General features: G+C 38.0%; 50 protein-coding genes (1 of these 50 running past the window's edge). 28 read left to right on the forward strand and 22 right to left on the reverse strand.

Annotated features, from left to right (window positions below):
• Positions 1-99: 99 nt before the first annotated feature.
• The 4 genes from dnaA to gyrB are packed head-to-tail and all read left to right on the forward strand — an operon-like array spanning position 100 to position 5,970.
• On the forward strand, positions 100-1,428 hold the full coding sequence (gene dnaA / locus M9C82_00005; GenBank protein ID URQ73552.1) for a chromosomal replication initiator protein DnaA: 1,329 nt from the start codon (positions 100-102) through the stop codon (positions 1,426-1,428).
• Positions 1,428-2,528 carry a DNA polymerase III subunit beta gene (dnaN, locus tag M9C82_00010; GenBank protein URQ73553.1) on the forward strand — a complete coding sequence of 367 codons (1,101 nt, stop codon included), beginning with the start codon at positions 1,428-1,430 and terminating at the stop codon, positions 2,526-2,528. Before dnaA ends, dnaN begins: the two co-directional genes overlap by 1 nt.
• Positions 2,529-2,532: 4 nt before the next feature.
• Complete coding sequence (recF, locus tag M9C82_00015; GenBank protein ID URQ73554.1) at positions 2,533-3,555, forward strand: DNA replication and repair protein RecF; 1,023 nt, start codon at positions 2,533-2,535, stop codon at positions 3,553-3,555.
• Between the two features lie 6 nt (positions 3,556-3,561).
• Positions 3,562-5,970 (forward strand): DNA topoisomerase (ATP-hydrolyzing) subunit B, encoded by a 2,409-nt coding sequence (gene gyrB, locus M9C82_00020; protein URQ73555.1) that lies wholly within the window; start codon positions 3,562-3,564, stop codon positions 5,968-5,970.
• Here the strand turns inward: gyrB and M9C82_00025 are convergent.
• The 6 genes from M9C82_00025 to def are packed head-to-tail and all read right to left on the reverse strand — an operon-like array spanning position 5,967 to position 12,198.
• The gene (locus tag M9C82_00025) at positions 5,967-6,509 is read right to left on the reverse strand and encodes an HAD-IIIA family hydrolase (GenBank protein URQ73556.1); all 543 of its coding nucleotides are present in this window, start codon (positions 6,507-6,509) and stop codon (positions 5,967-5,969) included. The genes gyrB and M9C82_00025 overlap by 4 nt on opposite strands.
• Entirely contained in the window at positions 6,509-7,852 is a 1,344-nt protein-coding gene (locus M9C82_00030) for a glycine--tRNA ligase (GenBank protein ID URQ73557.1), read from the reverse strand. Before M9C82_00030 ends, M9C82_00025 begins: the two co-directional genes overlap by 1 nt.
• A gap of 43 nt (positions 7,853-7,895) precedes the next feature.
• A complete protein-coding gene (locus M9C82_00035; GenBank protein URQ73558.1) occupies positions 7,896-9,344 on the reverse strand; it encodes a potassium transporter in 1,449 nt (482 codons plus the stop codon).
• A gap of 10 nt (positions 9,345-9,354) precedes the next feature.
• Positions 9,355-10,716: a Trk system potassium transporter TrkA gene (gene trkA / locus M9C82_00040; protein URQ73559.1), complete on the reverse strand. Its 1,362-nt coding sequence runs from the start codon at positions 10,714-10,716 to the stop codon at positions 9,355-9,357.
• A gap of 46 nt (positions 10,717-10,762) precedes the next feature.
• Positions 10,763-11,695, reverse strand: coding sequence for a methionyl-tRNA formyltransferase (gene fmt, locus M9C82_00045; protein ID URQ73560.1), 933 nt, complete (start codon positions 11,693-11,695; stop codon positions 10,763-10,765).
• 2 nt (positions 11,696-11,697) lie between these two features.
• A complete protein-coding gene (gene def, locus M9C82_00050; GenBank protein ID URQ73561.1) occupies positions 11,698-12,198 on the reverse strand; it encodes a peptide deformylase in 501 nt (166 codons plus the stop codon).
• Between the two features lie 56 nt (positions 12,199-12,254).
• Here def and purE point away from each other — a divergent pair, with 56 nt between their 5' ends.
• Genes purE through M9C82_00085 form a run of 7 tightly spaced genes read left to right on the forward strand, consistent with a single transcriptional unit; the run spans position 12,255 to position 18,370 of the window.
• Complete coding sequence (purE, locus tag M9C82_00055) at positions 12,255-12,743, forward strand: 5-(carboxyamino)imidazole ribonucleotide mutase (protein ID URQ73562.1); 489 nt, start codon at positions 12,255-12,257, stop codon at positions 12,741-12,743.
• A gap of 30 nt (positions 12,744-12,773) precedes the next feature.
• Positions 12,774-13,310, forward strand: coding sequence for a Sua5/YciO/YrdC/YwlC family protein (locus M9C82_00060; protein ID URQ73563.1), 537 nt, complete (start codon positions 12,774-12,776; stop codon positions 13,308-13,310).
• On the forward strand, positions 13,307-14,140 hold the full coding sequence (gene aroE / locus M9C82_00065; GenBank protein URQ73564.1) for a shikimate dehydrogenase: 834 nt from the start codon (positions 13,307-13,309) through the stop codon (positions 14,138-14,140). The genes M9C82_00060 and aroE overlap by 4 nt, the downstream gene beginning before the upstream one ends.
• A 52-nt stretch (positions 14,141-14,192) precedes the next feature.
• Complete coding sequence (gene coxB, locus M9C82_00070) at positions 14,193-15,323, forward strand: cytochrome c oxidase subunit II (protein URQ73565.1); 1,131 nt, start codon at positions 14,193-14,195, stop codon at positions 15,321-15,323.
• A 10-nt stretch (positions 15,324-15,333) separates the two neighbouring features.
• Complete coding sequence (gene ctaD, locus M9C82_00075) at positions 15,334-16,941, forward strand: cytochrome c oxidase subunit I (protein URQ73566.1); 1,608 nt, start codon at positions 15,334-15,336, stop codon at positions 16,939-16,941.
• A gap of 2 nt (positions 16,942-16,943) precedes the next feature.
• On the forward strand, positions 16,944-17,468 hold the full coding sequence (locus tag M9C82_00080) for a cytochrome c oxidase assembly protein (protein URQ73567.1): 525 nt from the start codon (positions 16,944-16,946) through the stop codon (positions 17,466-17,468).
• Positions 17,468-18,370, forward strand: coding sequence for a cytochrome c oxidase subunit 3 (locus M9C82_00085; protein ID URQ73568.1), 903 nt, complete (start codon positions 17,468-17,470; stop codon positions 18,368-18,370). Before M9C82_00080 ends, M9C82_00085 begins: the two co-directional genes overlap by 1 nt.
• On the opposite strand, the gene M9C82_00090 is transcribed toward M9C82_00085, so the two are convergent.
• Positions 18,367-18,576, reverse strand: coding sequence for a DUF2909 domain-containing protein (locus M9C82_00090; GenBank protein ID URQ73569.1), 210 nt, complete (start codon positions 18,574-18,576; stop codon positions 18,367-18,369). The two genes, M9C82_00085 and M9C82_00090, sit on opposite strands and share 4 nt — an antisense overlap.
• Positions 18,577-18,597: 21 nt before the next feature.
• On the opposite strand from M9C82_00090, the gene M9C82_00095 reads away from it, so the two are divergent.
• The 7 genes from M9C82_00095 (at position 18,598) to M9C82_00125 (ending at position 23,353) form a co-directional block, all read left to right on the forward strand.
• Positions 18,598-19,293: an SURF1 family protein gene (locus M9C82_00095; protein ID URQ73570.1), complete on the forward strand. Its 696-nt coding sequence runs from the start codon at positions 18,598-18,600 to the stop codon at positions 19,291-19,293.
• Entirely contained in the window at positions 19,290-19,877 is a 588-nt protein-coding gene (locus M9C82_00100) for a hypothetical protein (protein URQ73571.1), read from the forward strand. Before M9C82_00095 ends, M9C82_00100 begins: the two co-directional genes overlap by 4 nt.
• A complete protein-coding gene (locus M9C82_00105) occupies positions 19,870-20,868 on the forward strand; it encodes a COX15/CtaA family protein (GenBank protein ID URQ73572.1) in 999 nt (332 codons plus the stop codon). Before M9C82_00100 ends, M9C82_00105 begins: the two co-directional genes overlap by 8 nt.
• Entirely contained in the window at positions 20,855-21,742 is an 888-nt protein-coding gene (cyoE, locus tag M9C82_00110) for a heme o synthase (GenBank protein ID URQ73573.1), read from the forward strand. Before M9C82_00105 ends, cyoE begins: the two co-directional genes overlap by 14 nt.
• Positions 21,743-21,744: 2 nt before the next feature.
• Entirely contained in the window at positions 21,745-22,395 is a 651-nt protein-coding gene (locus M9C82_00115) for an SCO family protein (protein URQ73574.1), read from the forward strand.
• A gap of 103 nt (positions 22,396-22,498) precedes the next feature.
• Entirely contained in the window at positions 22,499-22,909 is a 411-nt protein-coding gene (locus tag M9C82_00120) for a hypothetical protein (GenBank protein ID URQ73575.1), read from the forward strand.
• 9 nt (positions 22,910-22,918) lie between these two features.
• Entirely contained in the window at positions 22,919-23,353 is a 435-nt protein-coding gene (locus tag M9C82_00125) for a hypothetical protein (protein ID URQ73576.1), read from the forward strand.
• Positions 23,354-23,437: 84 nt separating this feature from the next.
• On the opposite strand, the gene M9C82_00130 is transcribed toward M9C82_00125, so the two are convergent.
• From M9C82_00130 to M9C82_00140, 3 genes are read right to left on the reverse strand one after another with little or no spacing between them, the layout of a single operon-like run.
• Entirely contained in the window at positions 23,438-24,409 is a 972-nt protein-coding gene (locus M9C82_00130; protein URQ73577.1) for an NADPH:quinone oxidoreductase family protein, read from the reverse strand.
• A 12-nt stretch (positions 24,410-24,421) separates the two neighbouring features.
• Entirely contained in the window at positions 24,422-25,975 is a 1,554-nt protein-coding gene (gshA, locus tag M9C82_00135) for a glutamate--cysteine ligase (protein URQ73578.1), read from the reverse strand.
• 11 nt (positions 25,976-25,986) lie between these two features.
• Entirely contained in the window at positions 25,987-27,510 is a 1,524-nt protein-coding gene (locus tag M9C82_00140; protein URQ73579.1) for a phosphoenolpyruvate carboxykinase, read from the reverse strand.
• 110 nt (positions 27,511-27,620) lie between these two features.
• Here M9C82_00140 and M9C82_00145 point away from each other — a divergent pair, with 110 nt between their 5' ends.
• On the forward strand, positions 27,621-28,562 hold the full coding sequence (locus M9C82_00145; protein URQ73580.1) for a dienelactone hydrolase family protein: 942 nt from the start codon (positions 27,621-27,623) through the stop codon (positions 28,560-28,562).
• Here M9C82_00145 and M9C82_00150 read toward each other — a convergent pair.
• A complete protein-coding gene (locus M9C82_00150) occupies positions 28,559-28,945 on the reverse strand; it encodes a DUF4345 family protein (GenBank protein ID URQ73581.1) in 387 nt (128 codons plus the stop codon). The genes M9C82_00145 and M9C82_00150 overlap by 4 nt on opposite strands.
• Positions 28,946-29,008: 63 nt before the next feature.
• On the opposite strand from M9C82_00150, the gene M9C82_00155 reads away from it, so the two are divergent.
• Together M9C82_00155 and M9C82_00160 are read left to right on the forward strand one after the other, a co-directional pair.
• Positions 29,009-29,866 (forward strand): glutathione S-transferase family protein, encoded by an 858-nt coding sequence (locus tag M9C82_00155; protein ID URQ73582.1) that lies wholly within the window; start codon positions 29,009-29,011, stop codon positions 29,864-29,866.
• 98 nt (positions 29,867-29,964) lie between these two features.
• Complete coding sequence (locus M9C82_00160; GenBank protein ID URQ73583.1) at positions 29,965-30,774, forward strand: hypothetical protein; 810 nt, start codon at positions 29,965-29,967, stop codon at positions 30,772-30,774.
• Positions 30,775-30,806: 32 nt separating this feature from the next.
• Here the strand turns inward: M9C82_00160 and M9C82_00165 are convergent, their stop codons facing one another.
• The 6 genes from M9C82_00165 to M9C82_00190 all read right to left on the reverse strand — a co-directional run bounded on the left by M9C82_00165 (position 30,807) and on the right by M9C82_00190 (position 38,200).
• On the reverse strand, positions 30,807-31,751 hold the full coding sequence (locus M9C82_00165) for a HupE/UreJ family protein (GenBank protein ID URQ73584.1): 945 nt from the start codon (positions 31,749-31,751) through the stop codon (positions 30,807-30,809).
• Positions 31,744-32,502 carry a peptidylprolyl isomerase gene (locus M9C82_00170; protein URQ73585.1) on the reverse strand — a complete coding sequence of 253 codons (759 nt, stop codon included), beginning with the start codon at positions 32,500-32,502 and terminating at the stop codon, positions 31,744-31,746. Before M9C82_00170 ends, M9C82_00165 begins: the two co-directional genes overlap by 8 nt.
• A 67-nt stretch (positions 32,503-32,569) precedes the next feature.
• Positions 32,570-34,615, reverse strand: coding sequence for a DUF3604 domain-containing protein (locus M9C82_00175; GenBank protein ID URQ73586.1), 2,046 nt, complete (start codon positions 34,613-34,615; stop codon positions 32,570-32,572).
• 51 nt (positions 34,616-34,666) lie between these two features.
• Positions 34,667-35,674 carry an NAD(P)-dependent alcohol dehydrogenase gene (locus tag M9C82_00180; GenBank protein URQ73587.1) on the reverse strand — a complete coding sequence of 336 codons (1,008 nt, stop codon included), beginning with the start codon at positions 35,672-35,674 and terminating at the stop codon, positions 34,667-34,669.
• 642 nt (positions 35,675-36,316) lie between these two features.
• Complete coding sequence (locus tag M9C82_00185; protein URQ73588.1) at positions 36,317-37,735, reverse strand: YdiU family protein; 1,419 nt, start codon at positions 37,733-37,735, stop codon at positions 36,317-36,319.
• 3 nt (positions 37,736-37,738) lie between these two features.
• Positions 37,739-38,200, reverse strand: a complete 462-nt coding sequence (locus M9C82_00190; protein ID URQ73589.1) for a thermonuclease family protein — start codon at positions 38,198-38,200, stop codon at positions 37,739-37,741.
• Positions 38,201-38,287: 87 nt separating this feature from the next.
• On the opposite strand from M9C82_00190, the gene M9C82_00195 reads away from it, so the two are divergent.
• From M9C82_00195 to M9C82_00205, 3 genes are read left to right on the forward strand one after another with little or no spacing between them, the layout of a single operon-like run.
• Positions 38,288-38,974 (forward strand): hypothetical protein, encoded by a 687-nt coding sequence (locus tag M9C82_00195; protein ID URQ73590.1) that lies wholly within the window; start codon positions 38,288-38,290, stop codon positions 38,972-38,974.
• Between the two features lie 14 nt (positions 38,975-38,988).
• Positions 38,989-39,684: a hypothetical protein gene (locus M9C82_00200; GenBank protein ID URQ73591.1), complete on the forward strand. Its 696-nt coding sequence runs from the start codon at positions 38,989-38,991 to the stop codon at positions 39,682-39,684.
• 17 nt (positions 39,685-39,701) lie between these two features.
• On the forward strand, positions 39,702-40,406 hold the full coding sequence (locus M9C82_00205; GenBank protein ID URQ73592.1) for a hypothetical protein: 705 nt from the start codon (positions 39,702-39,704) through the stop codon (positions 40,404-40,406).
• Positions 40,407-40,447: 41 nt separating this feature from the next.
• On the opposite strand, the gene M9C82_00210 is transcribed toward M9C82_00205, so the two are convergent.
• Both M9C82_00210 and M9C82_00215 read right to left on the reverse strand, forming a co-directional pair.
• The gene (locus M9C82_00210) at positions 40,448-41,335 is read right to left on the reverse strand and encodes a DNA recombination protein RmuC (GenBank protein ID URQ73593.1); all 888 of its coding nucleotides are present in this window, start codon (positions 41,333-41,335) and stop codon (positions 40,448-40,450) included.
• Complete coding sequence (locus tag M9C82_00215) at positions 41,335-41,847, reverse strand: disulfide bond formation protein B (protein URQ73594.1); 513 nt, start codon at positions 41,845-41,847, stop codon at positions 41,335-41,337. Before M9C82_00215 ends, M9C82_00210 begins: the two co-directional genes overlap by 1 nt.
• 51 nt (positions 41,848-41,898) lie before the next feature.
• On the opposite strand from M9C82_00215, the gene polA reads away from it, so the two are divergent.
• Positions 41,899-44,640, forward strand: coding sequence for a DNA polymerase I (gene polA / locus M9C82_00220; protein ID URQ73595.1), 2,742 nt, complete (start codon positions 41,899-41,901; stop codon positions 44,638-44,640).
• 145 nt (positions 44,641-44,785) lie between these two features.
• Here polA and M9C82_00225 read toward each other — a convergent pair whose 3' ends face one another.
• The 3 genes from M9C82_00225 to yihA form a co-directional block, all read right to left on the reverse strand.
• Positions 44,786-46,297, reverse strand: a complete 1,512-nt coding sequence (locus tag M9C82_00225; GenBank protein URQ73596.1) for a hypothetical protein — start codon at positions 46,295-46,297, stop codon at positions 44,786-44,788.
• A gap of 36 nt (positions 46,298-46,333) precedes the next feature.
• Positions 46,334-55,534 (reverse strand): Ig-like domain-containing protein, encoded by a 9,201-nt coding sequence (locus M9C82_00230; protein URQ73597.1) that lies wholly within the window; start codon positions 55,532-55,534, stop codon positions 46,334-46,336.
• 111 nt (positions 55,535-55,645) lie between these two features.
• Positions 55,646-56,251, reverse strand: coding sequence for a ribosome biogenesis GTP-binding protein YihA/YsxC (yihA, locus tag M9C82_00235; GenBank protein URQ73598.1), 606 nt, complete (start codon positions 56,249-56,251; stop codon positions 55,646-55,648).
• Between the two features lie 84 nt (positions 56,252-56,335).
• On the opposite strand from yihA, the gene M9C82_00240 reads away from it, so the two are divergent.
• The 3 genes in view from M9C82_00240 to M9C82_00250 are tightly spaced (at most 2 nt apart) and all read left to right on the forward strand, a layout consistent with a single transcriptional unit that may run on beyond the window.
• Positions 56,336-56,974 (forward strand): cytochrome c4, encoded by a 639-nt coding sequence (locus M9C82_00240; GenBank protein ID URQ73599.1) that lies wholly within the window; start codon positions 56,336-56,338, stop codon positions 56,972-56,974.
• A complete protein-coding gene (locus tag M9C82_00245) occupies positions 56,955-57,578 on the forward strand; it encodes a thiol:disulfide interchange protein DsbA/DsbL (GenBank protein ID URQ73600.1) in 624 nt (207 codons plus the stop codon). The genes M9C82_00240 and M9C82_00245 overlap by 20 nt, the downstream gene beginning before the upstream one ends.
• Positions 57,579-57,580: 2 nt before the next feature.
• Positions 57,581-57,671, forward strand: the beginning of a protein-coding gene (locus tag M9C82_00250; protein URQ73601.1) for a CoA ester lyase. The gene runs 734 nt beyond the window's last position; 91 of the gene's 825 nt are visible here — the first part of the coding sequence; the start codon lies at positions 57,581-57,583; its stop codon lies beyond the right edge, outside the window.

Consider the following 57,671-nt stretch of genomic DNA (forward strand, 5'->3'; position numbering starts at 1 on the left):
TATTTATTATTAACAAGTTATCCACAACATATATAATGGATATCCTGTGGATAAGATTTATTAATAATAATAAGATTCTTTAAGTATTTAGGAGATATATTGCAAATTTGGAAAGATTGTAAAAGTAGCTTTAAGAAAGAGTTAAACGAAGAAGAATTTTCTGCCTGGATAAACCCTTTAGATTTTACTCAATATTCTGACGATAACGGAGTTAAATCATTTTATGTATTGGCCCCCAATGATTTCATAAAAGAACATATAAGAATAAATTTTGATCAAAAATTTAGAGATTTTCTGTCTAAAGCAACAGGAGATAATAATTTTTCTCTAATTTATGACCTTTCAACCAAGCATAAGTTACTGAAATATAAGAAAAAAAATAAAAATATTTCTCTTTTTGCAAATAAAGAAAATTCATTAGTTGAAAATTTTACTTTTGATACTTTCGTAGAGGGAAAATCAAACCATATTGCTCTAGCCGCTGCAAAACAGGTGTCAGACTTACCTCAAGGCGCATATAATCCTCTTTTTATATATGGTGGGGTTGGATTGGGTAAAACACACCTTATGCATGCAGTTGGGAATAAAATAAAAAGTGATGATCCATCAAAAAAAGTAGTTTACGTCCACTCAGAAAGATTTGTCGGTGATATGGTTAAATCGCTCCAATTAGGTGCGATTAATGAATTTAAAAACTTTTACAGATCAGTAGATGCACTTTTAATCGACGATATACAATTTTTCGCAGGTAAAGAACAGTCTCAAGAGGAACTTTTTCATACCTTCAACTCTTTACTTGAAGGAGGCCAGCAAATGATTCTTACTTGTGATAGATATCCAAAAGAGATTAATGGGCTTGAAGAACGTTTAAAATCAAGATTGGGATGGGGATTGCCTGTTGTAATTGAACCCCCTGAACTAGAAACAAGAGTTGCAATTTTGTTAAGTAAAGCCGAAGAAAGAGGTTACGATTTACCCCAAGAAAGTGCTTTTTTTATGGCGCAAAAGATAAGGTCAAATGTTAGAGAATTGGAAGGTTCTTTGGCTAGAGTTGGAGCTCAAGCACAGTTCACAAATAAAGAAATAGATGTAAGTTTGATTAAAGAGTCTTTGGCTGATCTTTTGTCAATTCAGGCTCGACAAGTCAGCATAGATAATATTCAAAAAACTGTTTCAGATTACTACAATATAAAACTCTCGGATCTACTGTCCAATAAAAGAAATAGGTCTCTAGCCAGACCCAGACAACTTTCTATGAGATTGGCGAAAGACTTAACAACTCATAGTTTGCCGGAAATTGGAGAATCTTTTGGTGGAAGAGATCATACAACTGTTCTACATGCTTGCAGAAGAATAAACGAGTTAAGATCAGTAGATTCAAATATAGAAGAAGATTACAAAAAATTAGTGAGGGCTTTAACAGCATAATGAATTTTAAAATTCTTAAATCAAGTTTAGCCGAACCTCTGTCCTTGCTAGCTTCTGTAGCTGAAAGTAGACAGTCTATTCCTATTCTGTCCAATATTTATATAAAAGCTGAAAACGAGGAAATAACATTAATTGCAACTGATTTAGAAATAGAGCTTTCCTTTAATGTTAAATGCAAAGATATAAAGGAGAATGGAGAAACAACAGTTTCTGCTAGAAAGATCTTTGATTTAACTAGATCTTTATCTGAAGACACAGCATTAGAATTTTCTCTCAAAGATAATCAATTAATTGTAACGGCTCTAAAATTTAATGGAGAATTTGCAATATTGCCCATACAAGACTTCCCAGTGGTTGAAATAGAAAAATTTGACTTAGAAACTAAAATAAAAGGAAATATATTGGCTGATTTAATAGATCAAACATCATTTGCAATGGCCTCACAAGATGTTAGGTATTACTTAAATGGCATCTTAATTGAAATAGAAGGTGCAAAAGTAAATTTAGTAGCTACTGATGGCCATAGATTAGCCTGGGCCTCAGAAACTTTAGATGCAGAATTAAACGAAAGTAAGTTAATTTTGCCAAGAAAGTCAGCAATTGAATTACAGAAACTATTAAATTTATTCCCGGGTGAAGTTAATTTATGTTTTTCAACAAATCAAATTTTAGTATCTTCTGACAATTTCAGGTTTGTCAGTAAATTGATAGAAGGAAATTATCCTGATTATCAAAAAGTGTTTCCAAAAGGAGAAGAACAAACTCTAAAGGTGGAAAAGTCTCTTATGCAAACGGCTTTAAGCAGGGCTTCCGTTCTTTCCAACGAAAAATATAGAGGAGTTAAATTTATACTTTCTAAAGATAATTTAAGGATCTGTGCAAACAATCCCAGCAAAGAATCAGCTGAAGAAGAAATTGCTGTAGATTATTCAGGTGATGAATTAGAGATAGGATTTAATATAAGTTACATTCAGGAATCATTGTCAGTAATTCGTAACCCTGAGGTAGAGTTTGTGTTTTTTGGCTCAGAAAATTCTTGTATCATAAAAAACAATAAAAATGATAATTTGGTTCATGTAATCATGCCTATGCGACTATGATTCTATGTGCCTTAAAAAATTACACCTTCTAAATTTCAGATCTTTTAAAGATTTTCTTTTACCCCTCGAAAACTCAGCTTTGATCTATGGAGATAATGGTGCAGGAAAAACATCCATCCTAGAAGGAATACATTTTGCTTTGAAATCAAAATCCTTTAGAACAACTTCAATTAACTCGATGATAAATAAAGATGCAGATTTCTTTAGAATTAGCTCTGATATAAAAGATTGCAAGAGGGCATTAGAGAAAAAAACCGGCAAAGCTTTAACAAAAGAGAATTATGATTCATTCGATAAATATGATTTTCTGCCATTATTAATTAATAATTTTTCCTTGAGATTCCTCGAGCAAAATAAAGACGTAAGAAGAGACTTTATTGATTATTATTTGTTTCACGTGAAACATGAATATTTGGAGAAATTAAAAAGATTTAGAAAAATTTTACATTCTAGAAACAAGGCTTTGAAAATTAAGGATAAAGATCAGATAGGTGTCTGGACCAAGCTTCTTGTTGATGGAAGTTATGAAATCAATAAGGATAGAAAAGAAATTATTTCTATTGTTATAGAAAATTTGAAATCTAATATTCTGGAGAAAATTAATGATGAAAAGTGGAAAAAAATATTAGAATCTTTAGAAATATCTTTTTTTTCAGGTTGGATTGGCGAAGACTTGGAAATGTCTTTGAGAGAAGAATATGAAGAAGATCTAAAAAAAGGGTATACAAAATCTGGTGCTCATAAATTTGACTTAGATGTTGAAGTTTATAATGAAAAAAGTGGTAACATCATGTCAAGAGGAGAACAGAAACTACTGATTTTATTGACTTTTTTTTCTTTTGGTGAATATCTTCTAAACAATGTCTCTAAAAAAATTATTTATTTGATAGATGATCTCCCTTCTGAATTAGATCAAAATAACTTAGATTTAGCATTTAATTTTTTAAGAAATTTTGAAGGCCAAAAGTTAATAACCTCAATAAAAAAATTAGAAAATACGCATGTAGATCAGTTAATTGATTTATAATGTTATATGGCAAAAAAACCCACTAAAGCCAAGCAAAAATCAGCATCTCAAAAAACTTATGATTCCTCAAATATAAAGGTCTTAAAAGGTCTAGAAGCGGTTAAAAAAAGGCCTGGAATGTACATTGGAGATACTGACGATGGCACAGGATTGCATCATATGGTTTTTGAAGTAGTTGATAATTCTATAGATGAAGCACTTGCTGGTTACTGTGACAAAATTGAAGTAACTATTCATGGCGATAATGAAGTATCGATAAAAGATAATGGACGAGGAATTCCAGTAGATCATCATAAAGAAGAAGGAATTTCAGCCGCTGAAGTTATCATGACTAAGCTTCACGCAGGAGGAAAGTTTGACGATAATTCTTACAAAGTCTCAGGTGGATTGCATGGTGTAGGAGTGTCAGTTGTAAATGCGCTGTCGGAAATATTAGAGCTTACGATATGGAGGGAAGGAAAAATATGGAGACAATCTTATAGTCACGGAGATCCAAAAACAAAAATAAAATCTTCAGGAGCTACTAAAGAACAAGGAACTGAAATAAGAGTTAAACCTGCTAAGGCAATTTTTGGAGAAGATATTGCTTTTGATTATGAAATTTTAAAGAAAAAGCTCAGAGAGCTTTCGTATCTGAATTCGGGTATTGAGATTATTTTAACGGATGAGAGAAACTCTAAATCAGAAATTTTTAAATCTACCGGTGGTTTGATTGAGTTTGTCGAATTTAAAAACAAAAATAAATCTCCGCTAAATAAGACTTTCAGATTCATCAAAGAACAATCCGATGGAATTTCTATTGAAGTCGCATTGCAGTGGAATGATTCTTATCAAGAAAACATTCAATGTTTCACAAATAACATTCCTCAAAAAGATGGGGGCAGTCATTTGATCGGATTTAGGACTGCATTGACACGAACTATAAATAATTTTATTGATAAAGAAAGCTTGGCTAAAAACGAAACAGTTCAAACATCTGGCGAGGACGTAAGAGAAGGGTTAACGGCAATAATTTCTGCAAAATTACCCGATCCAAAATTTTCTTCCCAAACTAAAGACAAACTTGTTTCTTCTGAAATTCAACCGGTTGTAGAAAAAGAAACTTACAAACATTTAACCGATTATCTACTTGAAAATCCCACGGATGCAAAATCAATAGCTACAAAAATTATTGATGCAGCTAGAGCAAGAGAAGCTGCGAGAAAAGCAAGAGAAATGACTCGAAGAAAAGGGGTTTTGGATGGTTTGGGTTTACCCGGGAAGCTTTCCGATTGCCAAGAAAAGGATCCATCGGTGAGTGAATTATATTTGGTTGAGGGAGAATCGGCAGGAGGGTCAGCAAAGCAGGGCAGGAACCGTCAGAATCAAGCGATATTACCTTTGAAAGGAAAAATATTAAATGTAGAAAAAGCCAGAATTGATAAAGTTTTGGGCTCTGATGAAATAGTTACTCTGATTACCGCTTTGGGGTGCGGAATCAAGGAAGAATTTAATTTAGAGAAACTTAGGTATCACTCAATAATTGTAATGACAGATGCAGATGTAGATGGTTCTCACATAAGAACACTTTTACTTACTTTCTTTTACAGACAAATGCCAGAGTTAATAGAAGCTGGACATATATTTATTGCTCAGCCACCTTTGTATAAAGTTTCAAAAGGCAAGAAAGACGTTTATCTTAAAGATGATCCAGCTTTAAATGATTATTTATTAGAGAAAATTTCAGAAAGTTATGAATTAAATCTGACAAAAACAGTGAAAATGAAATCACAAGATTTTACGGATCTTTTAAAAGCGTTTAAGAATTTTGATGAACTTACAACAATACCGGATTTGAACATCTCCTATGATTTTTTGATGACTTTACTGAAAGTGAAACCTTTTCCCAAAAGCGGATCACAAAAGGAAGTTAAATCCTGGATTGCTGCTTTTAATAAAATATCTGATTCGAGCAGCCTTAATCTAGATGAAAAAGTAAAAAACTTGGTTTCTTCTAGAAACGAATTCGGCAACTCAGTGGTAGATTTAATTCCATTTGGTTTTTTTAAATCAAAAAAATACAAGTTAATTTTGGATTTTCAAGAGAGATCAAAAAAAATAAAACCAGGAATAAGTTCAATTCAAAAAAATGAAGACGTGAAAATAATCGATGATTTATTTTTTACTTTTAAATCTTTGATGGAAGAAGTTAGAAGGAGCTCAAACATTCAACGTTACAAAGGCTTAGGAGAAATGAATCCAGATCAGTTATGGGAAACTACAATGAATCCGGTCGGAAGGAGATTGGTTCAGGTGAAAATTGATGATGCTGATGAGGCCAGCGATCTCTTTGAGCAATTAATGGGGGATAATGTAGAAACCAGAAGAGAATTTATTGAAGCCAATGTCAATCTCGTAGGTAATATAGATTTTTAGGTTTCGTTAATAATTATTTCGACCGCAGCCGCTAAATTTTTCACAATTAACAAGTTCTCTCTATGACCTCTTTCAGCAATCGAGCGCAGACCATATCCAGTCTCCACCAAAATTGGTTTGCAGCCGTGTCTCATTGCACATTCAACATCGGATAATTTATCGCCAACAAAATAAGAATCTTTAAGACTTATTTTATGTTTGCGTTCGGCATTTTCTAAAAGCCCAGTTTCGGGTTTTCTGCAATTACACATCTCTTCGTCACGATGTGGACAAACTTCAACTGACTTCACTGTCACCCCTACCTCAGTTACTTGAGAGACCCAAAAATCATTTATTTCCTCAATTCCTTCAGCAGAAATTAGACCTAAATTGATACACTTTTGATTGGTAGCAACAATTATCTCAAAGTCATTCTCAGCAAGCTTTACTAATGCGTCAAAACTCCCCTTTTCAAATTTAAAGTCTTTTGTATCTAAAACATAGTCGAATAGGTCGACATTGATAACACCATCTCTGTCCAAAACTACGTATTTAGACATTAAAGAATGGAATCGCAGTACTTTTTCGATAAGTCATCTATTGAGATGGTTTCTTGCTCCATTGTGTCCCTATCTCTAACTGTTACCGTATTCTTTTCAAGGCTATCAAAATCTACGGTAATGCATATTGGGGTTCCAATTTCATCGTGTTTTCTATAGCTTTTTCCGATATTTCCAGTATTTTCTAACAAAACTCTTCCCAATCTATGGTTTTGAAGCTCATCTTTTAATTTTTTAGCCAAAATTACCAATTCTTCATTATTCTTCTTTAAAGGAATAACAGCCGCTTTAATTGGCGCTAGATGTGGTTTTAAGGCCAAAACCACCCTTTTTGAGCCATTTTTAAGCTCTTCCTCAATAAAAGCTTCATTTAAAATAGCTAAAAAGCCCCTATCAACTCCAGCTGAGGGTTCAATAACATAGGGCACACTCCAAGAGTTATCTTCGTCTTGAACAGCTAATTTAGCATTAGAATGCTTATTTTCCTTTGTTTTAGCATCTATTCCTAGTTCATTTTGATTTTTACTGTGTGAGCCTAAGTCAAAGTCAGTTCTGTTGGCTATGCCTTCCAATTCCTCAACCCCGTGAGGAAATTTATACATTAAATCAACCGTGGCTTTGGAATAGTGTGCCAATTCATCTTTATCTACTTCAAGGAGCTCTATGTGTTTTCTATTAACGCCTTGCTTTTCCCACCAATCTAATCTTTCATCTACCCAGTATTTATGCCATTTTTCGTCTTCACCTGCTTTTACGAAAAATTCAAGTTCCATTTGCTCAAATTCTCTAACTCTAAAGATAAAATTTCTAGGTGTGATTTCATTTCGAAAGGCCTTTCCAATTTGAGCAATTCCGAAGGGCGGCTTTCTTGATGTTGCATCAGTTATATTTTTGAAGTTAGTAAAAATCTGCTGAGCCGTTTCTGGTCTTAAATAAGCGAAGTTTTTTCCGTCGTCAACGGGACCAACGTTAGTTTTAAACATTAAATTAAATTGACGGGGCTCAGTTAAATCTTCTTCTTTGCAATAATCTGGAACTTGATCTGCTCTGAATCTTTCACCGCAAGATTTACAATCAACCAAAGGATCAGTAAATGTGTCTTCATGTCCGGAGTAATTAAGTACTTCCTGATGAGTCAAAATTGAAGCATCTAATCCTTCGACATCGTCTCTGTCATAAACAATAGACGCCCACCAAGCTTTCTTAATATTATTTTTTAATTCTACTCCTAATGGGCCATAATCGTAGACTCCTTGAAGGCCACCATAGATCTCGCTCGATTGGAAAATAAAGCCTCTTCTTTTGCAAAGAGCCACAAGCTCATCCATATTTTTCGCAGTCATTAATTTCAGTTCAAAGTTATTTTTTAACTATAGTAAGTGCTTACTAATATCTCCAAAAGAAGGAAGTGAATAAAACCAATAACGTATATATTTCTAACCTTCCTAGTATCATTGTAAACGATAAAATTATTTTACTCGCATCGTTCAAACTAGCATAGTTATTAGTTGCTTCACCCAAGGCAGGACCAAGATTATTCAAGCAAGAAAATATAGTAGAGAAAGCTGTTTCTAAAGACAATCCCGTTGAAAGAATTAAAAGAATCCCAAAAAAGAGAGCAAATAAATACACTGAAACAAACCCCCAAACCGAGTCCGAAATTTCTGAGTCTACAACGTTCTCTCCTATCTTGAGCGGAATAATAGAATTAGGATGAATCAATTTTTTTAATTCATTTTTTGCCTGTCGATAGAGGATGTAAACTCTAATGGCTTTCAAACCTCCACCAGTAGACCCTGCGCATGCTCCCATTCCTGCAAGAGCTATCAATAAGTATGGAATGAATAAAGGCAAGCTTGAGTGGTCTGTCGCCAAGTAACCTGTAGTAGTTATGAAAGAGATTGTCTGGAAAAGAGAAATCATAACTGTATCTAAGTTTTCAGAACTATCAAATGCTTGAAGGGTTATGAATATTAATAAAAAAGCAAAAAAAGCAATGAAAGTAAAAAATTTTAGCTCTTTATCTTGAAAATAAGCTAATAAATTTAGCCTACTATAAGCCAAAAAGTGTAGAGAAAAACTTAATGCCGATAAAAACATAAATATAGAAGCAAAGAAGTAGATGTAGTTATTAGAGAAGTAACCAAAACTTGCGTCGTAATTAGAAAATCCACCAATTGCAATAGTAGAAAAGGAATGTGTTACCGCATCAAAAACACTCATCCCAGAGAATCTATAGCTAATAAAACATAAAATTGTCAAAATTAGGTAAATAAACCATAAAGATTTAGCTGTTTCAGCCATTTTTGGCCTTAATTTGTTGTTATTTACTGGATTTGAGGCCTCGCCTTTATAAAGTTGCATTCCACCTATCCCTAGAATAGGAAATAACGCTAATGCTAAAACAACTATCCCTAAACCTCCTACCCATTGTAATAATGCTCTATAAAATAAAACGGATTTAAGTTGATCATCTAAATTTACAAAAATAGTTGCCCCAGTTGTTGTTAAACCTGAGACGGACTCAAAGTAAGCATTCACTATTGATAAACCACTTTCTTGTAAAATAAAGGGTATGCCCGCGAAAATTGAGAAAACAAACCATAAAAGCACTATTAGCAAAAAGCCATCACGAATTTTTAGATCTTCGTAATCTTTAGAATAATTTACTCCAAAAAGAAACAACCCTGTAAAAAAAGTTATCAATGCTGATTGGAAAAAACTATATAAATTGTTCTCAGCATAAATGAGGGATATTAAAGTAGGAATGATCTGGATGAAGGAAAAAAGTATTAAACCTGTTCCTAAAATCTTTGAAATTAGTCTTAATTTCATTTAATTCGCTTTATTTAGTTAATCTTCTTTCAACTTCTTCGAATTTGCTAGAATCTGACAGAAATACTATTAAATGGTCGTTTTCTTGGACTTTAAGATCGTGATGAGCAATTTTAATATTTTTACTGTCAAAAACAGCAGCGATTGTTGTGCCCTCAGGAGTTTTGATATCTCCAATCTCTTTTCCGACAATATTTTCTGGATTATCAGAAGTTTTAGCAACTATTTCGATGGCTTCAGCCTGTCCTCTCTTAAGTGAATGAGCTGTTACTAACTCTTTCTTTGATAAATTTTTTAAAACCACTCCAATTGCTATGTCTGTAGGAGCAATTGTTATGTCAACTTCTTCGTTTTCTTTGATTAAGTCTAAGTAATTTTGTTTATTTACGAGTGATACTATTTTTTTAGCGCCTAATTTTTTTGCTAATAAAGATGACATAACATTTGCTTCGTCGTTATTTGTCAAAGCACAAAAAAGATCCATGTTTTCTATGTTTTCTTCTTCAAGCAATTCCGAATCAGAAGAGTCGCCATGTAATATTAAAGAGTTTCCTAACTTCTCGTTTAAGTAAATACATCTGTCTTTATCGGCTTCAATGATTTTAACTCTGTATTTTGATTCCAAAGAATTTGCAAGTCTTCGTCCAATTCTTCCGCCTCCTGCGATCATAATATTTTTGTATCCTTTGTCACTTTGGTAAATAGTGGAAATAATTTTTTTTATATTTGACTTTGCAGAAATGAAATAAACTTCATCTCCTTTGTCAATTGTATCTTCGCCTCTAGGTATCAATAGATTTTCATCTCTGTTTATCGCAGCGACGCGAACATCAACATTAGGGATCAATTCTTTTAGTTCTGAGATTTTGTGACCAGTAATCAATCCTCCTTTTGCTTTCACACTAACCATGGAAGCTTGCCCATTACCAAAATCTAATACTTTGTTAGCTCCGGGGACTTCAATTAATCTTTTAATAAAATCGGTAATCAAATTCTCAGGACTGATTACAACATCTATCGTGTAATCGCCTGCCTCAAAAATCTCACTTCCTTTCCCACCTAAGTATTGAGTTGCTCTAATTCTTGCCATCGTTTTCGTCTTCTTACTGATGTGTTTAATCATCTGACAAGCAACCATATTCACTTCGTCATACTGTGTCATTGCAATTGCAAGATCAGCAGTTTCTATTTCTGCCTGCTCTAAAGTTTTTGGATAACACGCATTTCCACAAATAGTTTTCAGATCATGATGATCTGATATTTTTTGAAGTTTCTCTTGTTTTAAATCTATGAGTGTAACGTCATGATCGGAAGCAAGAATTGCTGAGAGTTCCGAGCCAACTTGACCGGCTCCTAAAATTACTATGTTCAATATTTCTACCTTGTAAAATTATACTCCCAGTAATTTTAATAAGTAACTAGGTAAAAACTTTTTCGTTCAAAAAAATTTTCTTTGAACCGTTGTAAAAAGTTTCAAAGGCCTGTCTCTTTTTCCCGGGTCTTGAAAGTTCAATTATCTTAACGCAAAGATCTTTAGCGCCTATAAGAAGTTCTTCATTAGAAATATGAATAATTTCACCTGGAGCTAAAGAGGATCTCTGATCTAACTTAGCCAAATAAAAATTTATTCTTTCATTTTTAAGGAAACTAAATGCAGCTGGTGAAGGACTAAGGCCATTTATAAGATTTACAATTTTTATCGCAGATTCATCCCAATTTATTTTTGCTTCCTCTTTCATTATCTTGGGCGCATAAGTTGCATTACTTGAATTTTGTGGAGTTAGTTTAAAATTATTTTTATCAATTAAATCAATAATTTGTAAAATTTTAGAAGAACTAACTTCAGACATTTTTGTAGTTAACGTCTCAGAAGTTTCATTTTCTTTTATCTCTATTTTTTCTTGCGAATAAACAGGACCATTGTCCAATCCTTTTTCCATTTTCATAAAAGAAATACCTGTTTCCGTATCCCCGTTCATAATTGCTCTTTGAATTGGCGCGGCCCCTCTTAGCTTTGGAAGCAAGGAAGTGTGAACGTTCAATGCTCCCTTCTCAAAAATTTCTAAAATTTCTTCCGGGATAATATGTCCGTATGCGAACACTACTAAAAGATCTGCATTTATGTTTTTAAGATACGTCACTAACTCCTTTTCTTTTAAATTTTTGGGCTGCTTCAACATTATTTCATTTTCTTCAGCATAAATTTTAACTGGGCTTTTCGAGATTACTTTTCCTCGGCCAGAGGGTTTGTCTTCGTTGGTAAGCACTAAACTAATTTCATGATTTGAACCATGAATTGTTTTCAAAGTTTCCAATCCAATTTTTGGTGTACCAGCGAAAATAATTTTCATTTTTATTTTTTTTGTTTTAAAAGTTTTGATCGAATGCGTTGTCTTTTCACAGATGAAATGTAGTCGACCATTAACTTTCCATCCAGGTGATCTGTTTCATGCTGGACAACAACACCAAGGAGCCCTTCAGGAATTATTTTTTTTTCTTTGCCGTCGAGATCTTGAAATCTTATTTCTACTTTTAACGGACGCACAACCTCTTCATAGAATCCTGGAATTGATAAACAGCCTTCGTCGTAACCACCCTTTTCGTCTTGATTTAAAATCTTTACTTTTGGGTTCACAAAAATATGAGGCTCGTTCTGCTCATCCGAAACATCTGCGACGATAATTCTTTGGTGCACGCCAATTTGTGTTGCTGCCAAACCAATGCCCTTAAATTCATACATTGTTTCTAACAGATCATCGGCTAAAGTAGATAAAGCAGAATCAAACTTTATAACTTCCTTGGCAATCTTTCTTAGCTCTGGATTTGGGAAAGTTAAAATACTTCTTATCGTCATTTCAGTTTTAATTTAGAATAAATATTATAAGTAATATTTTTTAGGTAGGGTTTATTTTGAAAGTATCAATAGTAATCGGTTCAAAAACCGACATGGAGTTAGCAGAGGCAGCAGGAGAAGTCTTAAAACAATTGGATGTGGATTACAGCATTAATGTTTTAAGCGCACACCGAATGCCTGAATATTTGCAAGAACATATCAAAGCAACTATTGCAGATGGAACAAAAGTTTTTATCGGCATTGCCGGGATGGCCGCACACTTGGCAGGAAACATTGCTGCGCATACTTCTTTACCAGTGATTGGCGTTCCTGGCGATGGCGGACCTTTAAATGGTTTTGATGCATTGCTTTCAACGGTTCAAATGCCCAAAGGCGTTCCTGTTGCGACAGTAGCAATTGGAAAGGCAGGTGCTATAAATGCCGGACATTTAGCCGCCCAAATTCTTTCTGTAGCCGATGAAGGGCTTCAAAATTCAATAAGTGAAGCAAGAATAGCTAATAAAGAGCAACTTAAGAAGGAGAACGACGAACTTCAAGGAAGTTAAGCTTAAATTAGCTAAATTTTAGAGAAGTTAATGAGATCTTTAAAGAGCGTTTTTTCCAACGATGAAGTGTTTGCCCATCCTACCGAAGGCATTTGGGGTTTAGGCTGCAATCCATTTTCATCAAAAGCTGTTGAAAATCTTTTCAAATTAAAGAAAAGGCCATTAAATAAAGCAGTTATTGTCCTAGCAGGAAATAAAAATCACTTACAACCCTTTATAGAAAATTTAACTCAATCAGAAAAAAAAGATTTGTACGAAAAATGGCCAGGTCCACATACTTGGTTAATCCCTGCTCTAGATTCAATACCAAAATGGTTAAAGGGAGATACCGGTTTGGTTGCTTTAAGGTTATCTTCACATCCTGATGTTATAAAAATTACTAATGAATTAAATAGTCCAATTTGCTCAACTTCTGCTAATTTAAGTGGTGAGGAGACAGCTAAAAATAAAGCTGAAATAAAAAAGATTTTTGGTCCAGATCTTTACATTGCCGATGGTAAGCTAGGCAAACTAAATAAGCCAACTTCAGTCCAAGAGTTAATTACTGGTAAATGGATTAGAAAATGAAGTTAGGTGTAATAGGATCTCCGATAGAGCACAGTAAGTCACCAGAAATCCATACAAACTTTGCCAATCAATTTGATTTAGATTTAGTTTTTGATAAATTTTTGGTGGATAAAGATGAGTGTTTAGAATGGGTCAAAAGTTTTTTTGAAAGTGGAGGGCTAGGTCTTAGCGTCACACTTCCTTTAAAAGAAATGGTTTTAGAAATAGCTGACGATATTTCTTTGAGAGCTAAACAAGCAGCAGCTGCAAATATGCTTTTCTTAAAAGACGGTAAAATTTTTGCAGATTGCACAGATGGACTTGGATTGGTAACCGACTTAAAAACCAAAGAAATAGATATTGCGGAGAAAAAAATTTTGATTCTAGGCGCTGGAGGCGCGGCAAAAGGTATCGTTCCCTCATTATTAAACGAAAATCCTAAGCAGGTAATTGTAGCGAATAGAACGCCAGAAAAAGCCATTCAGTTAGTGGCTCAAATTCAAGAATTGGGCGGATCTCAGATGAAAAGTTCTATTCTTATGCCTTCGAGTTTAACTCTGGATAATTTAGAAAATACTTCTTTTGACCTAGTCATAAATGCAACTTCTGCTTCAACTTCACCAGACCAGAATTTAGAAGTAGATTCATCCATTTTTAAGGGTGCAGCTGCAGCCCTTGATTTATACTACTCTCAGATCGATACCCCCTTCATGCAAATGGCAAAAGAGCAATCTGTAGCAAAGGTTTACGATGGATGGGGCATGCTAGTGGAACAAGCAGCTGAGTCTTTTTCACAGTGGACAGGCTTTAAACCAGACACTAAAGGCTTACTTGAGTCACGTGGAGCCTAAGGCTCGAATAAGCTAAAATACAGGCAAAAATTCAATCTATACGTTTCGAGTGATGATTATTTTTAGAACATTTCTGTTTGCTTTGCCACTTTTATCTTTACCAGCCTTAGCTGGTTGGGATGACGTGAATATGTCTCCTGGAGCTACGGCTTTGGGACAAGAAATCTTTGGTCTCCACATGACCATTTTCTGGATTTGTTTCGCTATCGGTGTTGCCGTGTTGGGAGCGATGGCTTTTATTTTATTCAAGTATAGAAAAAAAGAGGGCGTTGAAGCTGCAAAATTTGACGACAGTACTTTTTTAGAATTCACTTGGACCATTTTGTTTGCCTTGATTTTAATTGGTATGTCCATTCCGGCGACTATTACAATGATCAGAGCTTACGATGACACTGAAGGGGATATCAATATTTTGATCACAGGTCACCAGTGGAAATGGCAATACGAATACATTGAAGACGAGGTAAGCTTTTTTAGTAACTTATCCACCTCATTAGATGAAAGAAACAATCTTGCGCCCAAAGGAGAAAACTATCTTTTAGAAGTGGATGAACATTTAGTGATTCCAACTGGAGCAAGAATAAGATTTTTGATAACCGCAAATGATGTGATCCACTCTTGGTGGGTGCCAGACTTTGCGATCAAACAAGATGCAATTCCAGGATTTGTAAACACTGGATGGACCCAGGTTAATGAGCCTGGAATTTTCAGAGGACAATGTACCGAGCTTTGTGGTCAATACCACGGATACATGCCAATCGTTGTGGAGGCAGTCTCACCCGATCAGTACAAAAAATTCATTATGCAGAAGAAAGAAGCCAAGCTTCAACAAGCCGCGTTGACTGAAAAACTTTGGACCGCTGAAGAGCTAATGGCAATGGGAGAGGGAATTTATCAAAAGAATTGCGTTGCTTGTCATCAAGTTAATGGGGAAGGGTTAGCGCCCGTGTTTCCTGCTTTGGCTGGAAGTGACATTGTCATGAATGACAAAGCAAGACAAATAGAAATTTTAATGGAAGGAGTTCAAGGCGCTGCTATGCAGTCATACGCTGAGCAGTTAACCGAAGTAGAAATTGCTGCGGTCATTACTTACACCAGAAAATCCTGGAACAACGATCCTACAGGTAATGCTGAAATCGTAGCTCCTAAAGAAATACTAGATTACAAAACTAATAAATTATAGAGGAAATAAAATGAGTGCAGTCATAGAGTCACATCACGACGACCATCACCACGGACCAGCAAAAGGGTTCTCTCGATGGTTATACACTACAAACCATAAGGATATCGGTTCGCTGTATCTTTGGTTTAGTTTCATTATGCTTTTCGTTGGTGGAGCCATGGCAATGGTCATCAGAGCTGAGCTTTTTGAGCCTGGCAGTCAGATCGTGTCGCCAGAATTCTACAACCAGATGGTTACGAATCACGGACTTATTATGGTCTTCGGAGTGATTATGCCGGCTTTTGTTGGTTTGGCAAATTGGATGATTCCTATGCAAATTGGTGCTCCAGACATGGCACTTCCTAGACTTAATAATTTAAGCTTTTGGATTTTACCAGCTGCTTTTGGGGTCTTACTCTCAACTTTTTTAATGGAAGGCGGTGCACCTAATTTTGGTTGGACTTTTTATGCGCCTTTATCAACTGAATATGCGCCACCAACTGTAACTTTCTTTATTTTTTCGGTTCATATCATGGGAGCTTCTTCCATTATGGGATCGATAAACATCATTACTACTATTCTTAACATGAGAGCTCCTGGCATGACGTTGATGAAAATGCCACTTTTTGTTTGGTCTTGGTTAATTACTGCCTACTTGTTGATTGCAGTTATGCCAGTTTTAGCTGGAGCGGTGACAATGATGTTAATGGACATACATTTTGGTACAAGTTTTTTTAGTGCTGCCGGCGGAGGAGACCCAGTCTTATTCCAGCACGTCTTTTGGTTTTTTGGACACCCTGAGGTTTACATAATGATTTTGCCTGCCTTCGGTATTGTCTCTCACATCATTGAAACCTTTTCAAGAAAACCAATTTTTGGTTATTCGTCAATGGTTTATGCAATTGCTTCAATCGCACTTTTATCATTCGTTGTATGGGCACACCACATGTTCACCGTGGGAATGCCTATAGCTGGAGAACTTTTCTTTATGTATTCGACCATGTTGATTGCAATTCCAACAGGAGTGAAAGTTTTCAATTGGCTCTCAACCATGTTTAGAGGATCTTTAACCTTTGAAACACCAATGTTGTTTGCGATTGCTTTCGTAGCTTTGTTCACAATCGGAGGCTTATCAGGATTAATGCTTGCCATCGCTCCAGCCGATTTCCAATATCACGATACTTATTTTGTCGTCGCACACTTTCATTACGTTCTTGTACCTGGAGCTCTTTTCTCCATAGTAGCAGCGGTTTATTATTGGCTGCCAAAATGGACTGGCTATATGTACGACGAAGTATTAGGAAAGACTCACTTTTGGCTGTCGTTTATTTCTGTGAATTTAACTTTCTTTCCAATGCATTTCGTTGGACTCGCAGGAATGCCAAGAAGAATTCCAGATTACGCCATGCAATTTGCTGATTACAACATGATTGTGAGCGTTGGAGCTTTTCTTTTCGGACTCTCGCAATTACTGTTCTTATTCAACGTTTTGAAATGTGTTTATTACGGCAAGTCAGCGACTGCTGAAGTTTGGGAAGGCGCTAAAGGCAAAGGCTTAGAGTGGACCGTTGATTCCCCCGCGCCGTACCACACGTTTGAAACGTCGCCTGATCTAACTAAGCCACAAACCAATTTATAACTATGAGCCAAACCAAGAATGTATTTCGCTTGCTGCTAATTACATTTGGAATGTTTGGCTTTGGTTTTGCGCTAGTTCCGCTTTACGACATTTTCTGTGACATTACTGGGTTAAATGGAAAAGTCACAGGTCCAACCTATACATCCTATAATGAAGAGTTGGACACAAGAAGCATGAAGGTTACTTTCGTAACTCTTAATAACAAAAATATGCCTTGGAGTTTTAAATCAGATTCCCCACAGATGACAATAGAAACGGGTAAAGATTACTTAATGAATTTTACTTTCACAAATACAACTGCTGAACCAATGGTCGCTCAAGCAATTCCAAGTGTGTCGCCTGGAAGGGGGGCTAAATATTTTCATAAGACAGAGTGTTTTTGTTTCGAGCAACAGTATTTGGCTGCGGGCGAATCGATTACAATTCCAGTGAAGTTTATAATTGATCCAGAAATTCCAAGAGATATTTCCACGTTGGCTTTGGGGTATACTCTATTCGACGTTACCGAACAATTCGCTTACAAATAATGAGTTCTGAATCTTCTTATTACGTTCCGGCCAGTAGCAAGCTGCCAATATTTATGGCTTTATCGCTTTTACTTTTTGTTTATGGCGCTGGCTACACCATTAATGATCTCGGCAAAGAAGATTCTTATTCGCATTGGATTTTAATTTCAAGTTTTCTGCTGATGTGGGGAACTATGTTTTTTTGGTTTTCTGAAGTAATAAAAGAAAACGATGCTGGGATGTATAGCGACCAACTCAACACATCTTTTGTGCATGGTATGTCTTGGTTTATCTTTTCTGAGGTTATGTTTTTCTTTGCTTTTTTCTTAGCCCTCGGTTATGTAAGAATTTTTGCCGTGCCATGGTTGGGCGGTGAAGGTGAGAAAGGAATCACCAATATATTATGGCCTGGCTTTGAAGCCTCTTGGCCATTAATGGAGACACCTGATAATGAACGATTCCCCGGAGCTCATCACAACATGTCGATTCCTCCAATAACACAGATTCATACCTGGCTTCCTTTCTGGAACACGCTTTGCTTGGTCACCTCAAGTGGCACGATTGCTCTAGCCGAAGCTGCCTTAAAAAAAGGTAACCGTAAATCTTTCAAAGCTTGGATGGTCGCAACCATATCTTTGGGTTACATTTTTGTGGTCCTTCAAAGCGTTGAATATTACGAAGCTTATGCTCACATGGGTCTAACTTTAGGGGCTGGAATTTATGGAACTACTTTCTTCCTAATGACAGGATTTCACGGATTTCATGTTTGTTTGGGAGCGATTATTTTGACAATAATGACTATTAGAGGATTCCAAGGAGCTTTTAGCGAACACGATCATTTTGGATTGGCTGCAGGATCTTGGTACTGGCACTTCGTAGATGTGGTTTGGATTCTGTTGGTTTTAGTTGTTTATATTTTTTAACCCCAAGGAGCACCAACTTCTAAATTCCCGGTAGATATTCCGACGGCAATCGTGGCCAATAAAAGAAGTGCAATGGTTACTCTAACTCTTAAAGTGTAAAAAGCTCTTGATGTTGAACCTTTATCTTTTACTAAAAAAAACGCACTTGAAAAGAGACTTATCAACATAGCGGCAGCAAGGACAGCGATTATTATTTTGAATATCATGTTAGGTAGTATAGTTTAAAAATGAAGAAAGTAAGATGGGCTGCTTTAATAACTTTCTTTGCTTTGTTTGTGCTTACATTATCGCTTGGGGCATGGCAAATAAATAGGGGATATGAAAAAAAGGAATTAGAAAATACTTATTCCATGCAGCAATCCTACCCGATAGAGGAAATAACTTATAATCTCGATTCTGAAAATTATTTGTATAGAAATGTTTCTATAAAAGGGATCTTTTTGAAAGAGCTTTTTTACTTAGATAACAAAATACATGATGGAAAACCCGGAGTAAGTGTTTTAAGCCCTTTTCGATTGGAAAACGGTAAAACAATAATGATCTCTAGAGGCTGGGTAGAAATGAACGATAGACAAAATTTTGAAAAAATAAATACACCGCCTGAATCTTTGAGTTTGGTTGGAACATTAAGACCAGTTTCGAAAGGCCTGACGCTCAGTAACGAAACCTCTCAAAAACTTGGAGAAAATTTTTATCTACTTCAAACCCTTGCTCTGCCTGAAATAGAAAAATTAATTAATCAAGATCTTAATTCTAATGTTCTGGAACTTTCGGAATTATCTCCGGCAAGCTTCACTTCTATTTGGCAGCCCATCAATCTCTCTTCTTATAGACACTTTGGGTATGCATTTCAATGGTTTGGGCTAGCAATAGTAATTTTAGTTGGAGTTTCACTTTACGTTTTGAGAGGCAGAAACAAATGAGTCAAAATCGAGGTTTCTACATTGCTTTAACCATCTTCTTAATACCTATCTTAGTAATTACTCTAAGTACCGCCTGGTATTACTTAGGCTTTGGACCTAAGACAAAAGTAAATTATGGCGATCTTTTAGAGCCAACCTTATATCTAGGTGAATTGGACCTTGAGTTGGACTACCAATACCTTGACATCGACAGTATGGAAAGAAAATGGATGCTTATTACTTTCATCAAAGATAAATGCGACGAAGCTTGTTTGGAAACGATTTACATTGCTAGACAAGTGAATGTGTTGTTAGCTCGTGAGCAAGGTAGATTCAAAAGATATGTTGCTTCACCAGAAAATGAACTTAATCTGCTTAAATCTAGCTTGTCCTCGAACTATGAGAATTTGAATTTTATAACCATTAACAATTTAAATTTATTGGAAGAAAAGTTTGGAGAATCAAAAATTAATTTGTTCGAAGCGCCTAATCTTTTTGTCGCCGATCCACTTGGAAATGTCATTCTTCATTATTCTGGAGATATCGATGGAAAAAAACTTTTAGCGGATTTAAAAAAATTATTGAAGGCATCAAAAATTGGTTAATTTAAAAAGAATAAAAGTAATCGCTTTTCTTGGAGTATTTTTAGCTTTTGGGGTGGTAAGTCTTGGTGCTTGGACCAGGTTAGTGGACGCTGGTCTGGGTTGCCCCGATTGGCCTGGCTGTTATGGTTTTGTTATTTTTCCAATGTCAGAAGCCGAGATTGCTCAAGCCAACGAGCTTTATCCAGAACGCCAATTTGAACTTGAAAAGGCAGTTCCCGAAGTTGTGCATCGATACTTTGCAGGATTTTTAGGATTACTGATTATTGGCTTGTTTGGTTTATCTCTTTATTTGAAACCTTTTAATTCTTTGGTAACTAAGTTGACCGGATCTCTAGTTCTGCTCGTCCTGGCACAATCAACTTTTGGATACTTGACCGTTAGTCTTAAGCTTTGGCCGCAAGTTGTGACTATGCACCTCTTGGGTGGCTTCGCCACTACAACCTTATTGTTTTTAACCTATATGAAATTAAAAGATCTAGATTCAGGGTCGAGTAATTCTTTAATGATCAGTAAAAGGTCTTCAAATCTTTTAAATTTTGCTTTTCCTGTTTTGATAGCCCAAATAATCCTAGGAGTCTGGTTGAGTTCGAATTACGCAGCTTTTGCTTGTCCTGATTTCCCTTTATGTCAGGGGCAAATCTTGCCCGATACCAACTTCCAAATGGGCTTTAATTTTATGCAAAGCATTGGTCCAGATTACTTGGGTGGAAAATTGGATCACCAATCTCGAACTGCTATACATTTGGTGCATCGATTGGGCGCGTTACTCATAACCTTTTATTTCATTGCTTTGATTGCGTCTTTTTACAGCGATAAACTGAAGAAATATTCTGGAATTTTGAGTTTTTTCTTATTCCTACAACTTCTACTTGGAGTGTCTAATATAATTTATCGACTTCCTTTATACGTTGCGATAGCTCATAATTTAGGAGCTTTGTTTTTATTATTAGCAATTTCATACTTTAGACTCAAAACTAGTGTCAACCGATAGCCTTAATTATCCAAAATCAAACATCAATGCTTATTTAGAATTGACTAAACCAAGCATTATTTACCTTTTGGTGCTCACTGCTGCTACTTCAATGTTTTTGGCTGGTTCTTTTTCTACTAATTTGAGCCAAGCACTCACTGGGATTTTAGGAATTGGCATGATAGCTGCCTCTAGTGCGGCAATTAACCAAATTTTAGACGTATCGATAGATAGCAAAATGAAAAGAACCGGCAACAGGCCTTTAGTTCGAAATTTGATATCGGTTAAAAATGCTGCAGTCTTTGCTTTTATGTTGTTTGCTGCGGGCTCTTTCACTTTGTTGTTCTTCAACAATGTTCTTGCCTGGTCATTGACAACTTTAACTTGGATTTTTTACGCTTTTTTTTACACAAAGATTTTAAAATTTACTGGCACCCAAAATATTGTCATCGGTGGTTTGGCAGGAGCGATGCCGCCCTTGCTTGGCTGGGTAGCGGTCATGGGGTCTATTGATATTCTTCCACTTCTTTTAGTAATGATAATTTTTGTTTGGACACCACCACATTTTTGGGCTTTGGCCATTGATAGAAAGTCAGATTATGAGGAAGCTGGAATACCAATGATGCCGGTCGTCAGAGGAATCGAATACACTAAAATTCAAATCGTACTTTACTCGTTTTTGCTGCTAGCGGTCTCTTGGCTTCCGTTCGCGACGGGATATTTAGGAACCTTTTATTTAATTGTTTCATCGTCTTTAGGCGCAGTTTTCATCTACTTCGCATTTGCTTTAAATTTTGACAAAGAAAATAAAAAAGCCATTCCATTTTTCTTTTATTCAATTTTGTATTTAACGGTATTGTTTATTTCGATGCCTTTGGATAGGATTCTTTTTTAATAATGAGTCAGTCGAATAATATTAAATACACAGTCATTTCCTGTTTAGCCATTATCTCAATGGTAATTGGCTTGTTTGTTTATGACACAGTCACTGAAAAAGAATTGACCGCAGATCAGTATAAGTTATTAAAATTTTATAAGTTAAATACGGAAAGACAGTTGAGCGATTTTGCGTTGGCTACTGGACCTAACGAATTCACCAATAAAAATCTAGAAGGGAAGTGGAGCTTAATTTTTATGGGTTTTGCTTCTTGCCCCGACATGTGCCCCATGACAATGAAACAAATGGCTAAAGCTTCGGAGTTTCTAGAATTAGAAATGCCTGACGCAAAAGAAAAAATTTCTTTCACAATTGTTTCAGTTGATCCTGATCGAGACACTCCAGAAGCTATATTGGAATATGCTCAAGCTTTTGATCCAAACTTTATTGGTGTTTCAGGCGCGATTGATCAAATATACACACTGGCTACTAATTTAACTCTACCATTCGTACCGGTGCTTAATTCGGAATCAATCGACTACGACATGGATCACAGCATGAATCTTGCATTAATCAGTCCTGAAGGTAAGTATTTTGGGTTTTTCAAAAGCCCACACAATCCAGAAAATATAGCCAAAGCTTTAAAAAGTCTCATAACGTTCGCCAAATAGTCACCTAATTTTTGTTGAAATTCTGCTCTTAGAAGATATATTAACTCTAATAGTTGAGATTAATTCTCAACATAATTTTTATTCATATATTAGGAGAGATGTTATGAATTTAGAAAATATCGTTATGGCTTTCCAAGCTGGCAGAATGGTAGATGGATTGGCATTTATTGGGTCAATCCTCGCTATTTGGTTAGCTTTGAGAATAGCTAATATGACTGGAGAAAATCCAGATTCAAATATAGTTGCTAAAATTGTTTCAACAGGTTTTGGGGCTTGTGTAGTATTAGGAAGTTGGCAAGCATATACATTTGCGCAAAATACTTTTATTAACGCTGCTGCAAGAATAGAGATGTTCGGTGTGGATAACACTCCTGCTCCAGAAAGAACTCAAGGTTTTCTTGATTTCGTCGGAACAACTGAAGTCGCTGCAACGCCTACACCTTTGGGAATAGCTTTTTTAGCTATTGTATCGTTAATGATTGTCACCTTAATCTGGGTGCCAAGAAATAACTAGGAGCGAAAGATGGAAACTTCACAAATAGCTTTATTAAACGAGACCTACATTGCAGTCTTGCAAATGAATGGACTCTTTTTTATTGGAAATATTATTTTGCTTTGGATGATGTTTAGGGGAGTTACAAACGCAAACCTTTATGGAGCGAATACTTTTGGAAAAGTTTTGCACTCTATAATTTCTTTGTGCGTTGTAGCTTTTAATGCAAATACTTATGGAATGATCACTTCAACTGTTAATAACTGGGCTTATGCTGCTTCTGAAACTGGAGAAGAGCTTACCGGTGGAATGCAACAGTTTGTTGATGGAATGGGAGCAACTGGTTACATAGGTGCTTCTTTAATTCCTTCCGATCCGTTGGGAATTATATTTTACGTTGCAATTCTTGTAGGTTTATTAGGCGGTATGTGGATGGCGCCAGGACCTAAGGAAGAAACAGCTTAAAAAAAGTAAACTAAAAAAAAGGAGGCTTAAGCCTCCTTTTTTTTATTAAACTCTCTCACTCTTCTTTTTCAATTCTCACTAGTTTCAAATTTCTATAACTACTTTTCCTGTAGCGGTTCTATTTTCAAGCGACTCGATGGCTTCGACAGCCTCGTCTAAAGAATAACTTTTGGTGATTTCAGGTTTTATCTTGCCTTCTGCATGTAAGGCAAAAAGCTCTTCAAAATTCTTAGTATTTTCTTCAGGCTCTCTGCCGGTAAAGCTTCCCCAAAAAACACCAACGATAGAACACCCTTTAAGAAGTGCAAGATTTGTCGGAACTTTCGGAATTCCGGCTGGAAAACCAATCACTAAAACTCTTCCTCCCCAATTTACACATCGCATGCATTGTAAAAAGATATCTCCTCCTACAGCATCGTAAATAACGTCTGCTCCCAGTCCCTCAGTAAGAGCTTTTACTTTTTCTTTTAATTCACCATCGCCGTAGTTCACAACTTCATCAGCTCCTAATCTTTTTGCAATGTCTAATTTTTCTTGATTGCTTGCAGCAGCTATAACTCTTGCGCCCATTGCCTTGCCAATTTCTATTGCCGTTGTTCCAACTCCTCCTCCAGCGCCAGTTACTAAGAGTGTCTCACCTTCTTTTAATTGACCTCTTTGTTTTAATGCATAGTAAGTTGTTCCATAATTAAGTGGGAAAGCTGCTCCATCTTTAAAATCCATGGTTTCAGGCAATTTCATTAAAGTTCCAGCGAAAGCAGAAACTTTTTCCGCTATTCCACCATTTCCTATCATTGCAATGACTCTGTCACCAACTTTCCAATCGGCTACTCCATCACCAACGTCTGAAATCATTCCAGCAACTTCTCCTCCTGGAGAAAAAGGAAAAGGGGGTTGAAATTGATATTTACCTTGAATAATCAAAACATCAGGAAAGCTCACTCCGGCTGCTTTTACATCAATGATAACCATTCCAGGCTCTGCTCTTGGATCTTCTATTTCTTCAACTTTATGAGAGTTAACGGGTCCAAACTCTCTACACACAAATGCTTTCATAACTCTCCTTGATTAATTTAATGCATTTAAATAGTTTTTTAAAAAATCTGCAAATGGAATTTCTTCTTCTTGCTCTATTTGATTAAATTTTTCTATAGAGCTTTTTGCTTCTTCATCTAGATAAGCAAGCTCATTATGAAGTTTTGAAAAATAGTTTTTATGCTGTTCAAAAAGCTCCATATTAAATTCAGTCCACGTGCTGTTATTTTCTTTGATAGATTTTAAAATCTTTCCTGAGGGAGTGAGGCTAGAATCTTTCAATTTAGCCTTTTGAAGGTCGAGAGTATTTTGCAACTTTAATTTCAACTCACTGGGATCTTCAGAAAGAGCGTCTATAAATTTTTCCATTTTAATAAAAACATTCTCTGCTGCTAAGCCAATAGGAATTGCCTTTCCATTTTGAATAATTTTTAAATCTGGATTTCTTCCGTCTTTGACTACATTTTGCCAATTGGTTTGAATCTCGATGACTTCGTCTTTTTCAGTAACTTTATTTTCGTCGATAAAACAAATCATTAGATACATTTCTAAGAAATGGCTCGTCTCATGAGAAAGACTTAAAGGTTCAAAAGGGTCATTGTCCATACACCTCACTTCGACGTATTCAATGCCTTTTTCTTTTAATACATTAATTGGTCTTTCTCCAGAGCCAATCACACGTTTTGGTCTGATGGAGCTGTAGTACTCGTTTTCAATTTGAATGATGGAGTCATTGATTTGAATAAAATCGCCATCTTTTTTAGTTCCTATTTCTGCATACCTTGGAAATTTTTTAGTAAGCGCAAACATTAAATTTTCTACATACTCGTCTAAATTATTGTAGGCAATGTAAAGATTGTCTTGAGCATTAGACATATATCCAAGTTCACTCATTCTAAGACAGGTTGCAAATTCTAAAAAACAATCTTCATCGTTTAGATCTTTTAGAAAATTCTCTCTTCCAGAGATAAACGATTTGGGAACAATTGGACTGGCACCAAAGAGGTATAACAACAGCCAAGCATTTCTTCTAAAATTTCTTACCAAACTCAAATAGGATTCATTTTTGAATTCTTGAAGTGATAAATTTTCTGGCTTTAACTTCGAAAAAAAATCATCATTCAAAGAGAAGTTGTAATGAATTCCAGACACGCATTGCATCATGCTTCCATATCTTTCACTGAGACCTTTTCTGTACAGGTTTTTTAATCTTCCGGAATTATTAGATCCGTACTCGGCGATCCTGATGTTTTTTTCATCACTGATTGTACAGGGTACGCTACTTGGCCAAATAGTGTCTTCACAATTCAAATAAACAAAATTAAGTATTTCTTCCAACTGTTTGAGTGAAGAATTTATTGTACTTTTTTTGTTAGTAATTAATTCAAGTAGCGCTTCAGAAAAATCAGTGGTAATGAATTGATTGGTTAGAGTTGATCCCAAAGAAGCAGGATGATCAGTAGTGGAAATTGTTTTATTTGAAACTCTAAGCGATTCTTTTTCAATACCTCTAAATGAATGCTTTGAAAAATCTTCAAGGTTTAAGTCTTTTAATAAGTCTAATGTCTCGTCAAAAGATTCAGACATAATTTAGGAGTTTATAAAATTGGACCAGAATTTCTTATCTCTTCTGAAACTTCAAATTTTGAAATGTTTTCGTTGAACTTAGTTGCCAACTCCTCAGCAGCTTGATTGTACTGATCTGAATTTGACCATGTTTTTTGTGGATTTAATAGATTGGTTTCAACTCCGGGTAATTCAGTAGGAATCTCGACATTCATGATGTCGAGTTTATCTCTTGAGCTGTTTTCAATATCACCAGATTGAATAGCTTTTATAATGCTTCGAGTGGTAGGAATTTTAAATCTGGAGCCAGTTCCGTATGAACCACCAGTCCAACCAGAGTTCACAATGTAAACTTTGCTTCCAAAACCTTCAATTCTTTTCATTAGGAGGTCTGCATAGACCTGAGCTTTTCTTGGAAAGAAAGGAGCGCCGTAGCAATTTGAAAAAGTTGAATCAATCGCTGAAGTAGAGCCTAATTCAGTAGAGCCGACTTTTGCGGTGTAGCCACTTAGGAAATGATATGCGGCTTGTTCTTTCGAGAGAATTGAAACTGGCGGCATTACTCCAGTCAAATCACAAGTTAGGAAAATAATTGCATTCGGCTCTCCGCCATAATTCTTTTCTAGATGCTGGTCTACATGACTTAAAGGATAGACACATCTTCCGTTTTCGGTGAGAGACGTATCTGTGTAATCTACTTGAAGTGAAGTGGGGTTAAAAACAACATTTTCGATAATAGAACCGTGCTTAATAGCGTTCCAAATAACGGGTTCATTCTTTTCTGAAAGATCAATCGTTTTCGCATAACAACCGCCCTCAATATTGAAAACAATGCCATCTCCCCAACCATGCTCATCGTCTCCTATTAACCATCGATCTGGATCTGCAGAGAGAGTTGTTTTCCCTGTCCCGGACAAACCAAAGAATAAAGAAACATCACCATCCTTACCGGCATTAGCAGCACAGTGCATCGATAAAACGTCTTCTTCAGGCATTATAAAATTCATTATTCCAAACATAGATTTTTTCATTTCCCCAGCGTAGGCAATACCTAAAATTAATATTTGATGAGTGGTGAAATTTACCATCACCGTTCCATCGGAATTTGTGCCGTGTCTTTTGGGGTCGCATGTAAATCCTGGAGCACATCTTAATTGCCAAGGAGTTTTATTCTTAGGATTGAAAGATGGTGGTCTAATGAAAAGACTTTGACAAAACATGTTGTGCCAAGCCAATTCATTTTCGACTCTCACCGGTTGATAATGTTCTTCACTAGCTCCAACATGCAGGTCTGCTGTATAAACTGTTTTGTTTTTTAAATATTCTTCAGACTCGTCCCAAAGTTTTTCAAAAGTTTCCCTTTCGGTAGGCTGGTTGTTTTCCCCCCAATCGACTACGTGTTGCGTTTTTTCATCATTTACCAGAAACCTGTCAGCGGGACTTCTACCTGTTCTCTTGCCAGTAGTAACAACTAAAGCACCGTTATCAACAATGGTGCCTTCGCCGTTTTTAATAGCGATGTCTAGCAGAGAGTCTAGAGGTAAATTATGATTCATATTTCTCCCTTAAATCAAAATCGGGCCGATCTCAAAGGTCATTTATTATGCCAAATTTAGATGTCATATCATACTCATAAATTGTAATATTTAAATCTCGGGAGTAATTTATGAATGAAGATATAACTTTTAAAAAAGGAGAGTTTGGTTACGTAGAATATAAGTCATCGAACCCTTTTGAATTTCACCAAATCATAAACGATTTTGACAAGGCGCCCATTCAAGATCTTCAAGGGTGGTTATTATTTCCGGAAAAGTTTAGCGGCAAATTGTCTTGTATGGTATGTGTCCACCACAGTGGCGGCTGGGGCGGCGCTCAACATGAGTTTATGGTGCAATTATTGGAAGCTGGATATGCCGTTTTTAAAGTCGATAGTTTTGACGCTAGAGGAGTAACAAATACCGCTGAAGATCAAATTTCCGTTACCTACGCGATGTTGATGGCTGATGCTTACGAGGCTTTGAAATTTTTATCAAAACATCCGGACATTGATAATAAGAAAATTGGTATTACTGGTTGGAGTCTGGGTGGCACTTCTTCGCTTTATGCAGCTTGGCTGCCGCTTGCAGAGAAATTAGCTCCCAACGGCGAAAGATTTGCTTCGCATCTGAGTTATTACCCACTAGCAATGTATTGGCCCGAGGATATGCGTTGGTCAAAAGCACCCATGCTAAATCTTTTAGGCGGCAAGGATGATTACACTCCGTTTTCACTGACCCAAAGATTAACTAAAGGAATATCTGACAGTGGAGGAAATTGTGAAGACATTCTTTACGAAGAAGGTTTGCATGGATTTGACGCAGTCCAACCAAAGACTTATTGGCCGGATTCTATAGCTCCCAATACAGAAAAATTTGCCAGAATAGATCTCAAGGGAGATATTTCTTTTGAAACGGATGATGGAGAAATATTGGCCGGAAATACGGTAGAAGATCGAATTAAACTTTTTGAAAAAGTCGCTAAGTTGGGTACCTGGACTGGAGGTAATTGGGAAATACGTAGAAGAGCAAAAAAAGATGCTTTTAAATTTATTTCAAAGATATTCGATTAAAAAATGAATTCTCTTCGGGTATATCGCCAATAAGCAATAGCAAAGACGATAAATTCATTTATAAAAATTGCCGCTGAAGTTCCATCAAAACTGGCATCTAATCCAAAACTTAAAAGTCTGCCAATTAAAAAACTACCCATTAGAACAGTAAAAGTTAAATAAACCTTTTTTTGAAGGGTTGGTCTCATTAGACTTATAAAAGACATAAGGCCAAGAATCGTAAAAAAAGCGTAAAGAGCCCGGGTTTCGTTGAGATAAAGATTTGATTCCGAATAAGCTGTTACCCCAAGCATTCCGGCGATAATATCAGGAAAAAAAAGACCCAATACCCCAAATCCAAACCATTCAAGGCCGAAAAGTGTGAGAAAAATTTTATCCAACATAAGTTCAGTAAAATTTTAATATATCATTAAATATATATTTGTTTGTAAACTATTAAAATCAAAATGCCAGAACTCAAGTTGTATCACGCTCATTGGTCATTATGTAGCCAAATGGTAAGAGTGGCCCTCTATGAAAAGGGTCTAAGTTTTAAAAGCGAACGCATAAAATTATGTGACCATAGCGATGAAGCCGGAAATCTGACCAATGACTTTTTAAAAAATGTGAACCCCACTGGAGTTGTTCCAGTTTTAAAGTGGGACGAAGAAATCATTCGAGACAGCGCATACATTATCGAAAGAATTGATGAATTAAATGGAACCAACGATATTAATCTTTGGCCAAAAGATCCGGAAAAAAGAAAGGAATTAAAAAACTGGGTGCAAGATACCACTGTCACTGAAGGTGTGGCGTTGGGGAAAAGTTTGGGAACTATAATTCCTTTATTTTCCTTTGGATTGATCGAGGATTTAATTAAAAATTTAAAATTTAGTTCGATATTAAGAATTTTAATTAAGCATCCCCGACGCGAGCGTAAGAGCGCATTTATAATGATGTATTTTTCTTCGCTTAAAAAAAGGATTGGGCCAATGGTTTATAAGGGATTCTCTAAAGAAATAGTGAATTTAGAAAAAAATCTCAGTCCAGATAGTTTTTTGTTAGGAGAGTTTAGTCACGCAGATATCAATTTAATGAGTTGTTTTCATAGATTAGAAGAAATGAAGTTAGGTCAAATTCTTCAGATGCCAGAATTACCGAAAGTTTCAGATTACTGGCAAAAACTAAAGTCCAGAGAAAGTTATCAAAAAGGAATTTTAGATTATCCGGATCATGAAGAAATGCTAAATAAAATTTTCCAGAATGGACCCAATCCGCATCTAGAGCCTTTGAAGGAAAAAATTAGATCATTAATAAATCTTTAAATTTTTCTTAGATTTCACTATTCTTGCGTCGACTAACTTGATCGCAATCTTTTTTGGAGAGATACTAAATATTCATTAAATTTTAACGGAGAGTAAAAATGAAAAATAAGTTATACATACTAACTTTGATCGCAACTCTAGCCATTTTTTCTGCATGCAGTTCTGAACCAGAAATGACCTACGCAGATCTTGGATCCGAAGAATATCCCCAGAAATTTTATATGGAATATGTTCCATGCACCTACGGCGAAAATTGGTCAGTAGAAAATTTTAACAGCGATATGCTTCCCGAGTGGCAAGACTTGTTGGTTGAAACTAATTCAACTTTAGTGGCGGCTTACGGAATTACCTTTGAAGGGGAAAAACCCGAAGATGCTCCTGGAGATGGTTTTTGGCAATTGGTTTGGAATTCAAAAGCCGATGCTGAAGCTGGTTGGGAAACCTGGGAAAGTTATGACAAAACAGCCGAGTGGGCAGATTCTAACGCAGACATCTTAGCTTGTGGTTCGAAAGCAGATACTTTCTCTTTTGATGCTTATGTCAGAAGAGATGGAAATTCTTTAGGAACTTTTGATCCTACTGCCTTTTCTTCAGACTACCAACAATGCCTTTACAATGAAGGCCAAGGTGCAGAAGAGCTAATTGCTGTGATTGATCAATTTGAAGAATGGATAGAAGCTAGCGATAGTTCTATTTATGCTCCATACGGTTACGTTGTATTAGCGCCGGATTACGAGGACGAGGAAGTCGACTTATTCTGGGGTAATTTTAATCAAAACGCTGAATTAAGAGAGGCTGGAAACTCTTATTTTGCTGAGACTGGATCCGATATACAAGAAGCTTTCAATGAAGTGTTATCTTGCGAAGAGCCAGTGGATTACAATTCTGGAATAATTCCTTTAACGTAAAAAAATTTAAAAGGCTGCTTCGGCAGCCTTTTTTAAAAGATTCCCAAAACTCTCTCGATTAACCAAAAACTGCCCATTCCTCCAATCGCATAAGAAGAAAGTTTAGTAACAGAAAAATTAAACTTTATTTTTTGGAGTAGCCAAATTGAAATTAAAAATAAAGGAATCATAATTAATTGGCCAATTTCGATTCCAACATTAAAAAATAATAAAGAGAGCAACAATTGCTCATTCGCGATTCCTATTTCACTTAGTGCGCCTGCAAATCCAAATCCATGCAGCAAGCCAAATCCAAAAGCCATGAGCCAAGGAGTGCTTTTATTATTTTTCTCATCCTTTATTTCCAAAGCTAGATAAATAATGGTTAGCGCAATTAATGCTTCAATTGTTGCCGACGGTAAACTCACTATTTCCAACACAGATAGCCCTAATGTAATGCTGTGGGCCAAGGTGAAAGCAGTGATCGTCTTTATTAAATTCTGCCAACCAAAAACAATAAACAACAAACCAAAAACAAATAACAAATGATCCGGCCCGCCAATTAAATGTTCCACGCCAAGCATAAAATATCCCGTTGGAAAGACTTGTAACTCTTGTGGGATAGTCAACTTTGAATCTTTAACACTTACGAGTCCTTCATATCTGTCGCCGTCTAAAAATTTTATCGTTACTAAAGCGTCGTTCAGAATCGAAAGACCTTTGATAAAAATATCTTTTCCCTTGATGGAATCGCTGCATTGCAGAGAGATTTTTTCAGACAAGTATTTGCTTTCCTGAAAAGTCTCAAGAGAGTTGGATTGACAGTCTTTAGGTAGAGTTAGATTGACTGGCCCTAGATTTCTGATTGGGTACATCCAAGTGACTTCATATTCAAAGTCCTCATCTTCTTCGATAATGAGATGCGCTGGACTAAATTCGTGTGAAAACACTGGAGAAACCAGCACAATACAGATCAAACCCAAGAGCACTTTATTCATTGTAAGTTTCTTGCAAACCGCGACTAATCACTACTTCATAATTTTCTTTTAGCTCTTGAATGTATTCTGATAGAGCTGAATCTTTTTTTTGTAAATTAAGATCGACTATTACTCTGGGTTTAATCTCTTCAAGTTTTGGCAGGCGCGCATCTCTAATACTGATTATTTTGATTAAATGACTTCCATAGGTTGACTTTATTGGCTTTGACCAAACATTTTGTTCAATAGTTTCAAAAGTCATTGAAAAATCTTTACCGAAATCTTTCCTCAATTCAATTGCACTCTTATTGGTGAAATTTTTTCCAAGAAAAAAAACATCGCCCTTTAAGTTTTCTGTTGTTTTAATTTCATCAAAGGCAATCTTAGCTCGCTGAGCTCCGTCGTTATCCTTTGCAAAGAAGATGTGAGTAAAATCGTACTGCTTTGGAATTAAATATTTTTCTTTATTTTGGACGTAAAAATCTTGAAGCTCCTCATCTGTTATTTTTTCCCCCCTAGATTCTTGCTTTAGAAACATTAGCTTTTGCGCAAGTCGTCGCTTGATGATTTGATCGTTGGCGTCAAGGCCTAATCTTAAGGCTTCGCGATAGAGAATCTCTTCTTCAATAAGGTTGTCTATGACAGCCTTCGCTTCCTTAGGATTGGGGTTTCTTCCGACTTGAAGCGCCCAGGAGTTCATCAGGCTATAGACCTCTTCTTCTGAAATAAAAATCAATTTCTCATCTTTTAAGGTGGAATATATAAGATCCAAGCCCAAGATGACCGCTCCTATTAAAAGAAAAATAAAAATTTTTCGAAACATTGCTCTTTAAAGATAATTAAAGTCTTTCAGCATTTATCCTTATGGGCGGAGGATTTTCAGCATCGTTTGGAGTGTACCAAATTGGCGAGCTCCAAGCTCGATCTTGAATAGTTTCGTGTAGATCTTCTCTAGGTTTAAAGCCTGCTCGAATTGCATCCCAAGTAGACCAGCGACAAGTTGGGTTTTCAAGTACTCTGATGTAATAGAAAGCGCTATCTTTTTTATCAAAATCTGGATCTGTCCAAATTACTTTTAACTCAGCTGAACCAGTGTTTTGAGATATGGCGCATGTCTCAATGTCAACTCGGGCACCATTGTCTGGACAACGATTTGTCGTTGGATCAACTTGCAAACCATTGGAGCAGGCAACATCGTAAACTTCTTCCGTTGGAGTTGAGTCCGCTCGACTGATAGAACCTTTGATTATTTGAACCCTCTGAAGCGGGGCTCCATTCACATCTCTCTGAGCCCAAATTAAAAAACTTGGCGCTTTATCGGTTTCTTTTTCAAGTAAGTCTCCTCCCATTGGCACACCAACTTCGTATGCAGATTTAATTACGTTTTCATCACTAAAACTAAGTTGATCAATGTCATAACCACCAAAGAACCTAACCGATATTCTTGGCCCAGAAGTTGCAAAGGTCTCTTTTCTTCGAAAAGCATTAAAAATTGATTCTCTAGTGTTTTCTTCTGCCCAAGCTCCGGCTAAACCAGAAGCTCCCCAGTTTTCTAAACCACCAATCACATAGCTTCCTTGTTCAAATTCTTGAAAGGAAACGCCTCCTCGGTTGGGAACAAGATCTCTATCTTCGTCTGCAACTGGAATAGAACCTCTTGCTCGAGGATCAGCATCTACTAACCCGATTTTGGACCAGTAATTTTCTTCTCTTAAACCGGCGCCAATTACATGAGTGTCACTGGCTCCGATCAGACCAAATTTGTAGGGGTTACCAGTCCCAAACTGATTTGACATCAACCCTCTTACGTAGGCATCCCTGACATAACTTCCCCCCGGAAAACTAAACGCAGGAGGAATGCTTCCAATTCTTTGGTTCATGATTTCGAAATCTGCCCATTCATCGTTGGGAGATAGAAGTGGATGAGTATCGGACGTTCCTTTGACCTGAGTCATTTCCACGATCGGCTCATTTCTCATCCTTAAAGCTGCATATTCTTTCGATAATGGCTCGCCATAAAAAGTTTCCATTTCAAACATTTGCCCATTGGAGCCATTACTGTTGTGAGGGAAAGCAATGCTATCAATACCTTGCTCTCTGATTTTGTCCATCCAATTCCATAAGTCTTCTGGATTAATAGAATCAATCCTCGTGTAAGGTCTTTCTGGCGCGCTCGACGATTTAAACATGACGTTTCGATGTAAGTTTTCATTAGCAACATCAGTTGAAGTTGTAAATTCGTACCCTATGAAAGTCGTGAAATTTCCCGGATCGTAAGCATCGTTTGCAGCTTTTACCACATCTGCCCAAGCCGAAAGGTGCACGTCGTGATCGTAAATTTTCAGACCTCGGGCCAAATTATTTGTCAAGATTGCACGCCAAAGCTCTGGATCAAAATAAGATCTTGGGTTTAGAAAAAAAGTTCTTAATGTTGATGCGAAAGTGTTAAGTCTCGTAGCACCATTTTCAATGGTCAGGTTTTCTGGCGCATTCATGTCGTGAAACACTTCAGCTCCGGGACTCTTAGAAGCATCTGTTGATGTATCGGCGTAGGCTTCCATCATCCCCATAAAAAATCCGTGATCCGAAACCATGTAAAAATCTAATGGCTCTACTAATTTCATATCAAAACCGGCTGGGTGTTTAACTGTTTCGCCTCGCGCGTATCCGTAAGCATCAGCGGGAGAACCGGTAGTACCGAATAAGTATGCGTCAAAAGAATGCTTGGTATGCACATGAGTGTCACCGAAGTAAGCGTTCCTCAATTCGTTGTAGTCAGCGTTAGGGTCTTTAACTTTGCTGATGGGCGTTTCGATAATGTTCAAAGACTCATCGGTGCAGCTGACAAGCACGAATATCGAAAGGAACAGAATTATTTTTTTCATTTCAACTCCCCAAGTTATTTGGCATTTCTAAGATAAATACTCGCATAGGGGTTAACCGATATCAATTGAAATTTTCCCAAAGTGTTTGTTGTCAATTTGATGCTGAAAAGCGGCCGCTAAGTCTGCTAATTCAAAGCTGTCACTAATTTCAGGTTTAATTTCATTTTTTTCTAAATAATCCACCATCGCTATTTGTGAATCTTGATTCGCCATTGCAATGCCACTGAGTCTGATTTGTTTCAAAAAAATTCTCGGTAAAATAATTTCGCTCACCGAAGGGCCGCTTAAAACACCAATCAAAGCGATATGTCCCGCAAGTTTAGTGCAACGAACGGACTCACTAAAAGTCCCAGCGCCACCTACTTCCACTACATGGTCTACGCCTTCATTATTAGTAAGCTTTAAGACTTCTTTGCCCCACTCTGGATGAGTCTTGTAGTTGATCAAATGATCAGCTCCTAAGGCTTTTAATTTTTCCAATTTTTCCTCACTGGACGAAGTAGCAATAACGGTTGCACCGTAAGTTTTTGCTAATTGCAAAGCGAAGACAGAGACTCCTCCTGTTCCTTGAACTAAAACAGATTCACCCGCTTTTAATTTACCTTCGTCAACTAATGCTCTCCAAGCCGTCAGTCCGGCACAAGGCAGGGTAGCTGCTTCTTTAAGATTAAGATTGTTTGGAATCTTAGTTAAGGCTGTTTCAGGTATAGCGATGTATTCGGTAGCATAACCGTCTTGGTTATCGCCAATAAAACTCAAAAGTTCATATTTAGGAGCTCCAGAAACCCAATTTGGAAAACACATACTCATAACTTGATCGCCAGATTTCCATTTAGTGACTTCATTACCAATTTCGACGATTTCTCCTGCAGCGTCTGAAAGCGGTACTCTTTTATCTTCGGTAGGAATTAAGCCTAAAGCCACCATAAGATCGTGATAATTCAAACTACTCGCAGATACTTTTAATAAAACCTCATCAGAATTTAAACTGGGATTATCGGTTTCAATTATCTTTAAATTGTCTAAACCACCTGGCTTGCTAAGTTGAATTTGTTTCATTTTCCTCCTTAAAAATTAAGAAAATTATCTTATCAGCTAATTAAAAGAAAACAGATAACAAAAAAATGCATAAAAAAAGTCATTTTTAATAACTTTTTGTGAAATCTATATAAAATATGTGAAATCTGAGCAAAATTGTTAAAGTTTGACTCGCTTGAAATCCTATTCTGAGTATACTTTCAGCGTAGTAGAGCAACTTTGGTAATAAAAAGAGCAATTTTGATAACTTTTAGATCATTTGATGTTTTTTTAAGTCCGATTTGCTAAATTTTTGGTAATACTGAGTTGTTTTACAATTACGACGTTCAAAAACGGAGTTGTTAAATGAACTATACAAAAGCACTGTTAGGTACCTTAGGTTATGTCTTATGTTTATCTACTGTAGTGTATGTAGGTAGCTTAGGAATTTTAACTTTCGCTTCCTGACGTTAATGGAGTAACCAAAAGTTTCTTCTCCCCCCTAGTTGCCCTGGTTTACCAGGGCAGCTTTTTTTTTACCCTCAAAATCTGTTAAATTTATTTTGTGAAAGACAAAAAACAATGCGAGGTTTGCAAAAAAGATCTGCCTTTTTCTTTTTTTGACAAAGACCGTTTTGGCTTAATGGGGTTACAAAGAGTTTGTCGAATCTGTAATAAACGTAGTTAAGACGAGCACGAGATTTCTAAATTCTTTCCCCAGTCCGGAGATTCTTTTGCATAATCTTCTAATTCTTTATGTTCTGAAAATGGAGACTTAAGAATGCCTAGTAGTTTTTCTACTTCGGTAAAATCTCCTTCTTCGGCTTTCTTTATCGCATTTTGTGCAAGATAATTTCTTAGAATAAATTTTGGGTTTTTAGCTTTAATTATTTCGATGCATTGTTCCTGTGAAATTTTCTCTTTCGCAAATCTTGCCAAGTAATCCTCCTTCCAACTGAATTCGGTTTTGCCGAAAACGTACTCATCGAAGTTCCTAAAAAAATTTGTGTAATCCAGCTTTTCTTCTTTAAGCCAATCAAGAATTTTTTCTATCAATTCAAAATCTTTTTTTTCTTTTTTTAACAAACCAATTTTTTGTCTGAAAAGTAAAATAAAGTGATTGTAAAAATACATTTGATAGTTCTGTAAGGATTTTTTTAAAGCCTCTTCACTTATTATTGGAGTCAAAGCTGCAGCCAGAGCCTGACAATTCCATAGACCAATGTTGGGTTGATTGTTAAACGCGTAACGCCCTTGGTAATCAGAATGATTGCAGATGTAATCAGGTTGATAATTCTCCAAGAAACCAAATGGACCAAAATCAAAAGTTTCGCCGAGTATCGACATGTTGTCAGTATTCATCACGCCGTGCGCAAACCCCACACACTGCCAGTGAGCAATGAGTTCGGCTGTCTTTCGTACCACCGATTCAAAAAATAATTCATTCTTATTTTCCAGATCTATGTACTCAGGAAAATATTCTTCAATGACGTGATTGATTAATTCGGGCAAAAGTTCTTTTTTGTCGTTGTGGCATAAGAATTCGAAATTGCCAAAGCGGACGTGAGTTTTGGCGGTTCTGACAATCATTGCGCCAGGTTCAGTGGTTTCCCTAAAAACTGGTTCCTCGCCGGTAAAGATAAGCAGGGATCTAGACGAGGGAATGTTCAATCCATGCATGGCTTCGCCGCAAAGATATTCTCGAATCGACGAACGAAGCACAGCTCTGCCGTCTCCAAATCTAGAGTAAGGTGTTTTGCCGGCTCCTTTTATATGTAAATCCTGAAGTCCTGACTTAGTTTTGATTTGACCAAATAAGATGCCTCGGCCATCGCCTAGCTCAGGCACCCAGTTACCAAATTGATGGCCCGCATAAGCCATGGCTAAGGGCTCGGATTTAGAAATTTTTACTTCACCATTGAAGATTTGCACCAAATCATCGGGATCTATTTTTTCTAAGCCCAATTCGTTTGCAAGATCTTTATTAAAACTCACTAATTTTGCCTTGGGTAACGAGCTCCAATCCTGCTTGTTATAGAAATCTGCACTTAATCTTGCGAATGGATTGCTAAAGTCTAATTGGTCTAATTTATTTTTATTCATTTGCTAATTGCTTCTTCTCCAAATCCAAGGTTTTACAGGATTTTGGCTCCTCCACAAACCTAATTTTTTCAAACGCGCACCGTTTTGAAAACTATAAATTGTTTTGTCGACGACGTATCGATCGTAAACCCATGCGCATCCTCGCTTTACCATTTCATAATTTAAATTAATTTGATCGGCCATTAACCATCCCAAAGAGCGACCATAGCCATCTTGGCCATCAGACTTAAATTTTAAACCAGAGTTTTCACGAATCAATTCAGAAAGACATTTTTTTGAATTCGTTCCAAAAGGCTGACCCATTTCAGGTGCATCGATTTCAGAGAGTCTAATTTTTATTTGAGTTCCTCCTGATTCAGCCGATACTGTATCTCCATCGATAACTCTTAAAATTTTTATTTCGACTTCTGCAGATAGCAGCAGCGTAGAAAAAAAAATGGGAAAAATAATTAAAAATTTGTTCACAAAATCTTCGAATAATTGTCGTTTTATTTTTCTTATTTTAGTGGATAATAATTATCCGTTTTTAATTTTTTCAAGGAGAGAACAAAAATGAAAAAAACACTTTTAATTTTAACTTCATTTCTGGCAAGTTTTGTATTTGCAGCTCCAGCGATGAACGTTTTTACAATAAACACAGCAGACCCTATGGGATACATGGAGTGGGCTAGAGCAAGTGCTCCAATTACCAGTCCTCCCTCTAACACTGCTAGTGGTGGCGTTTGTTTGCCAAGCTTCGGTTCCGAAGAATTTGGCGACATGTATTTTTACAACGTATACGACAGTCACTCAGATTCACTAAGTGGAAATTATTACGATCCTGAGGTTGCAGCTGAAATTGCAAAAATAGCTGACAAAAGAACGGTTTCTACCGTTGATCATTACTCCGCTTTAACTCCCGTCGCGGCAGATGTTGAAGTAGGCTCGACGTTCGCAAATTACAACATCAACGTCTATACCACTACACCGCAAAGATACATTCAAGAACTTGCGACTTACCAAGGCATCGCTCAGGCGAACGGTTTTGAAGATGTTACCCTAGGCGCATTTCAAATAAATACTGGCGATTACACTGGACAACTTATGGTGACTATACAAGCTCCAACTACAGTTAGGTTAGGAGAGTTTCTTGATGCGAGAGACCAAGACTGGAATATGGCTGCGGTTGCAAAATTTCCAAAGTTAAGAAAACTTAAAAGAGGCTTCATGATGACTTGTGAAGTTGTCTACGTAAGATAATTTAAGGAGGAAATATGAAAAAAATATTAATTTTAGTTACATCGCTAGCAATATCATTTAGTGTGATAGCTCAGCAAGCACCTGAGGGAAGCTTCACTTCCTTTCATGTCAAAGCAAGTAACCCGACTGAATATACTGAATTCTTAAGAGCAAATGCAGAGCAAGTTTTTGGTTCCCAAGGATCATATGCTGCTGGTGTGTGTATAACCGCATCAGGACATAGTTATCCAGGTGAAATGTTTGTATGGAGTGCGTTTTCAAGTTTTGAAGATCAGCTTTCTGGAAATTACGATCCTTACAACGTCCCAAAAAGACTCGAGTCTTTGAGAGATCTTGTTTACAGTGCTAACTGGAAGCCACTTAAAGGATTTGAGTTAAGCCCTGGTTTTGAAAGAGCAACAAGAGTCGTTGTTGCTCCAGAAAATCTACCAGCCTATATAGCTGCAGGAGTTGAAATGGAATCCGCAATCCAAAATGCAGGTCATGATTTTAATCTTGCTATCATGCAATCCATAGGTAGTGGGCCCAAAGAAGTTGGCACCTTAATGGTAAGAGGTATTTCTAAAGATGGAGCCGCGGTCGGTCAACTTGTCGATGAGTATTTCGCTGGAGCTGAATGGGGCAGAGCCTATGATGCTTTTGTAGCTTTACAAGATTCTGTCGTTGCAGACTCTTATGAGGTTTGTGAGCAACTTTATGCAGCTGAATAATTAATAAGGAGATTAAAATGAAAAAAATATTATTACTTTTACTACTGTCTAGTGGATTAGTTTTTGCTGACGATCATGGCATGGAAAAGGACACTTACTACGCTTTCTTTGGAATCGCTGCGAATAATCCTCCTGCGGTTGTTGCTGCAATGGATAAATTCAATGCGTCAGACTGTGGGCAAGCAAGTCCTTCTTCAGTGGCGTTAATGGGTGAGGCGTTCAATGGCAATGAGCCTTCAACGCACACTTTTGTCGTAACTTACGAAGGTGCTGAAGAAATAGATGAAACGCTATCGATTATAAATGCCTGTCCTGAGTACGCTGAGTTTCTAACCGAAATGGCAGCCGTATCAGTACCTACTGAGCAAATTTTAAACAAAGTTGTTTATGAGGTTGGTGACTGGACTCAAGAGAGAGCCTTTGCAGTTTTTGAAATGAATGTCAGAAACGAAGCCTCTTATTTAGAAGCTTACAAAAAGTTCACTGACGCTTCTGTAGCTAGTGGACTGCTAACAGGTGCTTTTGGAATACAAAGAGCAATTGCAAGTTCAGAATACACGCACTTTGCTTTCATTGGCGCAGAAAACATGACTGAGCTCATGGGCTTCATGGACTCTTTAGACATGGACAATCCAGATTTTGCAGAATTTCAAAATTCTGTTCGAAGAAACAGATCTATTGTCAGAAGAGGCATAGTCGTTCCGATCAAAGGTTGGGACTAAGAAAGCTTAACTAAAAAAAGGGAGCTATTAGCTCCCTTTTTTTATTCGTCTTTCAATTCTTCGGTTCCTTTATTAAGTTCTCTTCCTAGAACGTTTATGCGTGTTTGCAAGGCAGTTACTTCTTTTACGGAAGCGTCAAGTCTTTTTAAAACTCCATCTGTGCTTTTATCGAAACTATCAAATTGAGATTTAATTCTTCGCACAACTTCAGCTACTTTCGCTGCAGTTTCGTTTAATTGTAAATAGTGATGCCCGATTCTAATGGTGTCTAAAAAAGCAGCTAACGTATTAGGACCTTGAATTAATACTTTTTTTTCTGACAAACAGTCCTGTCTTAAGTTTTCAATTTCATCGACAAGATCAATTAGTTTTTCAGAAGCAATATAAAGCACAGCATAGTTCGTAGTTGAATTTTTACGCAGGTATTTGCTTGCAATGTCATCGGCGTCTCTTAAGATTGCTGTCCTCAAGTCTCTCAAAACGTTGGCTCTCAGATTTGCTTGACCGGCTTCCTGGTATTGTTTGTACTGACCTGCGTAAAATTTCGAATCGATTGGGATGGTAATTCCGTCTGCAGTTTTTACTGCGCAATCTACTCTGTCCTGATTTTCTGGGTTGATGTTCTCTTGGAATGCGTAACTACCATCGGGCAATATTTCTTTCACGATGGATTCTAAACTCCATTCGCCTAGTCGTCCCGTCGTAACATTTCCACCTAAGAACCGATTTAATTCGTTAATTGGCGTTGTAACAGATGCAAGTTGGTTTTCGATATCGTTGAGATCTTTTGAAACCGAATCAATTTTATTTTCGAGTATTTCAGTTTGTCCTGAATCTTTTTGATCTTGATCTCTTAGACGAAGAAATATAAAAATCACCACTCCAAGCGTAAACAAAGATAAAACAAGAGTTAGTAAAGAAAAGTCCATTAATTTTTTACTTTAAACACTAAAGCCGACATCAATAAAATCTGTATGCAAGCTATCAAAACCCAACCAGGTATTGAGATTCCTAAAAGACTCCAAACCACTTCGGCACAATTGCCATCGCCAATGAAGAGCATGCGTAAAGCGTCTTCAAAATATGAAAATTTTATTAAGTAGGCCAAGTCAGGCCCACAAGTGGGAATTTGATCGGCGGGGAGCGATTGCAAGTATAGATGTCGCGTGGCTGAGGCCGCTCCTCCTAGTGTGATAAAAGTTATGAAACCAAAATACCAGTTCAAACCTTGGTTATGAACTATTGCGATTAATGCCAAAAGAGCCACTAGCGCGATGGCTATTCTTTGAACGATACACATTGGACAAGGTTCTAAACCTAATTGGTATTCCATGAAGAAAGCAAAAGCGAGCAGATATACACAGGCTGAAAATATTGAACCAAGTATTCTTCTGCGCGTGCCAAAGAAAAAAAATGCAATCTGGGTTAGAACTTTTGACATAGGTCGAATAAACTTTAGTAAATTATAACGAATCACTTATTAAAAGTATTTATGGCGAAACCCGAGAGCATCACCGATAACGACTCAGTCATTTTAGTCGACGGTTCGTCTTACATTTATCGGGCTTACCATGCCTTGCCGCCACTCACCACTTCAACTGGTCAACCCACTGGAGCAGTTCGTGGCGTGACTACAATGGTGATGCGAATCTTAGAAGACCACCCTAACAGTCCAGTGGGCATGATCTTTGATGCCAAGGGTGAGACTTTCCGAAACGAAATGTATAGCGAATACAAAGCCAATCGCCCACCAATGCCGGATGATTTGAGACCTCAAATTCAACCCATTCATGATATCTGCCGTGCTTTGGGGCTTAAACTTTTTATTGTCGATGGGGTAGAAGCCGATGACGTCATCGGTACGCTTGCAACCGAGGCAGAAAAAAAAGGCATCAAAACAGTAGTCTCTACCGGTGATAAAGATTTGGCACAACTAGTGACTAAAAACATTACCTTAGTTAATACGATGACCAATGAATTGTTGAACGAAGATAAAGTGATGAAAAAGTTTGGCGTCAGACCCGATCAAATTATCGATTATCTAGCTTTGGTAGGCGATACTTCAGACAACATTCCAGGAGTCAATAAAGTTGGTCCAAAAACCGCAGTAAATTGGCTCAGCAAATACGACACTGTGGAAAAGATTATTGAATCGGCAGAAGAAATTCCTGGAAAAGTTGGTGAATATCTAAGAGAAGGCATCGAGCAGCTTAAATTGTCTAAACAATTAACCACTATTAAAAAAGACGTTGCTCTGGATTTTGGTATTGAAGATCTTCAAGTTGAACCAAGAGATGAAGCTAAAATCCATGAATTGTTTACGGAATTAGAATTTAAAACGCTTATTAAAAGTAAGGTGGATAAATCGACCTCAAAGTCTAAACCTACGGAGCCACCCGATGTTTTAAAGAAAGAACCTCCAAAATTAAAAAACATCAACGCAAGTTACGAGTGCATTCTCAAGGAAACAGAATTGGATGCGCTTATTAAAAAATTGAGCAAAGCCAAGTTAATTGCGCTCGATACAGAAACCGATGGCTTGGATTTCACGACTGCAGAATTAGTTGGCATTTCACTTTCTGCCAAAGAAGGCGAAGGAGCCTACATCCCTATTAGTCACGATTATGATGAGGCGCCCCAGCAATTGAAAAAAGAATTGATATTAAAAAAGCTCAAGCCATTATTAGAGAAAGTGCCAATTGTTGGCCAACATATTAAATTTGATCGTAACGTCCTCTCTCAACACGGCTTGGAATTAAACAATATTGAGAGCGATAGCATGCTGATGTCTTATGTTTTGGATTCAACGGCGACGCGTCACAATCTAGATGCCATGGCTAAATTTTATTTGAATTACGAAGCCACTAGTTACGAAGAAGTTGCCGGCAAGGGTGTTAAACAAATAACTTTTAATAACGTTGAATTAGAAACTGCGACGCATTACGCCGCGGAAGATGCTGACATTACTTTGAGATGTCACAACGTTTTGAAAGAAAAACTGAGTCAAACCAAATCTCTTCAAAAAGTATTAGCGGATATCGACTTACCTTTGATTCCGGTGTTATCTGACGTCGAACAAAACGGAGCTTTAGTAAATGCCGATGAGTTGAAAATCCAGTCAAATAATCTAGGTCAACGTATCAATGGTCTTGAAGAGAAAGCTTTTAAAGAAGCTGGAAAAGAATTCAATTTAGCTTCCACGAAAGATTTAAGGGCTATCTTTTTTGATGAAATGGATCTGCCAGTCATCAAAAAAACTCCCGGCGGACAGCCATCGACCGATGAATCGGTGTTGCAAGATTTGGCGCGAGATTATGAATTGCCAAAAATACTATTGGAGCACAGAACTTTGGCAAAATTAAAAAGTACCTACACAGATTCACTGCCTGAACAAATCTCGCCAGTGACCGGCAGGGTTCATACTTCGTATCATCAGGCGGTTACTACCACTGGCAGACTGTCTTCGGCCGACCCAAATCTACAAAACATTCCAATCAAAACCGAAGAAGGCCGCATGATTCGAACAGCCTTTGTTGCCCCCAAAGGGCATAAATTGTTAGCAATCGACTACTCTCAAATTGAACTGAGAATCATGGCTCATCTTTCAGGCGACAAAAATATGATTTCAGCATTCGAGAACGGAGAAGACATCCACTCTGCGACTGCAGCTGAGGTGTTTGCAGCACCCGGAAAAGAAGCCAGTGATGAGGACAGGCGCAGTGCTAAAGCCATCAACTTCGGACTCATTTATGGCATGTCGGCTTTCGGTTTGGGTAAGGCACTTGGATTGCCAAGGACGGTAGCGCAAGATTACATTGATTCATATTTTGCTAAATATCCTGGAGTCAAACTTTACATGGAGCAAACCAAAGAACGAGCTCGCGAGAAAGGCTTTGTTGAAACAATTTTCGGTAGACGTTTGTACTTGCCTGGAATCTATAGTGGCCGTACGCGTCAAGGTGCAGAGAGGGCAGCGATTAATGCGCCCATGCAAGGTACGGCTGCTGATATTATGAAACTCGCGATGATTTCAATTCATGAGTGGCTGCAAAAAGAAAAAGTTGCAGCCAAGATGATTCTTCAAGTTCATGACGAAGTAATTTTGGAAGTTCCAGAAACAGAAGTAGCCTCAGTAGAAGCCGAAGTCTCCAAATTGATGCAAAACGCCGCGTCCTTGAAAGTTCCATTGGAAGTAGAAAGTGGCATTGCCAATAATTGGGGCGAAGCTCATTAACTTCTGAACTTTTTTTTCAGTCTCTAGTCTAAAAAGCATTCTCCTAAGAAATAAGGAAACTCTCTCCTTAAGCCCATTGATCTCCCCCTTTTTAAATCAATGGGCGCTAAGAAGAGAAAGTTTTTTTTCAAATCAATCTTTTTAATTATTTTTTTGATTCTTCTACTAGATTAACAATCTTTTCGTGAATTATGGGCGCAGTATTTGGACCCAAAGACACAACTTCGCCATAAGTTTCTTCATCCTCTCCATAGATCCAAGGAGCATCATTGTCCCATTCACTTTTTGGGATAATGTACCCAATGGAATCATTCGCTAAATTCACCATCAAGTTAAGTTTGTTGGGAAAATGACTTCGCAAATGTGGAACTTCCTGAGGAGCCAAGTCGTAATCAGCGCCGTTAGGATTTTCAATGCCCCCAACAGCAATTTCTGGATAGAGTTCTCCAGGGACGCCGGTAATAGATGCGTCTCCTAATTGTATGAATGCCACTTCGCTGAGATAACGAATAAATGGAGGTATCAGACTAAATTTTAAATCAGAATCAATAACGCCAAGCAAGGTGCCTATTGAAAGCATGAAGTTTTCTATACCCAACTCTATCTCTATTGAGCGCACTGTAAGAGATGGATTTGGAGATGCCTCGAAATTGCCGGCATCAAAAGCTTCTATGACGCTACTTGCTAAGCTATATCCATATGCGCGTGCTTTGGCATGACTTGGTTTGGTGAGTGTTTTTTTCAAAACAGGATCATAAATTGGATCGGTCGGTCCTGAAGTCATCAAGCCTCCAATATTTCCGGTAAGCCATAACGTGGTACCACCAAGCCCAGGTTTAATTAGCTGATCGTCGTAATAAATACCTTCACTAATACCTCTTCTTAAGTAGCCTGCAACGTCAGAAGTTAATTCAAGATTTTTATCCCAAGTAAGTTCGACGTGAATTCCAAAATTAATCAACGAACCTATGATTGAACCATCGGGGCGATTGAACAAAATCGCTCTGATGTCATCGTCTATCACGATGGGTTTTCGTTTATCTTTAATTGGTGTGAGAGGATTTGTTGATATTAAAGCTAGGCTCATTTGGGCGGGTTCCAAGTTATCTATAGCCATTTCCAATGCGCTTATGAAATTTTTTTTAAGCCGCTCCATATAAACATCGTCAACACCGCTTTTTAAAAATTTTGGACCCCAAAGACCTTGAGTGTCTGGGCCTTCGTGATTATGGGTTGCATGCACCATGACGTAATCTAGGCCCCACTCTGCCGGGATTTCCTCACGGACACTAAGAACAAATTTTCGCATTAAACCGATTGTGTCAGCACTTATAATTCCTATCCGAGTTTGACCGTCATCAATCACCGCCGCTACCGCCATGAGATCATCTTTAACACCCTGGGCGGCTCGTTTATTTTGAAAACCTGCCATCCACACAGCGTCGAATTGGTTATTACCGTTGACATCGGTCCACTTATCAATGTCTGGATCAAATTGAGCGTCGTTATTTACATCTTCCCATTCATCGATAATATTGGGCGTAATTGAGAGCTCAGCAAATCCGACTTGAAATTCGTTTGCATGAAGTTGAACAGATAAAACAATCCCAAACATCGTAAAAATGTAAAGTTTGTTTTTTAAGAAGCTAGAACTCATGAAAATTATTCTCTATTTTTTGAATTCGTTCTTTCTTTATTGAAAGTTCCACAACAACTCAAGCGAACAAACTTCTGAGGACAAGAGATCATCGTCAGAAATGTTCGAGAAGTCAGATTGGTAAGTAGACTTGCCTTGCCACCTACAACCTATATTAGTCGAGATGTTAGGGGAAATTTGAAGCATCAAACCTAAATCAACTTCCCAATTATGAGTTTTCAATCCATCGTCCAGCTCCAATAGATAATTCACACTCGGCCCTTCTAAGTTGTAATACATATTCTGACTAGAAGTTTTCGAGTAATCAAAGCCATATTCTAGGGTCAAATATGGCATAGCGTTGTATTTTGATTCCGCAAAAAGATAGCTGATATCGGTTCCAATTGATGCTTTGGCATTTGATAGTGTTAGCTCATCAAATGTCAATGCAGCCTCACCCCCAGTTTCACTATATTTATCAAACTCGGTGTGTGAGCCATCAATTCTAAGATAAGGAGAAACCAGCCAGTTGGTATTTTTACTGCTTAATGAACGAACGAAGGCGAGCGATCCAAATAGCTGATTCGCATCTCTTTCTCCTTTCAAGAGCTCTTTCCTATCTACTCGGTCTGAGCTAAATTCTAATTTACTAACTCCAAAAATAAATTGTAACGATCTATTTCTATTATCGAATTTGCCGTACGTTGAAAGGCTATAATTTTTGGACTCTACGTGAGAGTTATGGCTTCTGTCTTTTGGCTTGGTTTCTCCTAGGCCCAAGGCAAAACCAAACATATCGCCATCGTCACTAAATAACTTATCGATACCAATGTGAAAAGATTTTTCATCCAGAACTCTTGGGTTTGGCTTAGTTTTCCCAAGCGTCAATTCTCCAAAATCACCATCAATCCATACCGACCAATCGCCAATCACTTCTTTTAGTTCTCCACCAGCCGTCACTTTCACCGGGTCTGATACAAATTCTTTGACGGCTGATTTAAATTGCTCTGTGTTTTGGAAGCCCTCAGCCGTTTCTTGGTCGTTGTACACATTCGAATTTTCAACATCAGGATTTGTGTCTTCAAAACCTGTGTTTTGATTGTAGCGTTGTGGTGCAACGATAGGTGCTGAGTAATTAGGATCATCAAAATCCGTTACGCAGAACTTACTGGCATTTGGATCTGTCCACGCTTCTAAATTGTCTGTCAGTGTATGGGTATAAACCAAATTGTTGCCTAGTAGTGAGTTAGAAGATTCTAAGAGGGTCACAATAACTTTCCTGTCTCCAGGATTGAAACCAAATTTGTCTTGCGAAATACCATCAACCATAATGAAGGCAGATTTGAGCCCAGCTTCTATATTTAATAAGCCTTCCCCAAGCGAGAAGCTCTCATTGTCTGAGGAGCCGGTAATATTAAAATCCACAACGATATCTTCATCCGCAATTTTAGATAAATGCACTTTTATCCTCAGAGCTGAAGCAGTTTTAGGACCACTAGAATTGATCGTACAAAACTCTACTATCGGCTCTTCAACAAAATTTATATCAAGTGGCTCCTCAACAAAATCAACATCTGGCTCTTCAACAAAATCACTTTCAGGCTCGCTTTCTCTTATAGTTTTAACTGAATCAATAATTTTATTTTCAAAGTTGACCCTAAACCCTTGTCGCGAAGATGCCATCATTCGTTTGGAAAGCACATTAACATTTTGATCCACCCAGCGTGTTGCGATCTGATTCATGGCTTTTGCATTATCAATTACTGGCTGCTTAAGAGTCGGATCAGTCAATTCAATACGAGTTTTAAAATTAAATTTTGTTTTGTCACTGATGCCTTCATAAGAATTACCAAAAGCGTCCTCAAATGCAGTATTTTCAATTAGCACGTAATATTCTTTTTCATACTCAAGATCCGTGGGAAGGTTAATTTTAATAATCTCTGCCCCACAACCAGTGACGATTTCACTAGATAAGTTGACAGTAAAAGAAAAAGAATTATCGGACGACTTAATATCAATTGTGCCTGACTTACAATTTACAACTTTGTTAAACGTCAAAATAATGTCGCTATTTATAGGAACGCCAGTGCTGTTGTCTTGAGGGCTGGTGGTTGTCAAAATCGGGTTTGTATCATCACCATCTGCCAATATTGTGTGAGTATAAACATAGTCATCACCTAAGGTTGCATTAGTTGGATTAGATAAAGTAACGATAATCGTTTCGTTTTCCTCTACGAGTCCATCATCAACAATACCAGTTATTGTAATAGTGCCACTTGTTGCGCCAGCACTAATAGTTAAGGTGCCATTGGCCATGGTATAATCGGTGCCAGAACCGGTGGCGGTGCCCGTCACAATATAATCAACCGTCACGTCTTGTCCTGAAGCTGCCGATAAATCGACCGTGAGAGCTTTGGAAGAAACCGATTCAGCTCCATTTGAACTAGTGGTATTGAAATCAACTATTGGCGCGTTGTCATTATCATTAATCGTAAAAGTATGAACAATATCGTTCCCAAGGGTTGCGTTAACTGGGTTAGACAAAGTGATAATTATTGTTTCATCAGCTTCGTCCGCCGAGTCGTCAATAATCGAAGGGATAAGTATTGTTCCACTTGTTGCCCCCTCCTCAATAAGCACGCTGCCAGATGACAATGTAAAGTCGATGCCCGATCCGGCAGTACCCCCGGTAACCGCATAATCAACGCCAACCTGTTGTTCAGATGCAAAGGGAATAACAACAGTTAATGACCTTGAAACAACTGATTCGGAATCGGCAGAAGCCGTAGTAGAAAATTCTATTGCTGGAATGCCGTCATTATCTTTGATGGTATAGGTGTGGACACTATCGCTTCCAAGTACGGCATTGCTTGGTCCCGATAAAGTTATGATCACCGTTTCATTTCCTTCTATAGACTCGTCATCAACAATACCAGTTATTGTAATAGTGCCACTTGTTGCACCAGCATTTATGGTCAAGCTGCCATTGGCCAAAGTGTAATCAGTGCCCGAGCCTGTAGCTGTGCCTGTCACGGCATAATTCACGGTAACGTTATTACTCGAAGCTGCAGATAAATAAACGGTTAAGGCAACCGATGATACATCTTCAGCACCAGATGAACTTGAATTACCAAAATCGATTGAAGGCAGACCATCATCATCTGTAATAGTATAAGTGTGCACGTCATTACTGCCCAGAGTTGCGTTACTAGGACTAGATAAAGTAACAATTACCGTCTCATCAGCTTCATCCGTGGTGTCATTAATAATATTTGCAATTGTGATAGTGCCTGTCGTTCTACCTGAAGGAATGCTTAATGTTCCATTCCCCAAAGTGTAATCTGTACCAGATCCGGTGGCCGTTCCTGTGACTGCATAATCGACTGTTACGGTTTCGCCTGAAGGTCCAGATAAATTTACCGTCAGAGCTTTTGAGGATACTGATTCAGCTCCACTTGAGCTGGTAGCATTAAAGTCAATGGTTGGGGTATTGTCATTATCATTAATGGTGTAAGTATAGATGCTGTCGCCACCCAAAATTGCATTACTTGGATTGGATAGTGTCAGTACAACCGTTTCATTGGCTTCGTCGAGAAAATCGTCAACAATACTCGCAATAGTGATCGTTCCAGTTGTAGAACCTGCATTAATCGTAAGAGTCCCACTTCCAAGAGTGTAATCGGTACCAGAGCCAGTGGCAGTTCCGGTCACCACATAATCAATCGTGACATCTTGTCCTGAGGCTGCTGATAGATCTACTGTAATGGTTTCGGAAGATGTAGATTCAGCTCCACTTGAACTGGTAGCATTAAAGTCAATGGTTGGGGTATTGTCGTTATCAGTGATCGTATAAGTATGAACGCTGTCACTTCCCAATGTTGCATTGCTAGGACTTGATAACGTAACAATCACTGTTTCATTGGCTTCGTCCAAAGCATCATTGACAATGCTTGCAATGGTGATGGTGCCAGCTGTTGATCCAGCACTTATCGTTAGAGTACCATTGGCCAAAGTGTAATCGGTGCCCGATCCAGTTGCGGTTCCAGTGACCGCGTAACTAACGGTTACGTTTTGACTCGACTCAGCAGATAAGTCAACGGTTAAACCCGCAGATGAAACTGATTCAGCTCCGCTCGAACTGGTGGTATTGAAGTCAATGGTTGGGGTGTTTTCATCATCATTAATAGTATAAGTGTGAGCACTGTCACTACCCAAGGTTGCATTGCTAGGATTTGACAAAGTAACAATGACCGTCTCATTTGGTTCATCTATGGAATCATCAATGATCCCTGCAATTGTAATAGTTCCAGTTGTTGCACCTGCACTTATAGTGAGAGTTCCATTGGCTAGTGTGTAATCGGTACCAGAGCCAGTGGCAGTTCCGGTCACGGTATAATCAACTGTCACGTCCTGACTTGAAGCAGCAGATAAATCAACAGCCAAATTGGCAGAAGAAACTGATTCGGCATCACTTGAACTCGTAGCATTGAAGTCAACTACTGGAGGATTGTCATCGTCATTAATAGTATAGGTATGAACGCTGTCACTGCCCAAAGTCGCATTGTTTGGATTCGACAAAGTGACAATGACTGTCTCATTGGCCTCGTCAGCCGCATCATCAATAATCCCTGCAATTGTAATAGTTCCAGTTGTTGCACCTGCACTGATGGTTAGGGTGCCATTGGCTAAAGTGTAATCGGTACCAGAGCCAGTGGCAGTCCCAGTCACTGCGTAATCAATGGTCACGTCTTGTCCTGAAGCTGCCGATAAATCGACTGTAAGAGGTTTGGAAGAAACTGATTCAGCCCCGCTCGAACTGGTTTCATTAAAATCAACCACTGGAGCATCGTCATTGTCAGTGATGGTGTAAGTATGAGCATCATCACTTCCCAAGGTTGCATTGTTAGGACTTGATAGAGTAACGATCACCGTCTCATTAGCTTCATCGATGGAGTCGTTAACAATGCTACCGATTGTAATAGTCCCGCTTGATGCACCTGCACTAATGGTTAAGGTGCCATTGGCCAAAGTGTAATCGGTACCGAAGCCAGTAGCAGTTCCAGTCACCGCGTAATTAACAGTGACGCTTTGCCCTGAAATTGCCGATAAATCTACGGTCAAATCCGCAGAAGAAACTGATTCAGCTCCACTCGAACTGGTTGCATTAAAATCAATTACTGGAGGATTGTCATTGTCAGTAATGGTGTAAGTGTGAACGCTATCACTTCCTAAGGTTGCATTGCTTGGACTTGATAGAGTAACGATCACCGTCTCATTAGACTCATCGATTGAGTCATCGATAATGCTGGATATATCGATGGTTCCAGATGTTGCGCCCGCACTAATGGTTAAGGTGCCATTGGCTAGAGAGTAATCGGTCCCAGAGCCAGTGGCTGTCCCCGTCACCGCATAATTAACGGTCACGTCTTGTCCCGAAGCTGCTGATAAATCTACTGTTAAAGATTTAGAAGAAACTGATTCTGCTCCGCTCGAACTAGTAGTATTGAAATCGACTACTGGCGGATTGTCGTTGTCATTGATCGTGTAAGTGTGAACAAGAATAGAGCCCGCATCCGCGTTTGATGGATTAGATAAGGTGATAACGACAGTTTCGTTCAACTCATCCAAAGAGTCATTGATAATACTGCCAATTGTAATTGTCGTTGATGTCGAGCCGGCTGCAATAGTAGCAGTACCATTGGCCAAAGTGTAATCGGTACCCGATCCAGTGGCTGTACCCGTCACCGCATAATTAACAGTTACATCTTGCCCCGAGGTTGCCGATAGATTGATCGCGATGGCTTTAGAAGAAGTAGATTCAGCTCCGCTTGAAGTGGCATCAGCAAAAGATATATTCCTGTCTCCTACTGGCTCCAAAATTGTGAACGTGTGAACATTATCACTGCCTAACGTTGCATTACTGGGGCTTGATAGAGTAAGAATGACGGTCTCACTTCCTTCGGTAACTCCATCATCGACAATTCCAGCTATTGTAATAGTTCCTGTTGTCGATCCTGCATTTATGGTGAGAGACGCATCGGCTAAAGTGTAATCGGTGCCTGATCCAGTTGCAGTTCCAGTTACCGCGTAATTAACGGTCACGTTTTGTGCTGAAACTGCGGATAAATTGACTGTAACAGCTTTGGTAGAAACGGATTCTGCCCCGCTTGAACTAGTCAACTCAAAATCAACCACTGGAGCATTGTCATTGTCTGTGATGGTATAAGTATGAGCATCATCACTGCCTAATGTGGCATTGTTAGGACTTGATAAAGTAACAATGATTGTCTCATTAGCTTCATCTAGAGAGTCATCAACAATACTGCCAATTGTAATTGTCGTTGATGTTGATCCGGCTGCGATAGTCGCAGTGCCATTAGCCAAAGTGTAATCAGTACCCGATCCAGTTGCTGTTCCAGTTACCGCATAATTAACGGTCACGGTTTGACTAGAAGCTGCCGATAAATCCACTGTAAGAGCTTTTGACGATACCGATTCAGTACCATTCGAACTGGTTTCATTAAAATCAACTACTGGAGGATTGTCATCATCTGTGATGGTGTAAGTATGAGCATCATCACTGCCTAAAGTGGCATTGGTAGGACTTGATAGAGTAACGATTACCGTTTCATTGGCTTCGTCAAGAGAGTCGTTAACAATTCCTGCAATGGTGATCGTGCCAGACGTCGACCCAGCACTTATGGTTAAGGTGCCATTGGCCAAAGTATAATCTGTGCCAGAACCAGTGGCCGTTCCGGTCACCGCATAATCGACGGTCACGTCTTGTCCTGAAGCTGCCGATAAATCCACTGTAAGAGCTTTTGACGATACAGATTCATTTCCATTTGAACTGGTTTCATTAAAATCAACCACTGGCGGATTGTCATTGTCAGTAATGGTGTAAGTGTGAACATCGTCACTGCCCAAAGTCGCATTGCTTGGATTCGACAAAGTAACGACTACAGTTTCATTGGCTTCATCCAAAGCATCATTAATAATGCTCGCAATTGTAATAGTGCCAGATGTTGCGCCTGCGCTAATGGTTAGGGTGTTATTGGCCAAAGTGTAATCAGTACCCGAACCAGTGGCAGTTCCGGTCACGGCAAAATCAACAGTCACGGTTTGACTGGATGCTGCTGATAAATCTACTGTAAGAGCTTTGGAAGAAACTGATTCAGCTCCGGTCGAGCTAGTAATGTTGAAGTCAACTACTGGCGGATTGTCATTGTCAGTAATTGTGTAAGTATGAACGCTGTCACTTCCTAACGTGGCATTGCTTGGATTCGATAAAGTAACGATGACTGTCTCATTCAATTCGTCTAGACCATCATCGACAATCCCTGCAATTGTAATAGTTCCAGATGTCGCGCCTGCACTTATGGTAAGAGTGTCATCGGCTAGTGTGTAATCAGTACCAGAGCCGCTTGCAGTTCCTGTCACTACATAATCAACAGTAACGTTTTGAATGGATGAAGCAGATAAATCTACCGTAATGGCTTTGGATGATACTGATTCAGCTCCACTGGAACTCGTGGTATTGAAATCAACTACTGGCGGATTGTCATTGTCAGTAATCGTGTATGTATGAGCATCATCACTGCCTAAAGTGGCGTTGATAGGGCTCGATAAGGTAACGATCACCGTTTCATTAGCCTCATCAATTGAGTCATCGACAATCCCTGCAATTGTTATAGTTCCTGATGTTGCGCCAGCACTAATAGTAAGCGTTCCGTTCGCCAAAGTGTAATCGGTGCCAGAGCCTGTAGCCGTTCCGGTCACAGCATAATCAACGGTTACGTCTTGTCCTGAGGCTGCCGACAAATCGACCGTAAGAGGTTTAGAAGATACCGATTCGGCTCCACTCGAACTAGTAGTGTTGAAGTCAACCACCGGCGGATTGTCATTGTCAGTAATGGTGTAGGTATGAACGCTGTTGCTACCCAAAGTCGCATTGCTAGGGCTTGATAAAGTTAGAATGACGGTTTCATTGGTTTCGTCTAAAGAGTCATTGACAATGCTAGCAATAGTAATCGTCGTTGATGTAGAACCAGCTGTAATAGTTGCAGTGCCATTAGCAAGAGTGTAATCGGTACCAGAGCCAGTCGCGGTTCCGGTCACGGCATAATTTACTGTCACGTTTACGTTCGATGCAGCAGATAAATCTACCGTGATGGCCTTAGAAGCAACAGTCTCAGCTCCATTCGAGCTGATAGTGTTGAAGTCAACTACTGGCGGATTGTCATTGTCATTTATTGTGTAAGTATGAACGCTATCATTTCCCAAAGTGGCATTGCTAGGATTCGATAAAGTAACGATGACCGTCTCATTGGCTTCATCAAAAGAATCGTTAACAATACTGCCAATCGTAATAGTCCCACTTGTTGCGCCAGCGTTTATCGTTAAGGTGCCATTGGCTAGGGTGTAATCGGTGCCGGAGCCAGTGGCAGTTCCGGTCACCACGTAATCGACGGTCACGTTCTGGCTTGACGCAAATGATAAATCCACAGTTAATGCTGCAGAGGAAACCGATTCGGCTCCATTAGAGCTAGTAATGTTAAAATCAATAGTTGGATTGGCTGCTCTAGTTATAACTCGGATAAAGTCACCTGGCTTACCGTTTTTTGCACCAAACCTTAATGTTCTCTTGTCAGAGCCAATAGAGACCCAATCACCAGATGTAGTTGAGGCTGTTGTACTGCTGCCATAATGAACATGGTTTTCTGTCTGTCTTGCACTGAAACCACTATTGCCCGAGTTTGGATAGACTGCATTATCTTTATCGACTTCGGGAAAGGCGACAGTCATCGAAGGGTCTGTCCAGTAGCCCAATATTTCGTTTTCAAATACTATCTGACCAATCTTTGAGGTTCGATCGGTGCCACTGTTGTGATCGTCGTTGATAAAAACTAGGTAAGAATTAGCTGGGGTATTCCCAAAATGAATCGAAGTTGCACTTCCAGTTGGCACGTAACCAAGACCACTAAAGTTATAGGTAGTGGTGCATTGAGAGACAGTTTGGCCTTGTTGACAAATATTTGTTCTCTCAGGAACAATTATAAAGTCTTCTCCCGAAGAAGATCTTTGGCTGCCGTTTTTGTCTTGTTTTCTAGCCTTTAAATTAGTGGCACCAGGAATAATTTCTACATATGAATTAACGCTCGCAATACCATTTGCGTTGGCTTGTGTAGATAAAAATCCAGCAAATACTAAAATTACTCCAATAAAGACGCACTTAAATAAATCCTGTCTTACTTTCATTTTTTAATAACTTATCCCCCAAGAAAGTCAGAGCCGAATTTTATAAGAATAATGACTATCCATCATCATTTCAGCTGTAATTTAAATAATTATTTTTAAAGAATTAAATCTTTAGTCCTGAATGAAAATTTGAAACAAATTTAAGATTATTTTTGACAATTCTTCAACCCCGAAAGCAGTTTTAGCAGAAAGAAGCATTGGCTCACCAAGTAATAAATTTTGAGAAGTTTGTTTCGTACACTTTAATAGTTCCTGAGAAGCTTTGCTCTTTGAAAGCTTGTCCGATTTGTTCAAAAGAATTTGTATCGGCAAATCATATTTTTCACACCAAGCAATAAAATTTAAATCGCTTTCTTGTAAAGGATGTCTGACATCCATAATTAGAATAATGCCTCTGAGACTTTTGCGAGTAGCCATGTATTTGGTGATTTGTTGTCCCCATTCTTTTTGCATTTTTTTTGAGGCTTTTGCATAGCCATAACCCGGGAGGTCTACTAATTTTTTTGTGGGATCATCATTGAGGTTGAAAAAGTTAATGGATTGAGTTCGACCAGGTGTGTTGGAAGTTTTCGCTAACTTTTTACGGTTGGCTAGTATGTTCAAGACGCTCGATTTTCCAGAATTGGAGCGACCACAAATGGCTAGCTCAATTCCCAGATCATCAGGAAAAAACTGCTCTGCAGGACAAGATCTATCAAAGTTAATCTTTAGGAACATACTTTTTCAGACATATTGTTATAAAGGAAAATTTACCTTCAATAGTATATAATTCTGCTCACTTAGCCCACAAAAGAATAAATAATGTACAGAAACTTCTTTTTAATAAGCCTTATTTTATTGTCGTCCAACCTTATTTACTCAGCGAGTGAAGAAGTAGAGGTCAAAGCAGTAAAAAGAGGCGACCCCATGGCTGGTTCTGAACTAGTTGCAACTTGTACCGGTTGTCACGGCGCGGATGGAAATAGTGTTGTGGGTCAGTGGCCAACACTTGCCGGACAAAGAGAAAGTTATACTTTGGCACAATTGATTCATGTACAAAAAGGCGAGCGCATGATCGAATCAATGATGGGACTTCTTGATAATTACTCAGAGGATCAACTAAGAGATATTGCAGCATATTATGCTGCGCAAGATACTAAAGTTGGTCAGGCCGATAGTACCAACTTTGAATTGGGGCAAAGAATCTATCGAGCTGGAAATTTATCTGGAGGAGTGCCTGCCTGTACAGGATGTCACGGACCTCAAGGAAAAGGGGTGGAATCAGCTGGGTATCCTAAATTGAGTGGCCAAAAAGCTGAATACGTGGTCACAAGTTTAGTGGCTTATAAAACTGGGGAGCGAGTGCACAGTAGCAATGCAAAAATTATGCAGGGAATTGCTGCCCGATTAACTACTGAGGAAATCAGAGCGGTGGCAAATTATGTATCCGGACTTTATTAAAAAAACTTCTTTAATTATATTTATAACCTTATTTGCCTCTCTGGGGTTTACCGAAGACTATCAAGAAGGCAGACACTACCAACTAATTGAGCCACTGCCAACAAGGGATTCGGAGAAAATTGAGGTAATAGAATTCTTTTGGTTTGGATGCGGTCATTGTTTTAGTCTTGAAGCATTGCTCGGTGATTGGAAGTCAGAAGCAAGCCAAGACGTAGATTTTTTTAGACTCCCAGTTGTATGGAATTCACAAACCAAAACTCACGCTAAATTATTTTTCGCCGCAGAAACTTTAGAAGTTCCAGAAGCAATAGGTGGAATTTTCGGAGCAATTCACTACAGTAGAAAAATGATGACTTCTGACAAAGAAGTAATACCTTTTTTTCAAGGATATGGGGTTGATGAGGAGCAATACTTGGCTGTGACTAACTCATTTGGATTGAAAAATAATTTAAGAAAAGCCGAGTTATTTGCCTTTAAATACGGTATAAAGGGCGTCCCTGCATTTATTGTGAACGGGAAGTACAAGGTTTCTGCGACTAGAGAACTTGGTACGGAAGAGCTTTTAGATGTAGTGGATTATTTAATCGCTAAAGAAAGAAGTTAGTAATGAGTAATTTTAGATCCAACCTGTTTATTCCAGGGCATACCTTAGACCGTCTAGAAAGAGGGCAAAAAAGCAATGCAGACGCGATCATTG

Source organism: SAR86 cluster bacterium (genome assembly GCA_023703675.1).
Classification (GTDB): domain Bacteria; phylum Pseudomonadota; class Gammaproteobacteria; order Magnimaribacterales; family AG-339-G14; genus AG-339-G14.

Coding starts and splice junctions, on each gene's coding strand:
- dnaN (URQ73553.1), top strand. CDS start 1,428: ATGAATTTTAAAATTCTTAAATCAAGTTTAGCCGAACCTCTGTCCTTG.
- recF (URQ73554.1), top strand. CDS start 2,533: ATGTGCCTTAAAAAATTACACCTTCTAAATTTCAGATCTTTTAAAGAT.
- gyrB (URQ73555.1), top strand. CDS start 3,562: ATGGCAAAAAAACCCACTAAAGCCAAGCAAAAATCAGCATCTCAAAAA.
- M9C82_00025 (URQ73556.1), bottom strand. CDS start 6,509: ATGTCTAAATACGTAGTTTTGGACAGAGATGGTGTTATCAATGTCGAC.
- M9C82_00030 (URQ73557.1), bottom strand. CDS start 7,852: ATGACTGCGAAAAATATGGATGAGCTTGTGGCTCTTTGCAAAAGAAGA.
- M9C82_00035 (URQ73558.1), bottom strand. CDS start 9,344: ATGAAATTAAGACTAATTTCAAAGATTTTAGGAACAGGTTTAATACTT.
- fmt (URQ73560.1), bottom strand. CDS start 11,695: ATGAAAATTATTTTCGCTGGTACACCAAAAATTGGATTGGAAACTTTG.
- def (URQ73561.1), bottom strand. CDS start 12,198: ATGACGATAAGAAGTATTTTAACTTTCCCAAATCCAGAGCTAAGAAAG.
- M9C82_00060 (URQ73563.1), top strand. CDS start 12,774: ATGAGATCTTTAAAGAGCGTTTTTTCCAACGATGAAGTGTTTGCCCAT.
- aroE (URQ73564.1), top strand. CDS start 13,307: ATGAAGTTAGGTGTAATAGGATCTCCGATAGAGCACAGTAAGTCACCA.
- coxB (URQ73565.1), top strand. CDS start 14,193: ATGATTATTTTTAGAACATTTCTGTTTGCTTTGCCACTTTTATCTTTA.
- ctaD (URQ73566.1), top strand. CDS start 15,334: ATGAGTGCAGTCATAGAGTCACATCACGACGACCATCACCACGGACCA.
- M9C82_00080 (URQ73567.1), top strand. CDS start 16,944: ATGAGCCAAACCAAGAATGTATTTCGCTTGCTGCTAATTACATTTGGA.
- M9C82_00085 (URQ73568.1), top strand. CDS start 17,468: ATGAGTTCTGAATCTTCTTATTACGTTCCGGCCAGTAGCAAGCTGCCA.
- M9C82_00090 (URQ73569.1), bottom strand. CDS start 18,576: ATGATATTCAAAATAATAATCGCTGTCCTTGCTGCCGCTATGTTGATA.
- M9C82_00095 (URQ73570.1), top strand. CDS start 18,598: ATGAAGAAAGTAAGATGGGCTGCTTTAATAACTTTCTTTGCTTTGTTT.
- M9C82_00100 (URQ73571.1), top strand. CDS start 19,290: ATGAGTCAAAATCGAGGTTTCTACATTGCTTTAACCATCTTCTTAATA.
- M9C82_00115 (URQ73574.1), top strand. CDS start 21,745: ATGAGTCAGTCGAATAATATTAAATACACAGTCATTTCCTGTTTAGCC.
- M9C82_00120 (URQ73575.1), top strand. CDS start 22,499: ATGAATTTAGAAAATATCGTTATGGCTTTCCAAGCTGGCAGAATGGTA.
- M9C82_00125 (URQ73576.1), top strand. CDS start 22,919: ATGGAAACTTCACAAATAGCTTTATTAAACGAGACCTACATTGCAGTC.
- M9C82_00130 (URQ73577.1), bottom strand. CDS start 24,409: ATGAAAGCATTTGTGTGTAGAGAGTTTGGACCCGTTAACTCTCATAAA.
- gshA (URQ73578.1), bottom strand. CDS start 25,975: ATGTCTGAATCTTTTGACGAGACATTAGACTTATTAAAAGACTTAAAC.
- M9C82_00140 (URQ73579.1), bottom strand. CDS start 27,510: ATGAATCATAATTTACCTCTAGACTCTCTGCTAGACATCGCTATTAAA.
- M9C82_00145 (URQ73580.1), top strand. CDS start 27,621: ATGAATGAAGATATAACTTTTAAAAAAGGAGAGTTTGGTTACGTAGAA.
- M9C82_00150 (URQ73581.1), bottom strand. CDS start 28,945: ATGTTGGATAAAATTTTTCTCACACTTTTCGGCCTTGAATGGTTTGGA.
- M9C82_00155 (URQ73582.1), top strand. CDS start 29,009: ATGCCAGAACTCAAGTTGTATCACGCTCATTGGTCATTATGTAGCCAA.
- M9C82_00160 (URQ73583.1), top strand. CDS start 29,965: ATGAAAAATAAGTTATACATACTAACTTTGATCGCAACTCTAGCCATT.
- M9C82_00165 (URQ73584.1), bottom strand. CDS start 31,751: ATGAATAAAGTGCTCTTGGGTTTGATCTGTATTGTGCTGGTTTCTCCA.
- M9C82_00175 (URQ73586.1), bottom strand. CDS start 34,615: ATGAAAAAAATAATTCTGTTCCTTTCGATATTCGTGCTTGTCAGCTGC.
- M9C82_00180 (URQ73587.1), bottom strand. CDS start 35,674: ATGAAACAAATTCAACTTAGCAAGCCAGGTGGTTTAGACAATTTAAAG.
- M9C82_00185 (URQ73588.1), bottom strand. CDS start 37,735: ATGAATAAAAATAAATTAGACCAATTAGACTTTAGCAATCCATTCGCA.
- M9C82_00195 (URQ73590.1), top strand. CDS start 38,288: ATGAAAAAAACACTTTTAATTTTAACTTCATTTCTGGCAAGTTTTGTA.
- M9C82_00200 (URQ73591.1), top strand. CDS start 38,989: ATGAAAAAAATATTAATTTTAGTTACATCGCTAGCAATATCATTTAGT.
- M9C82_00205 (URQ73592.1), top strand. CDS start 39,702: ATGAAAAAAATATTATTACTTTTACTACTGTCTAGTGGATTAGTTTTT.
- M9C82_00210 (URQ73593.1), bottom strand. CDS start 41,335: ATGGACTTTTCTTTACTAACTCTTGTTTTATCTTTGTTTACGCTTGGA.
- M9C82_00215 (URQ73594.1), bottom strand. CDS start 41,847: ATGTCAAAAGTTCTAACCCAGATTGCATTTTTTTTCTTTGGCACGCGC.
- polA (URQ73595.1), top strand. CDS start 41,899: ATGGCGAAACCCGAGAGCATCACCGATAACGACTCAGTCATTTTAGTC.
- M9C82_00225 (URQ73596.1), bottom strand. CDS start 46,297: ATGAGTTCTAGCTTCTTAAAAAACAAACTTTACATTTTTACGATGTTT.
- M9C82_00230 (URQ73597.1), bottom strand. CDS start 55,534: ATGAAAGTAAGACAGGATTTATTTAAGTGCGTCTTTATTGGAGTAATT.
- yihA (URQ73598.1), bottom strand. CDS start 56,251: ATGTTCCTAAAGATTAACTTTGATAGATCTTGTCCTGCAGAGCAGTTT.
- M9C82_00240 (URQ73599.1), top strand. CDS start 56,336: ATGTACAGAAACTTCTTTTTAATAAGCCTTATTTTATTGTCGTCCAAC.
- M9C82_00245 (URQ73600.1), top strand. CDS start 56,955: ATGTATCCGGACTTTATTAAAAAAACTTCTTTAATTATATTTATAACC.